The organism is Halobellus sp. GM3, assembly GCF_052545375.1.
Window position 1 is genome coordinate 1 of record NZ_JBQWLT010000003.1, and the last position, 56,731, is coordinate 56,731.

Below are 56,731 nucleotides of genomic sequence, written 5' to 3' on the forward strand. Positions count from 1 at the left end.
TACTACTACAATTTTCAACGACCGCACCAAGCGCTAGATGATCGAACGCCAGCGGAGGCTGTTAACTAGACAGTGCCTTTTGCCGTATTATATAGACCCACAGTGCAATTTGCGATGTTAATGTATTATGTATCAGAAATATAGTTATTGAGTAATAACATCTATGTAATTTATGATATGGCGGGACACTATCTTGTTCACGAACTCATTCAGCACCGACAAGGGTAGCGGCGGGTGACTGGTCCGGCTCAGTCGTCTGTCCGTGGATCCCACGTATCTGAACGTCTCCGTAGTCCGGTGTTCGACGGTCGCAGTCTCAGCTACAGGTGGTCGAGGATCTGATTGGCAGCGGTGTCCGGGCTGTTCGTCTCGCTGTCGCTCTCCTGTCTGTCCCCGTTGTCCCACGTGGTCTCGGGACGGCTCTGCAGGATGAAGAACTGCTTCGTCTCACCCCGCTCTTCGATGGCCCACTCGATGTCCTGCGGTTCGTCGTAGTGCTGCTCGATCGTCTTCGCCAAGTCGGTTAATTTGATCAGTTCATCGGCCGTCACAGACGGGACATCGCGTTTGTCGTCGTCGATGTCGACTTCCTCGGTGCCGGCATCCGTGGGGACTGTCATCACGTCTTTGTCCGGAACGTTCCGATCGACGATCTTGTAAACCGGCTTATCTACGAGGAAGCTGTCCGGGGTGACGATTCCGCTCACGACCGCCTCGCCCAGCCCCCAGTTCGATTCGATCCGGACTTTCGACTGATCGCCGTTCGAGGGGTTGACCGTGAACATCACGCCGGACGATCGAGCCGCCACCATTTTCTGGATCCCGACGCTGATGAGCACGTCATCGCGGTCGAATCCGTGTTTCTCACGGTAGGTGATCGCCCGCGAAGTGAACAGACTCGCCATGCACTCTTTCGTCCGCTGCGTGACTGTCTCGAAATCAGTCACGTTGAGGTAGGTGTCCTGCTGCCCGGCGAAACTCGCATCGGGCAGGTCCTCGGCTGTCGCCGACGACCGGACGGCGACCTGCAAGTCGTCCGTCTGCGTCTCCGCTTGGAGGCGCTCCCACGACGACCGTAGCTCCTCGGCGAGGAACGGGGGGAGTGGTGCGCTTTCGATACGATCGCGGATGTCGCGGCTTGCGGCCGCGACAGCGTCCTCGTCGTCGATATCCACGTCGGCGATGCGGTCACTGATGAACGCATCGAGCGACTGCTCCTCGAGGAAGGCCTCATAGAAGTCCGTGGTGACGGCGAACCCGGGTGGGACTTGGACGTCGTCACCGGCCGCCATCAGCTCGCCGAGCGACGCGTTCTTCCCACCCACAAGCCCGATATTGTCTTTCGAACACGCTTCGGACGCGAAATTCAGGGTGTATAACGGATCAGTCATGTTGTCTTCTTGTCTACGTGGATTACTTATGGCTTTCACTCTGCTTTTTCGAGGATCTCGACGGTCCCCTCGTTACCGTTTACGCGGATTCGATCGCCGGTCTCGACGCGAGACGTCGCCGTCCCGACGCCGGTGACGGCCGGCAACCCGTACTCACGGCAGACGATGGCGGTGTGACTCGTTGCGCCGCCGTTATCCGTGACTGCCCCCGCGACCTTCGAGAACACGGGTGTCCAGTCCGGATTCGTGAGCGGCGAGACGAGTATCTCGTCCCGCTCTACGTCGCTCAGATCGCTCCCCGATTTGACGACTCGCGCCTTTCCTTCCGCCGTTCCGGACGAGGACGCGAAGCCGCTCATACCGTCGTCTGCTCCCTCTTGGGACGAACCGAGCCAATTCTGGACGGTCTCCGTCGTGATGCCCCAGAGCATGATCACCATCGGGTCCGTGACCTCCTCGGGCGGCTCGCCGATCGCCGGTGGGGGCGTCCACTCTTCGGCCGCATCGAGGATGCGTTTTCGTTCGGCGGCCTCCTCTCGCCAGTAGTGCGGCGTGTGCGCGCCCTTCCCCTGAGACCACACGCGGGCGAGATCCGCGAGGAGTTCCGGAACTTCGTTTCGACCGAACAGCGTGATGTCACCGGGCTCATCGAGGAGCCCGTGAGTGACGAGGAGTTCGCCGAACTCGTCGAGCTTTCGGAATATCGCGGTGTGAAGCCAGTTCTCGATCCAGAACTGGTGGTCCTCGGCGTGGTTGTACACTGTCAACACCAGTTGGTGCGCCTTGTCGAACCGATCGCGCTCGGCGTCGCTGAGGTAGTTCCGGTACTCGTCGACGATCTCCTCGCGCTCTCGCTGCAGCGCCTCGATATCACGCCGGATCTCTCTCCCGTCTTGAAGCGCGGTCACCTTCTCATAGAGGTGTTCGAACGGCTGTTCGAGCGTATCGAGCCACGATCCGTCCGCGCTGTGATACCCCCTGCTGACCGTGATGTGGAACCACGGGTCCTTCGCTTCCTCGAAGGCCTCGAGGAACTCGCGACCCGCTTGTGTCTCCTCGAGGCGGGCCGTCTTCTCGTCCGGTGTCGCCTCTGCGGTGAGGATTTCCGTAACGTCCTCACCCAGTTCCACCGCTTGATGTGCGAGATCGTTTAAGACCTTGTCAGCGACGAACAGATCCGTTTCGAGACCGGTAACCATCTTTCCGATGGCGTCATCGCTGATGTCCGGGAAGAGTTCGTCGCACGTCTGCTTGAACGAGAGGTACGCTAAGTACACCAGGTTGAGGTACTCGAAGTGCCGCTGCCACCCCCGAAGGGTCAGCTCCTGTAACCGATTGTAATTGCTCTGAATATTCACTGACTCGGGATAGAGCCCCTCCGCCTCGAAGACGACCTCCTCGGGGGCGTACTCGGGAAGCTGATCCGGGACCTCGATATCGCGGATCTCCTCGCCGATCTCTTTGACGGCGGGGAGCCACTCGTCCTCGTAGAGCTCCTCGAAGTTCTGATAGATGTACTCGCTCCGGTCGGCGAACACCGACTCGCGCTCCTCGAGGAGATCCGGGTCCGTACACGGCACCGGGGAGGCGTACGAGTACCCCGCGATGATCCTCAGATCGATTCCCATCGCCGGTGGAACGGCGAATACGCGACTCTGCGCTTGTGACAGTTGCATCACGATCGATTCGACGCAAAGTGTGATATCCCACGGGCGGAGGGGTTTCGGGCTGTCCTTCTGGTCCCAAAACCAGAATCGGTCCTTCTCTACGTCCGTCCGCTCCGGGGACTCCCCGAACCGAAAGTATCGGGGATACATCTCTTCCCAACCCTCACACGCTTCGGGCACCTCGACCTCGTCTGGCCACGGAAACCGATCCACCGGATCTGAATTGCCGTAATCTGTCATGGGCCTCTATAACACCCTATGGTATGGGATCTCTCTGGCCTATATTATATCTTTGGATTCATAACGAACAATTACTCCTCCCCACGAGCGCCGCGATACATCGATGCGGCAGACGCACGCGCTAGGCGGTCTCTCGAAGGGCGCGGTCTACATACTCGCTAGAATCGGAGACGTGCGGTGCATACTGATGGCCCTCACTGTATACCGGTAATATCCCACCCCGTTACGGCCGTCACCGAGACGAGACGGGACCAGTCCGTATCAGTGATCGTGCGGTCCGTGCGGGGTCTCCAAGAATTCCGAAAAGAGATCGGTGTCATACGCCGTGAGCTCAGCGAGCATCGCCGGATGTAACCGGAGTTCGGTTCGTTTCACCGGGGCGCGGACAACGAGCGCGTCCCCCGTCGGTGTCGTCGCCTTCGAGACTACGACGTCCGCGTACTCGTTACTCACCTCGACGGATTCGACAGCCGATCGTGCGTCGTCGCTCGTATCCCGCCCGGGTGGGAGATCACAGCCTAGCTGGTCCGCCAAGTCCGCCGCCGTTTGCCAGGAGAGGCTTTCGAGACCGAGTGCGTCGACTCGGATCTGTCGCGGGGACCCCTCCACGGACCCCGATTCGATCTCGAGGAGTTGCCCTCGGGGGGTCAATAGCTTCCGGACGGTCGCCGAGTCGGATCCCGCGGTCACGTCGAACTCCGCTGCGATCGTCGTTCGGGGACTCATAGGAAGACCGAAATTTTGTCGATCGGCGGGACGGCGTGATCGAGGAACACGTGCCGCTTTGCGATCGTGAACGTCTCCCCGTCGGGACGGAGAACGTCCTCTCTGCGGCCCGCGAGGAACGTGTGCGATGCCGAGTCTCCCTGCCCGTAATACAGGAGCAGGTAACTCTCCGCCTCGACAGTGCCGTCGTCCCTCTCGCTGGCGCGCACGTTTGTCACGAAACGGCGCGTCCGGGAGGGCGGCCGTTCGGACCAAGCGTATTCCGACTCGAACCGTTGGACCCGCGCTTGTAGCGAGCCGTAGTCCTCGTCGAAATAATACGACGAGCGGCTGAAACTGTCGTTCACGTGTTCCCGTGTGATTCGCAGCGGCGCCTTATACTCGACGTCTTCCGCGAGCAGAGCGAGCCACTCCTTCTGGTCGCGCTGATCCAGAAGCGACGCCTCATCGTAGAGGAACTGTTCGACGCGTCGCTCCAAGAGGAGCTGCTCCAGTTCTGACTCGCGGGTCGTATTCGTCGCCATACTACGCACCGTCCTCCGTCCGATCACACTCACCCGATGAGTCGCACTCGCCCGCCTGTTGGCAACCCCTCGACAGGTCACTCGCGTCGCGAGGCGTTGAGAGGTGCTCGAACCACTGATCGTGGAACTTCTGCATCCCCACCTCTTCTAAGTTGATCGCGTAGACGGTTCCCGGGCCGGGCCACTCCTCGTCGTAGGCGACTTCGCTCATCTCTTCTGTACCCATCTGATAGTTGAGTTCCAGTCCGTGCTGCTTCGCGAACGTCGAGTCGGCGACGTCGGTGATCCCGTTCCAGATGGCGATATCGTCCTGTTCGAAGTTCCCAGAGGGGCCGAAGTTGGACATATACACCTTGTATATCCGCTCTTTGACCTCCTCAGAGGCCCGCTTCGGGGCGAACGCCCAACTCCATATCTCGGTTTTGTTCGGACCGAGCGGTCGCCATTTCCGGAGACCGAGGAAGCCGGTAACGTCCTTGTTCGGATCGTCGGTGATGTCGCCGAAGTTCAGAAACGCCAGGTTCGGGAACACGCTCCCCGTGAACGAGAGCGCCTCCTTGGCGGCCTCGTACTGCTCGGCCGTCACGTTGTCCGGATTGAACAGCTCCACGATCTCGTCGGGATACGTCATGAACACGTCTTCACCCTCGACCATTCGAGTACTGGTCGTATGGCCGTCGCAGTGGACGTGTCGGTCCTTCGTCTCGCCGGCGCCGGCGACCCCTACGGTGTCGCTCCCGCCGAGTCCGAGCTGCTTGATCGAGTGGTGAGCAAAGCCGGTGTGATAGCTGTCGCCGGCGAAGTTGTCCGCTCCCGTCTTCCAGTTCGTCTCCACTACCCAGCGGTGCGGTTCACCGATAACTTCCATCCCGCCGTCGGGGAGCTTGAACTGGATGTCGAGGTACCACGTGAACTCACCTAAGTGCTCTTCGAGACTCTCACCGGAATCCGAAAGCGAGGCGAACACCAGCCCCGCGTAGCTGTCCACACGGGGCGCACTGTGGAGGCCGTGTTCCTCCAGCGCTAAGTTCTTGAACGCGATCTCCTTTTGCGGCACCCCCACGAGCTCTCCGGTGTTCTTGAACGTCCACCCGTGGTACGGACAGCGGAAGTGAGAGGTGTTCCCCTGCTCAGCGCGGCACAGTTTCGCACCGCGGTGGCGGCAGCTGTCGAAGAGGACCTGAATTTCGCCGTTCTTGTCCCGGACGAAGATGAACGGATCACCCGCGATGTAGCGGCGGGCGTAGTCTCCCTCTTCGGGTATCTCGGACTCGTGACCGACGAAGATCCACTCGCGGCCGAACAGCCGGTCGAGTTCCAGTTGGTGGACCGTCTCGCTGTTGAACGTCTGCAGCGGAAGTTTCCCCTCACCGAGCGATGATTCGATCTCGGCGAGGAGATCGGCGTGGTCGTCCGATGAAGGTTCCTCTGCGGTGACTTTGCTCTCGGTTGATGACATTCACTCTCAATATCTCGACTCCCATTATTTAATGATTGTGGTGGTGGGGGACACACTTCGAACGCTTCTCTCGAATCAGCCCCCCCTTCCGTTTCTCAGCGGAGCGTTCTGTCGACCGACATTCGGACGTTCTTGACCTTGGTGTAGTGGTGTAACGCCGCTGTCGCGTACTCCGAACCGATCCCGCTCTGTTTGTACGCGGGGAACGGCACCTGCGGAATCGGCGAGGCGTAGTTATTCACGGTGACTGTTCCTGCTTCGAGGTGGTCAGCGATGCGGTTCGCCCTGTCGAGATCGCTCGTCCAAACGCCCGCGTACAAGCCGTACTCCGTGTCGTTCGCTCGTTCGACGACTTCCCGCTCGGAATCGAACCGATAGACGGTCAGGACGGGGCCGAATATCTCTTCACAGGATACTGCCGCGTCGTCGGGAACGTCTTCGATCACGGTCGGTTCGTAGAAGTTCCCCTCCTCGAAGGGGATACGGCCACCCGCGGAGATAGATCCTCCCGCCTCACGTGCAGAATCGACGTACGACGCGACTTCCGACTGCGCCGAGGGCGAGATGAGCGCTGACACGTCGGTCTCGTTCGGATCTCTCTGTACGTTCATCGCTTCGACCCGAGACACCACCCGATCGATAAACTCGTCGTAAATCCCGTCCGCGACGAAGAGACGAGTCCCGGCGTAACAGCTCTGCCCGGCGTTGTTGAACAGTTTGACTGCCCCCTCCGCGGCCGCCTCCTGATCCGCGTCGGCGAACACGATGTTCGGGCTCTTCCCGCCGAGTTCGAGGTTCAACGGAATCAGCCGATCTGACACCGACTCCCGGATGTGGAGACCCACCGCTTTCGATCCCGTGAAGGTCAGCTCACTGATTCTATCGTTCGTGACTAACGCTTCGCCGGCCGTTGATCCCCGCCCGGAGACGATGTTCAGCACGCCGTCGGGCAGTCCGGCATCGCTGGCTGCGCGTCCCAGTTCGTGAACGGCCATCGGCGCCAACTGCGCGGGCTTGGCAACGACGGTATTTCCGCACGCCAGCGCGGGAGCGATGCTCCTCGAGCCCAAGAGCAGCGGCGAGTTCCACGGGATGATGTGCCCGGTCACACCGAGGGGTTCTCGCCGCGTGTAGTCGAACTCCTCGTGTGAAAGGGGAACCGTTTCGCCGGTAATGCGGTGGGTCAACCCCGCGTAGTACTCGAAGTACTCTGCCGCGTACTCGACGCTTCGCGCTGAGTCCGACAGCGAACGTCCGGTCTCTTCGGTGTGGCGCTCCGCGATCTCCGTCTTGCGTGCTCGGAGTTCGTCAGCGACGTCCCGGAGGTGGTGTCCTCGAGTGACCGGGTCGACTGTCCGCCACTCCTCGAAGGCCGAATCGGCCGCTGCGACCGCGGACGCGACGTCCGATTCATCCGCGAGTGCGATACTGGCTACTGGCTGATTCGACGATGGGTCACGCACCGTCGCCGTCTCCGAGCGCGACAGCGTCTCCCCATCGACGAGTAAATCGTACTCTCTCATCGGCTGATAGGCGTTCGAGCGCTTCTGATATAAAAGTTCAGCTATCGCGCGGTAGTCGAGAGACCGATAGCGTCACTCGGTCGCCTCACTCCTGTGTGATGACGCTTCGGACGCCGTTCCCGTCGGATATCCTCTCGAACGCGGTGTCCAGTTGGTCGAGCGAGTACGTCTGGCTGACGAGTTCGCCCAGGGGGAGTCGACCGGACGCCGCGAGCTTCGCGAACCGGGGAATGTCCGTCGAGGGACGGAGCGATCCGCCGACGTTCCCGACGATCCGCTTTCCGGCGGTGAACGCCCCGGGCGGTATCTCGAAGTGATCGGCCGAGCTCGTCGCCGTGGAGACGACCGTTCCGCCGGGACGGACCGCGTCGATTGCCTGGGCAACCACGTCCGGACGGCTGGTACACTCGAACGCGTACGCGACTCCGCCGCCTGTGACGTCCCGAATCGCGTCTACGGGGTCGATCTCGCGGGAGTTGACCGTGTGCGTGGCCCCTAAATCCCCGATGAACGACAGCTTCTCGTCGACGACATCGACAGCGACGATGGGGTCGGCCCCGGAGAGCTTCGCCCCGAGAACCGCGCTTGACCCGACGCCTCCGCAGCCGAATACCGCGACCGGTTCGCCGGCCGAGACGCCGGCTGTGTTCGTCACCGCCCCGAGTCCGGTCGTCGCGCCGCAGCCGAGGAGCGACGCCTCTGGGAACGGGAGTCCGTCGGGTATCTTCACGGCGGTCTGTTCGGCGACGACGCAGTGGGTCGCGAACGACGACTGTCCGTAGAAGTGGTTCACCGCCTCGCCGTCGCGGGAGAGCCGTCGAGTGCCATCCAACAACGTCCCCTGCTTGACGACGGATCGGCGCTCACAGAGGTGGGGATCACCCCGTTCACAGAACGCGCACTCCCGGCAGAACGGGAGCACCCAAAGCACGACACGATCGCCCACAGAGAGCGACGAGACGTCGTCGCCGACGGCGTCGACGACGCCGGCCCCCTCGTGTCCCAACACGATGGGGTGGGGCGCCTCCGAAGTCCCCACGTACCGATGGTGGTCGGTGTGACAGACGCCCGTCGCCCGGACGTCGACACGGATTTCACCCGCCTTCGGTTCGGCGAGTTCGAGTGTTTCGATCGAGAGATTCCGTGGCTCCTCTAAGACTGCCGCAGTGATGCGTGTCATGTGTAACGTTTCGACCTCTCTGAGAGGTTTTCCCGGTGACCACTAAAGTGTGTGGTATAGTAGCGTTCGCACGTCTTCGCGCACGCGACCGCACGCCGTCGTGCGATCGGATGCGCAATCAGTTGCGAACGCCACCGTATCTTGGGCCGCGTTCATCGTTCTCTCACCTGCGCCGCGCACATCGTCTCTGTCGGTCTGCTTAGGTTTCAGTGACAATTTCGCCCGCTTCCAGCCACACTCCGAGCGCATTCGGAAGCGACGTCTGCCGGATCTTTCTGACGACGTCGTCGATCGGATACGAAACCCGGTGGAGCGTACAGGTAGCGGTCGCCAACTCAACCACCGCGTAGGCGGCACGGGGGTCTCCGTCGCGTGGCTGTCCCACACTTCCCGGATTGACGAGGAGTCGGTCCCCGAAGGACTCGGCGTGCTGAACGTGTGTATGCCCGTGGACGAGAACCGATTCGCCGTCGAACAGGTGGATCCCGTACTCCTCGGGGTAGAGTCGACCGTCTTGGTCACCGGGCTTGCCGTGGACCAGCTTGGCGGTACCGCCCTCGAGAGACAACTCCGCCGGAAGGGCCGCGAGGTACTCCATCTCCTCGGGACCGAGTCGGTCGTGGGTCCAGACGCCCGCCGCTCGCGCGAGTTCGCTCGGTCGGATCTCGGCGTCACCGCCGCGTTCGGGTTCCGATGCCGTTCCCATCGCGTCGATGTCCGTGCTGATCTTCCGATCGTGGTTCCCCTGGATACTGATGATTTCCTCGTCGGCGAAGGTCTCTAAGACTCGGTGCGGAAACGGGTTGTACCCCACCGCGTCTCCGCAGTGATAGATCTGATCCACGTCCGGCATATCGGCGAGGACCGCCTCGAGGGCCGGCTGATTTCCGTGTACGTCGCTTATCAGTCCAACGTCCATATCGATTACTCCACGTTGGAGTATTTAAATTTTCCAAATCCGCGAGCGCGTTCCACCGCCGCTCGGAAGCAAACGGCTGTTCCGTCGGTCGCCACCTGCAGCTCCCAATGCTTCGACTCAACCGGAAGATCTGGATAATGTTTCCAAATTGCCGGAACACAGTGTTATAATTTACCGGGGGATAATGAACGACTATGGCAAACGAACGGGAGGGTTCCGGTACGATCGGAACGTTAGCGAAAGGCCTTCAGATCATCGAGGTCATCGAAGAGGAGCAATCAGCGACTCTCACGGAAGTGGCAGACAGGATGGGAATCGCCAGAAGCACGGTCCACGATCACCTCACAACGCTGGTGGAGCTCGAATACCTGATCAAGAACGACGGCGTGTATCGGCTCGGTTTAAAGTTCGCGAGGCTCGGAACGAACGCCACAGCGACCGTTCCGCTGTCGGACACGATCACACCGTATTTAGAGCGATTGGCTGCCGAGACCGGAGAAACGGTGTGGTTTCTCGTCGAGGAACGCGGTAAAGCCATATACCTCGGACACGCGGAAGGCGAGCAGGGCATCAAGACCGAACACTTCATCGGTGGCCGGTCGCCCCTGCACTGTCACGCGGGTGGAAAGGCGATTCTCGCGCGGCTGTCCGAAGACCGCGTCACCGACATCATCGAGACACACGGCCTTCCGGAAATAACGGAACACACGATCACCTCCCGGGACGCCCTCCTCGAAGAGTTAGAGCGTATCCGCGAACAGGGATACGCCCAAAACTACAGCGAGCAGATCGAAGCGACGAGATCCGTCAGCGCGGCGATCGTCGTCGACGACGAAGTTCTCGGCGCGATCAGCGTCGGCGGGCCCGCACACCGCCTCCGAGGGGAACGGTTCGAGGACGAACTGCCGAATCAGGTTATGAGCACCGTGAACGAGATCCGGCTCAACCACCTGTATTCGTAGACAGGAGTCCACAGACGCTATCCCGTTACATCCGTAATTTTGTAATGGTCTCTTTGTCCACCGACGCCCGCTGGTCTCGGTCAGAGTTCGTCTCGGGGGATGTTTCAGTAGCGAGGTTCAACTAGGATCAAAAGTGGCACGGAGCATTTTCTGAGTGATATACGAAAGTCTAGTTCCGCTGGTTGTACCGACCAGATTGGGTTAGATTTGTCGTGCAGGGAAACGCCGCACCGATAATATATCATCACCTAAAATTATTCTAATATTTAGTATATAGATCTAATCTTTATTTTTGATATGATTGAGGCATTGAGCCCATTTGGCTGGCATAAATTCATTCGCGGGACCGATCTATATACCTCAACCAGACGAAGTCAGAATAATGCTGCGATTGAAGAGACAGTGACCCAACGTAACGATTCGGCGGATTCTGATTCAAACAAATTTCCCTATACAGACCTCAAAAACGGTTCGAAAACGAGTTTCACCATACATCTTATTCTGAATTGTGAGAGGAACATCGTCAATGATGGAGTATTTTCGTTGGCGGTGCCCTGACGCACACGCTGCTTGCACTTGGTGAGATATCTATTTCAGATCTGAACAATATAGAACACCAATATAAGTACATTATATCTTATGCTAGAATATATTTATCAAATACACTAATGACGGTGAAAACAGAAACTACTGATTAGTGATTCAGAACGTTCTCCTTTACCCAGAATCAGCTTCTCAGAAGAACGTGTGTCTGTTCCGCGCCCATTTGTGTAGGGGCCGCGAGAGGGCAATATTCGAGTGAACGAAAATCACACCCGCCTTCTCGTTGATCGAGCTTTCGGCAGTACCTCTCTAGGAATTCCAACTGCACCCTATAGTACCGTTCTGGCCGTACGGCCAGAAATAGCGGTAGGGATGAAAAACGCCGTCACCCAGCGGATCTGGTCTGACAGGTTCGCTTCGAACGATACCGAGCTGCACACACCGACTAGGGTTGTTCGTATCGGACACGGCTTCGTCCGTGTCCATTCTCCAGTCTCATCAATCACCTGCGACGTGTGATTCTCCAATCCCCTACTGAATCTCCGGTTCTCTCACTTGGATCATAGTATTAACATCACGCATAGGTTCCGATGAACTCAGCGAGATGGGCATTGAATTCATCCGCCTGCTCCCACTGTGGCCAGTGTGCTGCCTGTTCGTAGACGTGGATTTCAGATTCCTTGAGGAGGCTGTCGTTGACGTACCTCATCGTATCGGCCGGCGTACCGGGATTGTGATCGGTGTGAATAATCAAAGTCGGTACGTCAATACGCTTGAAATCATCGTCTCCGATACGTCCGAACTCGGATGTCGATTCGTAAATCGTCGGCATTTCAGCTTTCACATCTTCGCGCTGATAGAGTCGGTAGCGAATGTCAACGAGTTCCTGCGGCGGTTCATCGTGAAAGAGCCACTCCACTCGCCGTTCGACGAGGTCCCGTGGGTAATTATGTTCAATCATCTCTTTTGTTCGGTCCATAAGATCCTGATTTTCGGCATCCATCTGCGTGATCTGCTCGTCCGATAGCGCGCGTCGATGCAGGTCCTTTGTGAGCCCCGCCGTCGTATTCAGACAGATCGTTTCGAGGTGATCAGAGCGGTTGACTGCCATCCAACTCGTGATCCAGCCTCCGAGCGATTCGCCCGACAGATGTACGGAATCATAGTCGAGATGATCGATGAACGCTTCGACGTGGTTCGCGTAATCTTCCAGCCTATAAGACCCCGGCTTGCTAGTAAACCCGTGGCCGAGCAGATCAATCGCGTAGACGGCCCGATCTTCGAGTGTCGTTGCGAGCGTGAGCACGTTCTTCAGATACGCCTCGGCGTGGCCGCCAATGCCGTGTAAGAGCACGAGCGGAGGTTCGGAACCACTCCCCGCGTGCAAGCACCGTGTTCGATACGTCCCGTCGTCGAAATACGAGATTTCTCCACCAAGCATGTCAACCCATGCGCTGGTCGTTTCAGGCATACGTTGACGGATTACTGCGGTACCACATTAAACCTGCTGGAGGGAACCGTTGCGGATACAGACACCGATATGGACCACTCGGATCGCCAAAAACCGATATTGGGTTAGGATGATTGTTAGCAGGTAACGTCCTCAACTGAACAGCCGCAGTCCTCGCCCAGCAGCTGGTCAGCCCATCAAGTGCTTCGAATTACTCCGGCGGTGCGGCCTGTCCCTCTTCCGGATCGTAGGTGACTTCTTTTCCCCACCAAAAAAGGCCATCCTGCATCTCATCGGGGTACCACGTGACCGGCTCCCAGTTCGGGTCAAGGATAGAGTATCCCCCGGCGAAAAGCTCGATCTGGTGTCCAGAGGGTTCGAGGTGGTACAGGTAGTGGGCCTGTGAGACGCCGTGTTTGCCCGGTCCGCCCGTCAACTGTACCTGCTGGTCGCGCAGAACGTCGGCCGATCGGTAGAGGTCACCCTGCGAGGGCAGATAGTACGCGAGGTGGTTGAGCTGTCGTTCGGGCGCTTTGACGAACGCGATTTCGTGCACCAGCGGTGAGACACTGATCCAAGTCGCGATCTTTCCGTCGTCCTCGTCCACAATCTCCTCACGGAGGGAGAAGTCGAGGACATCTTCACACCACGCTGTGGCTTCCTCGACGTTCGGAACGAAGAAATTGATATGGTCGATCCGACGGGCTTCTGCTCCACGATCAACGCGCTTCTGAGGCTGATTCTTTAATCCACTTTTTTCCTCGTCGTCTATCTCGACGCGGTCTATCTCGTGAAAGAGTTCGAACTCGAATCCCGCTGGCGAATCGAACCGGATCGATCGGCCGTGGTGAGGTTCGGACCCTTCCGAACGCCACTCGATCTCGTACCCCGAGTCTTCGATACGTGACGCATACTCATCGAGGTCGTCGTCAGTCTCCGTTTGCAGTGCGACGTGACCAATGCCAGGTGCTTCCGACTCAGTGAGGATCAGCGTGTACGCTTCCCAGTCCCCCCACGCCCGCATATAGATGCGACCGTCCTCTCTGAACTCTTCTTCCAGACCCAGTACGTCGTGAAAGTGATCACGGGAAGCCTCAAGGTCGGGACATAGCAGTTCCACATGGCCTAGTGTTGCAACAGCCATAGGTACCGATCTATACCAATTATACTTTAAGGTTTGGTTCGGCCAACCATAATCGGAACGCCAATGTGGATTTCACACCGCTGACGCTATCTGTCGATGCCGTAGATGGTAGTGCTGACGACGTTTTCGATTCCAGTGACACCGTTGGCGTTCAACACGATAATCCAGTCGTTGCTTACTCAGTTGGTGATGGCTGCAGAACTCGCTGGGCGATTTCAGGTGCGAACAGCGCCTCATTCGGTTTTTCGAGTCGTGCAACCCGCGAAAACGCGTCAGAGACGATCGGATCCGTGTGTGCAGTTTGGATGAGCTCTCCGAGATACCAATTGATGACATCCAAATCGTGTGTTTCCGCGCCGTCCGATGTGGTATCGAGGAATGATTTGATGCTCGCAAGGAACCACGGAACAGGAACCCTTTGAGGCTTATCGCCCTCTGTTTGGGGGAAGGTAAAGTCAGAGCAGACGGCAAGGAACCACGGAATATCGATGATTTCTCCGATCGAATCGAAGAACCGTGGGGCGAGGTTTTCCTGACCGCCGTCAGCCAGCGTGTGGTGCAGTTGAAGCGCTTCAAGCGCGGCTACCGACATCCCCTGGCCGTAAATTGGATTGAAACTGGTAATTGCGTTCCCGATGACCAGCAAGTCCTCGGGGAACTCATCGAGGTGTTCGTACCGACGTCGCTGACTGAACGGGAATGGGTACTTGGTGATCTCGTCAGTCGTCCACGACTGCTCTCTGAGGAGATCTGCGATATCGGGGCCCGGTAATGAGTCGGCAAATTCGACGAATCCGTCTCGGGTCGTCGGTGGGTGATCTTCGAACATCCCGATGAGAGTGACAACCCATTGATTGTCCTCTATCGGTACAGCAGTCGCTGTCCGGTGACCGTTGGGCATACCTGGTGACGGAGCGTACAGGAACGCTCGACGGTCGTCTGGCGGCCGTTCGATCGTCACACTACAGTATGCTAGATCTTGGTGGACCTTCTCGACCGGTGGTCTGGTATAGCCGTGGCGTTCGAGCCAGTCGGGCGTGTGGGAACGGCGGCCAGTCGCGTCTACGACGAGATCAGACCTGAGTTCGATACGGCCCTCATCTTCGTAGGCGACACCATCAACTGATTCCCCGTCGTCGCTCGATAGATATTCTACGACATGACAACCGTCGCGGATGGTCACGCCGTCGGTGTCGGCGACGTGGTTTCGGACTGTGTTCTCGAACAGGGGGCGGGACGCCGTGTACGATGGCAGGCGACGATCCCCGTTTGCGAGGTAGTCGCCGATTTGGTAACGATGCAAGTCGGTCGATTCGTCGATCAACACCCCTCCGGACGAGATCAGGTCGTCACAGAACCCCGGCAAAAGGTCGGCAATCGTCGACCGGCCGCCCTCAAGCAACACGTGCACGTGGTCGCCCTGTGGTACACCACGTCGAACTTCAAGTGTGTCCGAAAGTGTATCGCGCTCGAGTAGCGTTACCTCCTCGTAGTAATCGGCGAGCACTCGAGCAGTAACCAGTCCTGCCATACTCCCGCCGATCACGATCGCGTGTTGGTCGATTATATCGGTCTGTTCACTGTTGTACCGCGGAACAGTCTCTAGGGTCATTGGCTTCCTCGTCCAACACGGTGCGAGTCAAAGTATAAATAAGTACTGTTTATGATGGTGATAGATTATGATGGACCGTAAGTGGCTGTGAGATATAGTCCCACACGGCTGATTTTGCACTGCACGTAATCTCCTTAGCCTTAGACAGTTGAATAGATGAAATAACAAATGTACAGATGTTACAAACATTGCGTCTGGACTAAAGAGGGTATCAGGTCGACTGATATTCCCCCATCTGTCAGGGGGCACCCAAATCCATCAAAAGGAAATCATCGCCGCTGATCGGCTGATTTACGAACCGCGTAAGTGTGGTGGTGGCGACCTATAGTTTGTCGGCTACGATGGACCGGAATAATTATAATTATGGTTGTTAACTACTGGCGTATGAGACGGGACGAACGGATCGACAAAATCGACGAACTGGTTTCGTCGAAGCACGATCTCCTTTCGCACCTCAGAGATCAGTCCGTGTCGACGCAGGCCCAGTTAAGCGAATCACTCGGAGTGACAGTGGCAACGATTTCACGGAACCTCTCGGACCTCGAAGAGCACGGGTTGGTAGATCGCTCAGATGGGCAGTATTCGCTTACGACGTTCGGCGAGCGCGTGCTCAAGCGCAATATCCAATATCGGGCGGATTTGGCGGAGGTCTGTACGTTTGAGACGGTCCGCTCAATCTTTGACGAAGCAATCGACTACCACGCGCCAATACTCTCCGATTGTGAAGTCGTGTTCTCCGACCAGAAGGCACCGGATGCGGGACTGAACGCCATCCGAACCGAAGTCCAAGAGGCGATCACGGTACGTGCAGTATTCGATAGCCTTCTCACCAGCTATTTCAGTGTCTACTTTCACAGTTCGACGGCGCCAAAGACGGAGATCACGTACGTAGTTCCTGAGGATCTCTCAGATTCACTTCGGTTGAATTATCGGGATATGATTGAAGAGGTGTCCGAAACGCAACCGATCGAACTCCTGCTTACGCCAAACCCAGTCGAGTATTCGATTACTGTAACTGAACAACGTACTGGCGAGAAACAAACTTGGATTATTGCTCACAGCGGGTCGGGCGTCGAAGCCCTCGTTCGAAATGACGCGCCAGAAGCCGTCGAGTGGGCCGAATCAAAAATAGAGGAATACATTGGCACGGCTTCCGAATTGGACATCTGAGATTACGGTCCGACTCAAGCGTCTCGTGAACTGGATGTCAATCGAGAAGATCATCACGACATAAACTATAGTAGCGTTTGCAACTGCTTGCGCATTCGATCGCACGCCGTCGTGCGATCAGATGAGCGAAGACGTGCAAACGCTACTATAACTCGTTCGATTCTGCGCGTTCTACCGGCTGGATGAGATGATACCATCAAGCGGTGAGGAGAGGACTATGGTCGATCACTAGAGACCGGAGAATGTGTCGTGAGCGCCTTTATGGCAACTCCGTAGCTCTCCTACGAATGATTCTCACATCTGTACACCTGTTATGAAGGAGCGGGCTACATCTCGAGGCCTGTGTTGTGTCTCTACTGGTCCGGGGGATGGGAAAATATGAGAATACTTTCATTAAGATTCGGATTTGCACGAAATGCAAGGGTTGGCGGAGAGAAGTGGTAGTTTCCTGACCGTCGTGTCGATCTACAGTACACTCACACTCCTTTCACGTCTTTCACCAGATGATTCCGACAGGGTTGGGATCTCGAGTGTTCGTGGGGCGATTGCGACTTCTGAAATCCTCCAGCGGAGCGAGAGTCCCGTGTTTGGCCGTCTAACCCCCTATGTTGTTTCATCGGCGCGCGGAAAGTGCCGCAGTTTGCAACGTTTGGGAATTGTTCGTCTGGCCCGTATGGTAGAGAGTAGCGCTCAGAGAGTTGCCAGAGCTTGGATAGTAACTCCGGGCAGAACTTTAGTTAATAGCGGGGACCGGAGGGGACATCGATCGGCGCGTAGATGACATTCAGGCCTATGAACGCGCGTGGACCGCGCTCAGGTCCCGAACGCGGTAGTCGATGAAACAGCTCCGTATGTGCGGAAAAACGAGATCGTGAGATCTCTATCAGTCCTCTCCGGCTGCCACGGCCGAGTGCTGACTGGTCGGTTTCTCTTCAGTCTCTGGTTTTGCTTTCCGGAGAGTGACTGAGATAAGTCCGACACCGACGAGGAGGAAACCACCGAATACGATCGTCGCCCGAGGTCCCCAAATGTCGGAGATCCCACCGCCAACGATTGGGAGAATGCCGCCTCCAAGGATTTCACCCAGTCCGGAAGTGATGCCAACTGCTGTCGCAGCGCGTTCGAATCCGACGGTTTCCGTTGGAATGACGATCATCAAGATCGGAATGAAACCAGATCCAAAGGAGAACGCGAATAGCGTCAGGAAAATTGCCCACTGCGGAGTTCCGGCTGGAAGGAACGCGTGCCCCACCCCAATCAGACCACTGACGGTAGAGAATCCGATAATGACGTCCCGTCGGTTGTGATACACGTCGGTTAGTTTTCCGACCACGATGCTGCCGATTGTTGCCCCGAGGCCGAAGCCGGTCATAATCATACCCATCGATTGGCCGGTAATGCCGTGCACCATTTGGAGGTAGAACGGTTCAAAGGTGGAAATAACCCAGAGCCATCCCATAAAAATAACCGTGCCAACAGAACAAATCAGGACATTTCTCTCGCTGAGGACCTCCATCACGGAGGGTCGTTCGCTCTTCGAGGAGTTCTCCAATTCCATAGATGACGGAGGATCTCGCATCACGAACCACGTCAGAGACGCAAGGACAGCCCCTGGAACGGCGATTAAGTAGAAAGCCACCCGCCATCCGAATAATGCGCCCAGTGTGGTGATTACTGGAGGAGCAATCACGGTGCCTCCGAAGATGAGCATCGAGGTATTTAGTCCGATGATGCCGCCTCGACCCTCGGCTGGGCTCTCCTCACTCAGCGTTGATGACACAGGCGACCATGTCCCGCCCTCTCCGATGCCCATCAGACCGCGGATCGCTAGTAACTGTAGGAAGCTTTGTGCCATCCCCGTCAGCCACCCAAACAGAGCTGCGAACAGGGTACTACCAACGATAGCAACACGCTTTCCTCTCACCGTTCGTTCTGAGAGGGTGCCGATAACGAATACGCCGACACCAAATGTAATGGCAAAAACGGAGACGACGGCTCCGACGCGACTCTGAGACATCCCGAATTCCTGTGCGATATTCGGGAGGAGATATGCAATACTGAACCGTTCGATACCGACAAGGAACCAGATTCCGGACAGGAGGAGGAAAATCCTCTTGAAGTACTTCATTGGGTCACCCCGTCGGCCAGTATTCGGTCAGATCTACTTGTTCGCGTTCGCTGTTCAGGTAGTTCGATTCGTGACTGTCGTTCTACCACAGGTTGTGTGCCGACCACACTGCCTGCTACTACTATGGTAAGCATTGGCGAATCCCATTAGATTCCGATAAATGAATATTATATAAATATTCCGTTCTCGGCTCGGTGTTTTATACGGCGTTCCGTGATTGGGTATCTGCCGACACGCGAACCTCCAGACCAAAACTCCGACGCTGATCGCCTACTGATTCCCAGAAAATTATTTATACTCGCGATATCATTAACAAATAATGGCACAAAACGAGTCGGAGACGGGGATTATGCGACTCGTCACGGAACGCTCCGACATTCTGCAGGCCCTAGACGAAGGTCATCAGACGCAAACGGAACTCAGTGAGGAGATCGGTGTTTCGGTTTCATCGATTTCTCGATATCTCAGCAATCTTCAAGAGCGCTCACTCGTGAGGCGAGACGACAATCGGTATCATCTGACCGGGCGCGGAGAGAGGCTGCTGGCATCCCTCGAGCGGTTTTCCGAAGAGGTCGACCACCACTGTCGTGTCGACCGTGCGATCCAGTCCTTCGATGGACACCTCGATTATGGGTCTCCCGTCCTTGAGGAATGTGACGTAGCATTTTCAGATGACCGGGCTCCCAGCTCTGCACTCAACTTGATTAAAAACGACGTTAAGTCGGCCAGCCGTATTCAATCGCTGTTCTATCAGGCATTGACGAGTGTCTTCGAAGCCCATATCGAAATGCTTCGTCGAACGGACCAGCGCGTTCGATTCGTGTTCCCCGACGAATTAGGCGACACCCTTCGATCAGTTTTCTCCGACGATATCGAGGTACTGTCGCAGTACGAGGAGTTCGAGCTCTATCTCACCGACGTCGACGTCGGCTACTCGGTCACCGTCGCAGTAACTGAAGACGGGTCGAAGAGCGCTTGGGTGATGTCCCACACCTCTTCGGGGGTTTATGCAATCATCCGGAGTGAATCAGCACGGGCCGTTGAGTGGGCGGAAACACAAATCAAACACGCGCTCGCTACCGCAGAGCAGATTGAGTCGTCCGATGACACCGCGCGGTAGTGATATAGACTGCCGCTGTTCCAACCACAATAACCATAATCATTATATATCATTGTGGCAACTGTGCTATCGTAACGATGACAAACGTGCGTAAAGCCGATCACGTGCACCTACGGGTACAATCGCTTGAAGAGTCAGTTCAGTTTTACGAGCAGATCTTTGGCCTTCAAAAGAAGCAGCAGGACGCGGGAGTCGTCTACTTAGAGAATATCCCCGAAAACCACTACCACCGTATTAACGACGACTTCGAACTGGCTGTCGAGGAAGGTGAACCCGGTCTCGACCACGTCGGATACCGAGTTACAGACGAAGTACTCGATAAAGCCGTAGGAGGGCTCTCCGCGGAGAGTCATCCCCACGATGAAACGAGAGACAGTGAACCTGGCCAAGAACGAGGAGTCTCGTTCACGCTCCCCGGCGGGACCTCCGTCGAATTGACCGTCGTCGAAAAGCGGTCGGACGTTTCGCTTGATGACTCTGCGTATCCGCAAACGCACCACACGCCGAATGGACTCGATCACGTGACCCTCTCCTCGGATGCCGTCCAGAAAGACGCCGAGTTTCTCCGGGATACGCTCGGATTCAAGATTTCGGAGGTGATGATGGCCGGACCAGATCAATGGGGGGCCGCGTTCACGCGACTCGGAGCCCATCACCACGATCTCGGTCTTCTCGATGCTGATATGACCGGCCACGTCGGACTCGACCATATCGCGTGGGAAATGCGGAATATGACCCATATGAAACAGTTTATGGATTTCTTCGGTCGATACGGCGGAACAGTCGATATGAACTTCACACGGCATCCTATCGGCAACAACATCGCGGTGTACATCCTCGATCCATCCGATTTTGTCCACGAAATAGCGATAGAACTCCAGACGCTCGACGAGGACGCACCGACGCTGTTCCACGAGGGAGATCCGAATCGGTTGTTAAGCGATTGGCCAGGTACATTTCCCGAAGTTGGAGTAGAGCAATAATCGATGCGGTGCCTTAGCCTGTTTGAGAGCACGCGAACGGAGCGGTAACTGAGGCAATCACAGATAACAATAATACCCATGGACACAGATGTAACAATTGTCGGGTGTGGACCGGTTGGCGCTGTCACCGCGAACTTACTGGCTCAAGCCGGCCACTCCGTAGACGTATACGAACAGCGGGAAGAGATCTTTCAGATTCCGAGAGCCGTCGCGTTCGACGACGAAGTTATGCGGGTCTTTCAGGACGCCGGCTTGGGCGAACAGATGGCGTCGACTGTCCACCCCCCAGCCAAGAAGTACCGGTTTCTCTCTGCCCGGGGAAAGACGATGTTCAATATGCAAACCCGAGACTACGTCGAAGTCAACGGGTGGGGCAAAGTCTATTCGTTTTACCAACCGGACCTCGAAGAAGAGTTACGGACCGGGTTCGAACGGTTCGATCACCTCTCACTCTATGAGGCTCACGAGGTTGAGGGAATCACACAACGGGAAGAGAACGTGGTGACTACTGTCAGGAATCGCAATTCGAATTCCACTCGGGAGATCACGAGTGAGTTCGTCGTCGGGTGCGACGGAGGCAGCAGCACTGTCCGGCGGCTACTCGATATCGAACTCGAAGACTATGGCTTCGACGGAAAGTGGCTCGTCGTAGACATCGAACTCGCGGACGGCTCTGGACTGCCTCAGTACCCGAGTCAGTTCGCAGATCCCGACCGGCCGACGACGTTTGTACCCGTCGGACCGAACCACTACCGCTGGGAGTTCAAAGTGCTCGACAGCGAATCCGAGTCCGAAGTCGATACACAAGCGGGGATTAAATCCCTCCTCTCGAACTGGCTCACACACGACGACTACGAGATTATCCGGAAACAGGTGTACGAGTTCCACGCACTCCTCGCAGACGAGTGGCGAGTTGGTCGGACGTTCCTCACGGGTGATGCTGCCCATCAGATGCCGCCGTTCGCCGCCGAGGGGATGAGTACTGGCATCCGTGACGCACAAAACCTCGCCTGGAAGGTTGATGCAGTACTTCGAGGTGATGCCTCGTCGAGCCTCCTCGACTCATACGAACGCGAGCGAAAGCCCCGGGCAGAGCAGAATATTGAGCTGTCGATGCGTCTTGGACGCTTGATACAGATGGGTTATCCACTGGCGTTCGTCCGGGACGCTGCGTTCCGTGCGCTCCACGTGGTTCCACCGGTGCACGCCAAACTGGAGGAGTTGAGTCCCGATCCGTCGCGGTTGTCGGACGGGTTCCTGTCGGTGAACCACGTCGGCAGGCGGTCTCGAACCGGGCTTCTCGGCCGGATCAAATCCGAAATCGGAGACGACGAATCGGCTGTCGGAGCGCTCTTCCCCCAGCCCACGGTCCAAGACTCATCGGGCGAAATGAGTCGTCTCGACGAATGTATCACTGGATTCGGGCTCTTCGGGCGCAACTGCGATCCGACTTCGTTCCTCTCGGCGCAGGATATCGAGTATCTCGACGAGATCCAGTGTTCGTTGTTCCGCGTTCCGACGTCTGTCGCCGACCTCGTGGCTGGCGATTCGGAGACGAGCGTTATCTACGATCGGGACGGGACGCTCACGGATTGGTGGGCTGACTACCGCGAAGACGTTGTTCTCGTCCGTCCGGACCACTTCGTCTACGGTATGTGTGCTCCATCCGATCTCCCCGCACTCATCGAAGACCTACGAGAGGAACTAGAAAGTGCTTCGACGACACCAGCCGCCGGTACAGCGCCAGAAACCGACCAACGAAACACGATACTTGAGTAAACAATGAACGAAGACACGTTTAACGACGGGACAAGCGACACAAGTCAGCTGATTCCTAGTATGGCAGACAACACCCAGCTCCGCGTACTGTTCGAGACGGCACTCGAAAAGTACGCTGACCGCACGGCTCTCGTAACCGACACCGAACATCACACGTACCGAGAACTCAATCGCCGGGCGAACGCGTTTGCCCGAGCACTGACCGAGCGGGACGTCGGAATCGGCGACCGGATAGGAATACTGCTCTCGAACCGAACGGAGTTCGTCATCGCAGACATCGGCATCGTGAAGGCGGGTGCTGCCCGTGTCCCGGTCAACCACCAACTCACGAGAGGCGATATCGAAACGGTGCTCCGGGACGCAGGGGCCGGTGTCGTCGTTACTGGGCCCGAGTTCATCGAGATTATTGATGAGCTCGCTGATGAAATTCCAGCGCTCGAACACGTCATCTCGGTCGCTGACGAACGAGAACTCCCCGAGGGTTTCAGCTCGTTCGAGTCGCTCATTGCCTCGGACGACGAGTTTCAAACGCCTGAGACCAAACCCGGGGACATAGCAGGGCAGTTCTACACGGGAGGCACAACCGGGAAGCCAAAGGGGGCCATCCACACGCAAGCGGGACTGGGATTGAACCTCTTAAACCACCTCGCGTCATTCGACATCAGTGGCGACGATACGCTTCTGATATCGACACCGCTGTCCCATTCAGGAGGGTTGTTCCTGTGGAGTGGCCTCCTTTCCGGAGCCACAGTCGTCGTACACGACGGGTTCGAAGAGGAGGACGTCCTCATTGCGATTGAAACCCACGGCGTGACGTGGACGTTTATGGTCCCAACGATGCTCTACCGCCTCCTCGACAACTACGATGTGGATGCATACAACACCGAATCACTTGAGACAATCGTCTACGGCGCTGCTCCGATGACCTCTGATCGACTTCGGGAAGGAATCGGGACGTTCGGATCTGTATTCATCCAGTTCTACGGACAGACGGAGGTCCCGAACCTCATAACCATTCTCGGAAAAGCGGAACATCAGGGGTGTATTGACAACAAGGAGTACGAGCGTCTCAGATCCGCTGGCACCACGACGCTACTATCCGAAATCAAGGTCGTCGATATCGAGACACGGAAGGAAGTGCCAACTGGTGAAGAAGGGGAAATTCTCGCGCGCGCACCATATGTGATGGATCGGTACGCTGGACGACCCGACGCGACTGAGGAGACGTTGCAAAACGGATGGCTTCGAACCGGTGACGTTGGACGGGTTGACGACGATGGCTATCTGTATCTCCTTGATCGCCTGAATGATGTGATCATCAGCGGGGGAATGAACGTCTACTCAACCGAAGTCGAAGATACGCTGGCAGAGCATCCAGATATCAGGGACGTCGCCGTCATTGGTGTCCCACACGAGACTTGGGGTGAACAGGTAATTGCGATCGTCGTGCCGCATACCGACTCCCTGTCGGCGGACGCGATCCACTCGTTCGCAACAGAGGAATTATCCGGATACAAACGTCCGAAAGAGATCACACTCGTTGAGGAGATTCCGAAGACATCGTATGGAAAGCCCGATAAAAAAACGCTCAGAGAGCCCTACTGGGAGGACCAAAACAGAGAGATTACCTGAGCGGGATTCCGGAAGGGGCATTTTAGGTCCGCGAGAGCCCCATATATATTAAAAATTTAATATTTACATCAACGATAGAGTTGCTCTTTATGTGTGTCCAAACGGTAAACCAGTAGAACTTTGTTCAATCGTGAATATTCTTCCGTGTGCGACTTGGAAGATATTCCACAGCAGATAGTAGAGACGTATGGCCGGGCATCGAGACCGATGGTGAGGTCGTTAATCTCAACGACGTAAGTAGTGAAACGGAGGAGTCGAAAGTCACCTCCATCCGGTCACTCCTGCAACGCGAAGACTGGGAAGACGTAGCCACGGAGGCCATCGAAGCCGCCCGGCAGAGTGGTAAGGGTACGTACCCGATCGAATCCGTCACGAGGCAGGCGCCGATCGCTGAACCGCAAAAGATCATCGCTGTCGGACTCAATTACGCTGATCACGCCGAGGAGTCAGGTAACACCCCACCGGAAGAGCCGCTTATCTTCGCTAAGTTTCCGCAGGCGATCACTGGTCCCGATACTGCGATTCGGTGGGATCCATCTTACACGACCGCTGTCGATTATGAGGCTGAGTTGGTAGCTGTCATCGGGACCGAGGCGCGCTCGGTCGGGCCGGACGAAGCGCAAGAGCACATCGCCGGGTACACCATTGGGAACGACATCTCGGGGCGAGATCTCCAAGGGAAAGACGAACAGTGGGTCCGCGCCAAAAGTCTGGACACGTTCGCCCCGATCGGCCCGACTATCGTTCCCGATGACGAAATCAGCGATGTCAGCGACCTCGACATCTGGACCGAAGTGAACGGGAGCCGGGTGCAGGATTCGAACACGAGTGAGATGTTGTTCGACGTAGCAGATCTCGTCTCGTTTTGCAGCGAGGCGTTCACACTGAAACCCGGAGATCTTATCTTCACAGGAACCCCGGCCGGGATTGGGTACTTCCGCGATCCGCAGGTCCTCCTCGAGAATGGAGATACTGTCACTGTTGGGATTGACGAGGTCGGGACGCTTCGGAACGACTGTCAGTATGAAGCCGAGCCCGATACCTAACGTATGAATACTAACGCAACACCAGTGATCGCCGCCGCGGTTCGGACACCTCAAGGGAAAGAAGACGGGGTATTTCGGGATATGCGGAGTGAGGACCTTTCGATCCCGCTTATCAACGAACTCATCAAGCGTACCGGTATCGACCCGGCGTCTGTTGACGACCTGCTGTGGGGTTGCGCCCAGCAGCGGGGTGAACAAGACAACAACCTCGCCCGCGTGATCGCACTGCTTTCGGAGGTTGGTGAGGAGACGCCGGCAGCCACGATCAACCGCTGGTGTGCCTCCTCTATGCAGGCAGTGATGTCTGCCGCAGACGCAATCGGGGCAGGCCAGCGCGAGTGCATCATCGCCGGGGGTGTCGAAAGTATGACCAGAACCCCGATAGATCGCTCTGGGAAGCTACACCCGCGTCTTGACGACCGCTATAGTGTCGAAAATCTCGAGATGGGAACGACGGCTGAAACGGTCGCTAACCGATACGAAATTTCGCGCGAAGCCCAGGATGATTACGCCCTTCGGAGTCACCAACGTGCCGCCGACGCGACCGACGGAAATCGATTCGCAGACGAGATTGTCCCAATTGAGACAACGGGAGGCGTCTTCGACGAAGACGAGGGGATACGGCGCGACACTTCAAAGGCTGCGCTCGGTGAATTACCAACGGTTTTCGAGGAATCCGGAACTGTAACGCCGGGAAACGCGTCCCAGATTTCGGATGGCGCCGCAGCCCTACTGATCACGAGTAAAGAGTTCGCCAAACGACGCGACTTGGACATCCTTGCAGAGGTTGGACATCACGAAGTTGCTGGCGTCAATCCGGAAGTAATGGGTATCGGACCAGTACCCGCGACTAAGGCCCTCCTCGAACGCACAGATCGGACCATCGAGGAGTTCGGACTTATCGAGTTAAACGAGGCTTTTGCTTCACAGACGCTATACTGTAAGCGAGAACTCAATATCGAAGACGAGGTGCTTAACGTCAACGGTGGCGCCATCGCTCTCGGACACCCACTCGGAGCTTCCGGCGCTCGACTGCCAGTCTCGCTCGTCCACGAGATGGCGAAACGTAACGTCAAACGCGGTCTCGCGACGATGTGTGTCGGTTTCGGTCAGGGAGCGGCGATCACGTTCGAGCGTAAAGCCTGACCCTGCCGAGTCCTGTTGGCCCGAGTCACGCGCCAAGGGCTTAGTTGCAGGATATTTATAGAGTCGTGTTATCACACCCTGAAGGTCAGATATGCATTCGATTCTTCCTAGAGCGAGGATAAGCCTAACTCTCGCGAAGTGATGAATTCAATTGAGGTCGGTGATGAAGTGTCGCTTCTTTGGTGGCTTTGGAGGCTTAAACGCTCGATCTGTTATTCCCAATGGGCGGAATAATAGATATCGCACTAACTGGTATATACGACAGACTGAAAGCTGGATTCTCGGAAAGTTATTTAGTTTAATTACATATAATATATAATATGGTATCTAACCAAAATAGGGCTTAATATCTCTCTAACCGGGTGTAGTTGGTCCTATCATAATATATAGACAAAATATATTATATGAATAGTGATACTACTGGGTTTTTATAAAATTAGAGAACGACTCCTCACGACCACGAATCGCTGAGTGGGCACGGGGAGCCCCCCAACCGATTCACTCGAAGGCGTCGATGAGTTCGGGGACGACGTCGAAGAGGTCGCCGACGATGCCGTAGTCCGCCACGTCGAAGATCGGCGCGTCGGGATCGGTGTTGACCGCGATGATCGTCTCCGAGCCCTTCATCCCGGCGAGGTGCTGGACAGCCCCGGAGATCCCGATCGCGAGGTAGACGTCCGGGGTGACGGTCTTTCCGGACTGACCCACCTGCCGGTTCGCCGGGAGCCACCCGCTGTCGACGATCGGACGCGACGAGGAGAGCGTCGCGCCGGTGACCTCACACAGCTCCTCGACCAGTTCGAGGTTCTCCTCCTCTTCGATGCCCCGACCGACGCTCACGAGGAAGTCAGCCTCCGAGATGTCGACGTCGCCGGCCGCGACGGCCTCGAAGCCGGTAACCGTCGATCCGACCGCGCTCTCGTCGATCGCGACCTCGGCCGCTCTGACGTCGGCGTCGCCGCCGGTCGGCGCGGACTCCCACTCGCCCTCCCGAAGCGTCAGCAGACACGGGAAGCCGTCCACTTCGAGGTCGACTTCGACTTTCGACCCGTACTGCTCGCGCGTCGCGATCAGCGTCCCCTCGTCCACCGCCGCGTCGACGAGGTTCGTCACGATCGGACAGTCGAGCCCCCGCGCCACGGCGGGGGCGTAATCGAGTCCGTTGACGCTGTTGGGGGTCACGACGACGGCCGGATCGACGGCCTCGTACAGTTGTTCGACGGCTTGGACGTAGACGTCGTGGTTGAATTCGTCCCCGTCGGCGACGGTGTGGATGACGTCGACGCCCCGGCGGTTCACCTGATCCGCGAACGTATCGGTGTCACCGCCGATGACGGCCACGTGGACGTCGCCGCCGAGGGCGTCTGCGAGCCCGCGTGCGGCGGTGAGCAGCTGATAGCTCACCTCTCTAAGCGCCCCTTGACGGTGTTCTGCGACGGCGAGGACGTCGCTCATGCGTCGACCACCCCCTCGTCGGCGAGGATGTCGGCCAACTGTCCGGCCTGATCGCCGGCGCTCCCGGACAGGTACTCGGTGTCGCTCTCGCTCTCCGGCTCGCGCATCGCCCGCCGCGAAAGCCGTTCTTCGAGGCCGTCGACGCCGAGATCGGCCAGCGACTGCACTTCAAGGGGCTTTCGCTGCGCCTGCCGAATCCCGCGGAGACTCGCATAACGCGGCTCGTTGATGCCCGTCTGGATCGTCAGGACAGCCGGCAGTTCGATGTCTGTGAGCTCTTCGATGCCGCCCTCGAGCTCCCGATGGACGCTGGCCGTCTCGGCCGCCTCGTCCAGCTCGAGGTGGTTGACGACCGCCCCCCATTGGTACCCGAGCTCGCGCGCGAGAGCGACACCGGTGGCCCCCCACTCGTCGTCGCCCGACTGGACGCCCGAGAGAATCAGGTCCGGCTCCACCTGCGTTGCGACCGCCGCCAAGATCTGCGCTTTCGAGGAGGGGCTCAGCACGTCTTGGCTCTCCAACTCGCTGTCCCAGACGCGAACTGCCCGGTCTGCGCCTTTCGCGAGGGCCTGTCGGGTGACTTCCTCGCTCCGCTCGGGACCGATCGTGACGGTCACGACCTCGACGCCGTCGCGCGCTTCCTGTATCTGGACCGCGGCCTCGATCGCGTAATCGTCCCACTCGTTGAGCTCGTAGGTGAGATACTCTTCGGGGATCTGTTGGTCTGCAATCTCGAAGGCGTCGTCTGCGAGTGCCACCTCCGTCGTCGTGGTCAGGATACGCATACCGGACGATACACGAGCAGCCATTAATATCTATCGCTTTTTAGGAAACAACATTAAGGAAATTGTGTGGTTTAGTTTCCATTGTAATCTATTTACGAGATATGCAGTCCACTATAAGTTTGAGGGCCGATATCAGCCACTGTGCATCACGGTCGGTGTCGGACCGGTAGTCCCCCTTCTTCGCCGATAACCCTTCGTTGAATCACTAGCTGTGTTCCTCTTGTATATTCAGTGTATTTATTCACTACATCTATTCAATATGTGTGTTCACTATTTGTGTTAATTAGATGTGTTCACTAGACCACCCCATTTGTGAGCACATTTACATACATTCATTCGATGTTTTCATCGGTTTTATTCATCAGGAACAGTGATTGTGTGTGTTCCGGGGTCCCACTAGCGAACATTCAAGGGGGTCCCGGATGAGAACCACCCAATGCTAGCGTACTCGACGTACAGCGAGGCCGGCGGGGTGGGGAAGACGACCGCGGCGGCAAACCTCGCTGTCGCGCACGCGCGGGCGGGTCTCGACCCGCTCGTCGTGCCGCTCGACCCACAGGACGGCGATCTCTCGCACCTGTTCGGGGTGGACGACCAGCGAACGGAGTCCGTCGACAACCTCGTGCGACATATGATTCGCCGGCCGAACGGCGAGTGTACGGACCTCATTCGGACCGTCGAGGGCGTCGACGTCATCCCGGAACACAATATGCTCTCGGACTTCGCCGAGTACCTCCTCCGGGAGAAAGAACAGTCCGAGGCGATGGGAGAATCGTTCGGGATCCACGCACAGCTTCTCCGCGTCCTCCGCGAGGCGGGCGTGCCGGACCACTACGACGTCCTCATCTGCGATCCGCCCGCGACAGAGGGGCCGCACCTGTACAACGCGATCAACGCCACCCGATCGCTCGTTATCCCGGTCGAGCCCAGCGCGAAGGGACAGGCGGCCGTCGAGGGGCTCGAAGCGCTCGTCGCCGGGTTCGAAGACCAACTGGACATCGAAGTCGGCGTTCTCGCGGCCGTCCCGATGGGGTTCAAGAACACGCGTGATCAGCGTGCGATCCTCGACGAGATCGAGTACCCCGTCCCCGAGATCATCGGCGAGCGGGCCTCACTGATGGAGGGCTGTTGGATGCAGCAGTGCTCCGCGTTCAGGTACGTCCGCGAACACCGAGACCGCCGGCGAGAGTACGAACTCGAAACACTCGCGAAGTTCGACCGACTCGCGAGACACCTCGAACGCGAGGTCGGCCTCGAGGCGCCGAATCCCCCTGAGCCCGGCGACGTCGACCACGAGGTGATGACCGCATGACCGGGATGAAACGGGGAGCCGGCGAAGACCCGTTTGCAGACGAGAGCGAGGGGACCGAGAGCGACCGCTCGGACGTCGGCGACGCCGGGGAGACGGACGAGCATTCCAACTCGACCTCGTCGGCGGAGCGAGCGGCGACTTCCACGCCGTCTCGAGAAACGCGGGCGATACAGATCCCGTACAAATTCCGACGCGACGGCGTCCAAGACGGGCGCAACCGCGTCCCGCTGTTTCTCACCCCGGAGACGAAGAACGGCGAACGCGACGCGCTGCGTGAACTCGAAGACCGGTTCGACGAGAACGTCTCGCTGACCGACCTCCGCGAAGCGCTCGTGATGGTCGGCCTCGACCACCGGAGCGAGGTCGAGGCTCAGCTGGAGGAGTGGGGATACGGAATGACGTTCGAGTAGCGGCGCTCGAACGCCGCCACTCCGGTTGATGGGGTGGGACGCTTTGCCACAATCGCGGGCGACGCCTTGCCGGTAACTAAATCGAATTACGTCCGGACCGAGTCCGCCGTCGTATGCGAGCCATCGACGACCACCCGGTCCGCTTCGGCGAACTCGCCGGACCGCTGGTCCACGGAGCGATGTTCTTCGACTGGCAGCTGGTCTCGACGCAGGAGCTGGCGACCGCTGTGGAGTACCCCTTCGAGGGCCTCGTCGCCGACGACGCCATCCCTTACGCCCCCGTGGGACTCGATACGACTGTGCACCGCTACCCGACGTTCGGCGACACCGTCTCGGTCGACGTGACGCCGACACGCGTCGGCGACTCCAGCGTGGAACTGCTCTATGAGGCGGTCGACGGAGACGGTGACCCGCTCTCGACGGCCCGGATCACGCACGTCACGATCGCGCCCGAGGGGGGCGCGCTCGCGCTCCCCGAGACGGCGAAGGACCGACTCGAAGAGATGCAGGTCGATCGAACGGTCGACGTCGGTCCCGCCGGAGACTCCCCGAGGGGCGACGACTACCCCACCTTCGAGGAGTCATTCAGGGTGCACAGTCCCCACATCGAGGGCTCCGAGCTCGCGTATTTCGAGGAGTACCCCCGATTCGCCGGGATCGCCCTCGAAACGTTCATCGCCGAGTCGGGGCCCCGACTCAGCGACCTCGCCGGTGAGCGGCAGCCGTTCCGCCTCCGCGATTGGCACTGGGAGTTTAATTCCCCGGTCCTTTTTGACTCGCTTCTCACCGTCGAATGCGACGTTCGATCCGTCACCGACGACACCGTCCGAATCGAGCACTCGTTCGTGACCGAGGGCGAAGAGCGGATCACGGGCGTGACCGAGTACGGGTGCTTCGATCGCACCGGAACGCCGACGACGTTCACCGCGGAGATGCTGGCGCCGTTCGAGGGGTGACCGGCGAGACGTGACGACAGGCGCCTGCATTCTGAGACAGTCGACCGTCGCGGCTCTGCTCGACTACGCCGAGATAGTAGCGTTTGCAACTGAGTGCGCATTCGATCGCACGCAGTCGTGCGATCAGATGAGCGAAGACGTGCAAACGCTACTATAACACAAATGCCGCTATACGGAAGGGACCGTCGTCCCCGTTCATCTATTCTAGCCGTCCCGCGTGGCGAGATTGCTGTGCGGACCGACGATGACCTCTCTGATTCGCTCCGACACCGATTCGAGATCGGCGAAAATCAGTAGCAGACGCTAGTAGGTTTCGACGGTGACACCGAGCGCCTCGAAGTCTTCGACGTTGTCCGTCAGGACCGCGTCGCCGAGGACGTCAGCCATCGCTGCGATGTACCCGTCATTCGCCCCGACGCCGGCGTACCCTCCCGCACGGTCGTCTGCCGCTGCGAGTAGTTCGCCGGCTTTCCGCGCGATCTCTTCGTCAACGTCGATCCGCGGGTACCCGAGGATGCGATTCCGCACCTCCTGCTCGGTCGTGCCGCTCCGAGCCGTGGCGACGCCGTAGTAGGTCTCGGTGGCCACCGGAGTCGGCAGCCACTGCATCTCACCTTCCTCGACGAGTTCTGCGCTCTTCGAGAACGCGTCCGGGTCCTCCGCCATCAGGTCGAAGAGATACGAGGAATCGATGATCATTCGTCCGAGCCCTCGCTCCCGAAAGCGCTGCGGGCGGCATCGAGGCGGTCGCGGTCACGCCCGCGCAGACGGTTCACTGCGTCCTTGGCGACCTCGGCTTCCTCCTCGGTCAGGAGACCGGCAACGTCGCTCGGGTGCGGGCCGCGCGTCATCCGGCGAAGCGTCTCCTCCATCGTCTCGTCGCCCTCCTTGTGGGCGCTGAGCCACTCGTGGTACTCCTCGGAGACTCGAATGGTTTTGACCATACGATATATTGAGATATATGCGAATTAGAGTCTTACGGGGCTAGCGCCACCGGTGTGGACGAGAGTCAGACACCATCACTTTGCGATGGTCTATCGTACCCGATCTCGAACAGGCGGTCGACGGTCACTCGCCGCGGGGCCACTGGTCGCGTCCGGCCTCCGTGATGAAGATGTTGGTCGAGCGCCAGAAGAGGACCTCCTCGCCGGCTTCGTTCTCTGCGACCACGTCGTTCGTGACGTAGCCGCGGTCCTCGCGGCTCTCGGAGGCCCGCGTTTCGATCACCTCGACCGCGACGCGGACGGTGTCTCCGGGGTAGACCGGCGCCCGCCAGCGGAGTTCCTCCAAGCCGAAGGAGCCGAGCGTCGCCGTCTCCGCCAAGAAGTTCTCGACGAGCAGCGCCATACAGGATCCGGCCGTGTGCCAGCCGCTGGCGATGAGGCCACCGTACATCGTCTCGGCGGCCATCTCCGGATCGGTGTGGATCGGCTGGGGGTCGTACCGGCGCGCGAACGCGAGCAGTTCCTCGCGATCGGCCGTGTACGATCCGAGGTCGTGGCTCTCCCCTTCGGCGAGGTCCTCGAAGTAGCGGACCATCGGTTACAGGTACGCTTCCTTGACGTGGTCGCTCTCTAAGAGGTCTTGACCGTTGTCCTCGCGGACGACGCGGCCGTTCTCCAACAGATAGGCCCGCTCGGCCATCGCGAGCGCGCGATCGACGTGCTGTTCGACTAAGAGCACGGTGATGTCTTCGCTGATCTCTTCGATCTTCTCGAACACCCGATCGGTGATCTGCGGTGCCAGCCCCTCGGAGGGCTCGTCCAACGCGAGGATCTTCGGGTGGGCCATCAGCCCCCGGCCGATCGCGAGCATCTGCTGTTGGCCGCCGCTCATCGACTGTGCGGTCTGCTCTTCGCGCTCCTCGAGGATGGGAAAGAGCTCGAACACCTCTTGCATCGTCGCTTCGAGATCCTCTCGCTTCGTGTACGCGCCCATCTCGAGGTTCTCCCGGACCGTCATACTCCCGAAGAGGTTCCGCTCTTCGGACACGTGGACGAACCCCCGTCGCACGATCTCGGAGGGGTCCATCGTCGACGCGTCCTCGCCCCAGACGCGCACCGTGCCCGCCGTGACCGGGTGCAGCCCGGACATCACCCGCAGCAGCGTCGACTTCCCCGCACCGTTGGGCCCGACGATCGAGACGACACCGTCGTCTTCGGTGACCTCGAAGTCGAGGTCCCAGATGACCTGCATATTCCCGTAGGCGACGTCGACGCCGTCGAGTTCGATCACGACTGACCCTCCCCGAGGTAGGCCTCGGCGACCGCCGCGTCGCTTTTGATCTCCGCTGGCGTTCCCTCTGCGATCTTCCGGCCGTTCTTCAGAACGATGATGCGGTCTGCGGTTCCCATAATTGCGTCCATGATGTGTTCGATCCAGAAGACCGAGATGCCGCGCTCGTCGCGGAGCCGACGGATCGTCTCCGAGAGTTCGTTGATCTCGCTCGGCGTGAGACCGCTCGCGATCTCGTCGAGGAGGACGAGATCCGGATCCGACGCCACTGTGCGGGCGAGTTCGAGCTGTTTCTGCTGGGCGATCGGGAGGTTCGCCGCTTCCATCTCTGCGCTGTCTTCGAGTCCGACGAACGCCAGCGCCTCTCGGGCTCGCTCTTCGGCTTCCTCCTGAGTGATCGATTCGTCGGTCCCGAAGAGCGCGCCGGCGACGGCGTTCTCGAAGACGGTCATCTCGCCGAAGACGCGGACGATCTGGAACGTTCGAAGCAGCCCCGAACGAGCGATCTCGTGCGTCTCGAGGGCGAGGAGGTCCTCCCCGTTGAACGTGATCTCGGTCTCCTCTTCGGGGTCGAGGACGCCTGTGATGGTGTTAAACAGCGTGGTCTTGCCGGCGCCGTTCGGGCCGATGAGCCCCACGATCTCGCCCTGGCCGATCTCGAGGTCTACCCCGTCGATGGCGACGAGACCGCCGAACTTTTTGCGAATGTTCGCGGCCGTTAGCATTGGTACCTATATACAGCCCCCCATTGCGTAATAACGGTTTTGCCTTGCACAACTACTGAGGCGGCGATTGGGTCACTCGAGTGAGAAGAAGCGGCCACTCGAGCGTGACGGAACCAAAAAACAAAGCGCAGTCGGGCGAAAAGCGCCCCGGTCTCCCTAGCTTTCCCCTTTCGCCTCGGCGGGTGCTCCACCGTTGCCGCCGCCGAGCGAGAGGTCCCACTCCTCGAGCAGGTTCCGCGTGGCGACGATGACGCCGCTGCGGAAGTACAGGAACAGCAGGATGAGCAGGGCGCCGAAGATCGCCGTGCGCCAGTTGGCGGCGTACGTCCCGAGCGCGGCCTCGATGACCTCGACGATCACCGCGCCCACGATCGGCCCGTACGTCTGGCGGATCCCGCCGACGATGAGAACGATCAACGCGATGACGTCCACCGCGAGGAACGTGAAGATCGACGGCGTGATGTACGCCGCCTCCCGGGCCAAGAGCGTGCCGGCGATGGCGATGAGCACGCCCGCGACGAACCCCGCGACCGCCTTGTAGCGGACCACGTCGATACCGATGGACTCGGCGGCCATCTCGTCTTCGCGGATCGCCTCGAAGGCGATCCCGTACCGCGATGCGTTGATCAGCCAGAGGTACAGCACCATCCCCGCGAGCAGGAACGCCAAGATGACGTAGTAGAGCGCGACCGCCGTGGGCACGCCGATGGCCTCGGCGACGCCCGCCAGCGAGAACAGCTCGTAGGGGTATCCCGTCGAGCCGCCGGTGAGATCTCGCGCGCCGATGAACGCCTCCGCGAACACCAACTGGAGGTTCAGCGTCAGGATGGAGATCAGGATGACCGTCAGTCGGCGCCGCGCGGACACCCAACTGACCGACAGGCCGATGATACCGCAGATCAGCGCCGCGAAGGGGAGCGCCGCCCACGCGGTCACGCCGGCGTAGTCCGCGATCAGGATGGTCGAGTACGCGCCGACGCCGCCGAGGCCGCCCATGAAGAGGAACAGCTGGTCGTTGTGGCCGAACACGATGTTCAGCGCGAGCGCGAACAGCGCGAACAGCAGGATCCGTGAGAGCACGCCGACGTAGTAGCCGCTCCCGAGGACCGGGAGGGGAGCGAGCACGAACAGGATACCCACGAACGCGAGCGTGCGCGCGCCCGGGACCAGATCGCTGTTCACGACGACATCACCTCCGGTCGGACGAGCAGGACAACGATCGCCGTCCCGAAGAGGATGATCGTCGCGAAGTACGAGCCGACGAAGAAGTTCGCCATCGTGTTGACCAGGCCGAGAAAGAGCCCGGCGACGACCGCGCCGACGAGGCTCCGGACGCCGCCGACGATCGAGACGATGAGCGCGAACGTGGTGAACTGAAAGCCGCTCGCGACGTTGACGTTCGAGCGCGCGGCGACGAGGACGCCCGCCAGCCCGGCGACCAGCGCCGAGAGGACGAACACCAGCGTGCGGATCTTCCGCGGGTTGATGCCGACGAGCCGGGCGCCGCGTTCATCCTGGAAGATCGTCCGTGTGGCCTTCCCGAGGAAGGTCCGGTTCAAAAAGAGGAACAGGACCGCGAGGACCACCGCGGCGACGACGATACTCAGGACGGACGTCCCGGTGACGACGGTCGTGCCGACGTCGATCGGCGCGATATTGAGCGGGAGCGAGTACCGCGAGGAGACGTAGTTGACCAGTATCCCCTCGAGCAGCACCGTGAGGCCGAGCGTGGTGAAGATGCCAAGTAGGATCCGCTCTTCGCCCTCGGAGCGATAGACCAACGAGAGGAGCGTCCGATCGATGAACAGACCGAAGATACCGACGAACACCAGTCCCGCGAGGATGGCGATCGGGAGCCCGACTCCGCTGTCGAGCAACAACGCGGCCGCGATCGCTGCCATCACAGCGAACGTGCCGATCGCGAGGTTCAACACCTCTCCGAGACCGTACACTAACGTGATCCCGACGCCGAGGAGCGCCAGGGACGCGCCGAAGGCGAGCCCGTCAACGGCGAGCGCCGCCAATGTGCTAACTGTTACCATCTAGTTTCTCTCATAACGGATACCAGTGTATACCTTTCGACTTCGGCTGCGTTTTCGTGTAGTTACGGTGGCGGGTTTCGAAAACCGTCCCACGGCGGGCAACAGATCGATCCCCATTCCGAGCGAGCGAAGGGCTCAAGAGATCCGTATCGATCACAGAAAATCGCGAAACGCGTCCGCGAACCGAGTTACTCTTCCGGCGGCAGCGGCGGCAGCGCCTCGGTTCGGAAGCTCTCGACGAGGCTGTAGTTCCCGTCGGAGAAGTACGAGGGCGCGTCGAGCGAGATCGTACTGTAGAGTTGGACCTGGTCCTTGAGCTCGCCGTACTCGGAGTACTGGATGGGCTCGGCGAACAGCGTGTCGAACTCGATGCCGCGAATCGCCTCGGTGACCGCTTCGGAGTCGGCTTCGCCGGCGTCTTCGAGGGCCTGCGCGATCATCTTCCCGGTGACGTAGCCGTACGCGGTGTGCGTGTTGAACTGCTCTCCGACCTCCTCGCCGAAGCGCTGTGCCACCTCGGCGAACTCGTCGCTGTAGACGTCGGTCATGTGCAGGTGCGTGAAGCCGCGGCTCGCGTTCTCGCCCAGCGCTTGGCGGATGACCGTCGGGGGGAGACCGGCGCCGGTGATGACCTCCGGCTCGTAGCCGAGTTCGTAGAGCTGCTGGGTGATCGTCAGAGAGCCCGGCGGGTGACCGGTGGCGATCACCATTTCGACGTCCTGAGACATCTGGCGGATGTAGGAGGTGAAGTCGCTGGCTCCGACAGGTGCGACCTGAACGTCCACGTCGACGTCGAAGTACTCGTCGATGCCGTTCTGGACGGACTGCCCCCACGCGTAGTCACCGACGATCGCGCCGACGCTCTGGTAGCCGGCGTCGTTGACGAACTGGGCCTGCGCTTGCATCGTCGTCGCCGCCGGCAGGAGGCCGAGGCGGAACGTGTGGAGCGTCTCGGGCGTGATCGTCTCGTCCGAGCCGGCCATGTGCATCACCATCGGGATGCCCAGCTCCTGTGCGGTCCGGGACGTCCGGATCCCGACGTCGGAGCTCACCGGACCGGTGGCGGCCACGATGTCGTTTTGCTCTGCGAACCGCTCGAAGATCGAGGACGCCTCCGCGGGGTCGCTCTCGGAGTTCGCCTCGACGACGTTCAGTTCGCGCCCCCCGAGGACGCCGCCGTCGGCGTTGATTTCGTCGATGGCGAAAGCGAGCCCGGCCGAGTGGGCCTGCCCCCACGGCGCGAACCCGCCCGAGAGCGGCTGGACGGAGCCGATGTTGATCGCGTCCGAACTGCCGCCGTCGTCGCCGCCCGAGGTATCGGTGCTCCCGCCGTCGCCGCCTGAATCACCGTCTCCACCGCTGTCACCGCCCGAATCGCCGCCGTTACCGCCGTTGCTCGAACAGCCGGCGAGGAGTCCGATCGTGGCCGCTCCGCCGGTCGCTTTCAGGATCGCTCGTCTGTCGAAGGTCTTCCTTGACATTATTATCAACAATCACTATGTAACGATATTTGAATGTGGCGGTTTCTATCACACAGGCTACTCGACAGATCGCAATGCGCCGAATCCGGCGTCCGTTCTCGTTCGGTATCCGCGAAAACTGTCCGAGAACCACCACGTTACGGTCGAGAGAGGCGGGTTTTCCGCCGTGCACTCGACCACAAACTATTTGCTGATAAATTCTGATACTCGATACAAGCGATGCAAAAGAACATACCAGAGCCGTATCTGCCCGAGAACGGGCCGCAGCTCGTACACGCGCTCCCGGAACTGCACTACCCCGCCGAGATCAACGTCGCCGAAACGCTGATCGATCGCCACGTCGAGGAGGGCCGCGGCGACAACGTCGCAATCCGGTTCGAGGACGAGGAGATCAGCTACGCCGAACTCCAAACGCGGGTCAACCGTTTTGGTAACGCGCTCATCGGCCAGGGCGTCGAGCCCGGCGACCGCGTCGTCGTCCGCTTCACAAACCGGCCAGAGGCCGTCGTGTCCTGCCTCGCGGCGATGAAGATCGGGGCGGTGGCGTTGCCCTCGATGAAGCTCCTGCGCGCGAAGGAACTGGTGCACATCATCAACAACGCGGAGGCCTCGACGGTCATCGTCTACGACGATCTCCTCGAGGAGATCGAGTCGGCGCTGCCCGACCTCGACACCGTCGAGAACGTCGTCGTCGTCGATCGACACGGCACCGACCACGACCACGCCGACTACGACGACCTGACCGCGGCGGCCGACGACGACCTCGACGCTTACGCGACCGAGCGCGACGACGTCGCGTTGATGCTCTACACGTCCGGGACGACCGGGCAGCCGAAGGGCGCGATCCACACCCACCGGCAGGTGCTTTCGACCGCAGACAGCTACGCGCGGTACTGTCTCAACCCCACCGAGGACGACGTCTTCGGCGGGAATCCGCCGCTCCCGTTCGCCTACGGCTTCGGCGACCTCGTGACGTTCCCGCTTCGGTTCGGGGCGACCTCGAGCCTCATCGAGAACGCCGCCCCCGGCGATCTCCTCGAGGGAATCGAAACGCACGGTATCACGGTTCTCTGCTCGATCCCGACCGCCTACAACCAGATCCTCTCGAAGTACCCCGACGGCCCCGAGGAGTTCGACACGTCCTCGCTGCGCCTCGCGGTGAGTGCGGGCGAGCCGCTGACCCACAGCACGTTCAACCGCTTCAAAGACAGCTACGGCGTCGAGATCTACGACGGCATCGGGACGACGGAGATGCTCCACATCTTCGTGAGCCACCGCGAAGGCGAGGAGATCGACCCCGGGGCGACCGGGTATCCGGTGCCGGGCTATGAGTGTAAGGTCATCGACCCCGAAACCGGCGAGGAACTTCCCCGCGGCGAGGCCGGGATGCTCGCGGTCCGCGGCCCGACGGGAATCTCCTACTGGAACCGGCCGGAAAAACAGGACGAGGCCCTCGTCGACGGGTGGTGTCTTCCGGGCGACATCTACGTCCACCGCGAGGACGGCCGCCTCGAGTACAAGTCCCGCGAGGACGACCTCATCGTCTCCAGCGGATACAACATCCCCGGACCCGAGGTCGAGGCCGTGCTCGAAGAGCGCGAGGAGGTCTCGGAGGTCGCGGTCATCGGCGCGCCGGACGACCAGCGCGGGCAGGTCGTGAAGGCCTTCGTCGTCGTGAGCGAGGGCGTCGACGCCGCCGACGACCTCACCGAGACGCTTCAGAACCACGTCAAGAACACGCTGGCACCGTACAAGTACCCCCGCCGCGTCGAGTACGTCCGGAACCTCCCCCGGACCGAGACGGGCAAGATCCAGCGCGTGAAACTCCGCGAGGGCGAAAACGAGGAGAACTGATCGCGCCGCGTCGCAACCGAGACTGCCGGCCCGTCGCGGGCCGACGATCGCAAAACCCCCGAGTGCGGGTCGGGAGCGACCCGAACCGAATCGGACAAAATCGAATCAGACAGAATCGAACCGAGCAGAACCTACCGAACCGAATCAACGAACCGAGCGCCGCTATCGGCGCAGGTAGCCGCCGTCGACGTGGAGCGTCTCGCCGGTGATCCAACTCGCCGCGTCGCTCGCGAGGAAGACGACGCCCTTTGCGACCTCCTCGGGCTGTCCGACGCGGCCGAGCGCGTAGGCGTCGCCGAGTTTCTCGCGGTACTTCTCGACGAAGTCCTCGGTGGCGGGCGTCTCGACGGTCCCCGGCGAGACGCAGTTGACGCGGACGCCGGCCTCGCCGACCTCCGCCGCCAGCGTCTTCGTGAACGATCGGTTCGCCGCCTTCGCGGCCCCGTAGACCGAGAGGCCGGGGTCGTTGCCGCGGTAGGAGGCACTGGCGTAGTTGATGACGGCGCCCTCGCCGCGCTCGACCATCCCGGGGAGGGCCGCGTGCGTGCAGTTGAGCGTGCCGAACAGGGAGACGCCGAGCTTGGCCGCCCAGTCGTCTGGCTCGGAATCGAGGAACTTCTGGGTGCCCATCAGGCCGGCGTTGTTGACCAGCACGTCCAGGGCGCCGAACTCCTCGACGGTCGCCTCGACCATCGCCGCCGCGGCGTCGTACTCCGAGACGTCGGTCTCGAGGCCGATCGCCCGAACGCCGTGCGCGTCGGTGAGCCGTCCCGCGACCTCCGCTGCGCCCTCAGCGTCGATGTCGGCGATGACGACGTTCGCACCGAGGACGGCGAAGGCCTCCGCGACGGCCTCGCCGATGCCCTGCGCCGCCCCGGTGACACAGACGGTCTGTCCCGTGAAGTCGAAGTCCTCGCGGATGTCGAGAGATGTTTCCGCCACGGCCGCTCACTTACCCTCGAATTCGGGTTCTTCGTCGGTGCCGAACGCGTCGATCGCCTTCGCGTAGTCGTCGGACTGCGCGAGCGCCGGCCAAGCGTGGCTGGCGAACTCGATTCCGGCGTCGTAGCCGACGTTTCGCGTGATGTTGGACGCCTGCTTGATCGAGCGAACCGCGAGCGGCGGCTTGCTCGCCAACTCGCTCGCCAGCTCGTCGACGCGCTCTCTGAGTTCGTCTTCGTCGGCGACGACGTCGGTGAGGATGTCCTCCTCGGCGGCCTGCGCGGCGCTGAGTCGCTCGCCCGTCATCGTGATCTCCTTCGCGCGGCTGGCGCCCACGATGGTGGTCAGCCGCTGGGCCGCGGCGCCGCCGGGGAGGACGCCGAAGTTGACCTCGGGCTGGCCGAAGGAGGCCTCCTCGACCGCGAACCGGAAGTCCGAGGACATCACGATCTCGAAGCCGCCGCCCAGACAGAGGCCGTCGACGGCGGTGATGACCGGCGCGTGGTACTCCTCGAAGGCCGCACACATCTCACAGAAGAGGTCGGGGACCCGCTTTTTCTCGTGATAGGTGGAGAAGGCGCTCATCTCGCCGACGTCGAGTCCAGAACAGAAGGCCTTGTCGCCCGCGGAGTCGACGAGGACGGCTCGGACGGCGATGCCGTCGGTCTCGTCATCGAGCGCCTGGAAGGCCTCGAAGGCGTCGATGAGGTCGTGCTGCATCTGGATGTTGATCGCGTTCATCGCCTCCGGGCGATCGAGGGTGATACGTCCCAGACCGGTCTCCTCGTCGAACGACCAGTCGATGGTCTCGAAATCGGTTGCTGACATCACTGTTCCGTTCTCCGGATGACCACTAATATTTAACGGTTGGGGCTTCGGGGCCGCGAGATTGCCGTATACGTATTAGTATACAATTCCGTGGCAGATCGCGGTAACCTCCGTCTACCCGGCGATGTGCCGCGAATAGCCGCCCATGAAATTACAAAAGTAGGGGCGTAATGGAGCGGTTGCCCCGTCGTCGACATCCTCAGGGAGGACGTGTCGCCATATCCGTATACAGATGTGTATACAGAATCGAGGACAGCGGATCGCGAGACAACCGCGTCTGCGACGACCGCGGCGAGGTCCCATCGGGACCACGGAGACGGCGCACGATCGACCGAGAGAGTAGCGTTTGCACGACGTCGCGCACTCGGTCGCACGACGGTGCTCGATCGAATGGCACTCAGTTACGAGGACCACTATCGAAGCGCGGATTCCCCGCTCAAAAGCGACCGTCTCGGCGGTTCGTAGATGTCGCTCGGGCACGCAACACAAATTCGACCGGGGCTCGCCGCCGCCCCGAGTAATCGGATGGTGGACGATGGAGAACCTCGGTTCGCCGACACGCCGCGGATCAGGGACTCTCGTGCGAGCGGAGTTTCAGATCCGAGCGGGGCTTGGCAACGCACGTGAGGACGTACCCCTCCTCTTTTTCGGACCCCGAGAGGAACATTCCCTCGACCTGTTCGACCTCGCCTTCCTCGACACACAGCGCCGAGCACACGCCGCAGACGCCCATTCTGCACTGGTAGGGCAGATCCAGCCCGGCCTCTTCGGCCGCCTCGAGGATGGGCTTGTCCGCGGCGACTTCGATGGTCCGCCCTTCGTCGACGAACTCGACTTGGTAGTGTTCGACCATACTAGAGTCGCTGTTCGTAGACGTGTTCGACCGGTTCGAGGCCGTACGACTCCATCATCTCGGCGGCGGCATCGTCCCCCGCCAGCACGTCGATCCGGTAGTAATCGACGTCCCGCGGTTCCTCGCTGAACCACGCGGCGGCACTGTCGAGCAGCGCGGCGGCGACACCTTGGTTGCGGTACTCTTCGCGGACGAACAGGCCGTTGACGTATCCGTGGTTCTCCAGCCTGAAGATCGGGTGATCGCCCATCACGCGGGCTTCGAGGACGCCGATAGGCTCGTCGGCGTCGTCGCTCTCGGCGAGGATGACGACGCCGTATTTCGAGTCGACGAGTTGATTCTCGAAGTAGCGGAGCCACCGTTCGTTGGCCTCCTCGCTGTGACCGTAGCGGTCGTCGTACTCGGAGAGATGAGCGGTAAATCCGTGCCAGAGATCGAGTATATCCGTGCCATCGGCTTCGGTTGCATGCCGTGTTTGAATCCCCATACTCCCCGTACTGGACCGGACCTCCTAAAAAGATTCGCGTCGAACCGCCGCGTGCGGCCCGCGCGGTCATCAATAATAAATCTTCAGTTCGAGGGACAAACCTTAAGAAGTATTAACGACAAGAACAGCGTGGAGCTAATTCGCAAGCAATGCCGACAGAAAAACGATTCAAACAGCAGATCCAGAACGGTCGGATGATCGAAGACGAGTCCGAGATGACTGAGGGCTACAAGAAGGCCCTCAAGGCGACTCTCAAGGTCTCGGCCGACACTGAGTTGATGAGCGCGCCCGCCTACTACGAGCAGTCGATGAACGCGCCGACGCTCGACGCGCGGGCCTCCTGTGTCAGCGTGATCCAAGACGAGCTCGGGCACGGCCACATCGCCTACCGACTGCTCGAGGACCTCGGCGAGGACCGCGAGGAACTCCTCTACGAGCGCGAACCCCACGAGTTCCGGAACACCTACGGGTTCGACCAGCACCTCGACACCTTCGCCGAACTCGTCAGCGCACACGGGATGTTCGACCGCGCCGGGATGGTGCTTTTGAGCGACATCGAGCAGAACACTTCCTACGCCCCGTGGAAACGCGCGCTCCGGAAGGTCGGCAAAGAGGAGCAGTTCCACCTCCGCCACGGCGAGACGTGGATGCGCCGCCTCGTCAACAAGTCCGAGAAGACCAAGGGATACGTCCAAGACGCCGTCGACTGGATGTTCCCGATGGGCATCGAGTGGTTCGGTCTCCCGGACGACAAAAAGCACAACACCGACCAGCTCGATTACCGCATCAAGGGCAAGACCAACGACGAGCTCCGCCAGGAGTGGATGAGCCACGTCGTGCCGCTGGCTGACAAACTGAACCTCGAGGTGCCGGCGCACTACGACGAGCAGGACGAGGAGTACGTCCTCGAATACGACGCGCCCGTCGCCTTCGACGCCGAGAACAAAGAGTGGCGCTTCGAGGAGCCGATCAGCTGGAACGACGTCCTCGACCGCTGGCGCGACCGCGGCCCCGCCAACGAGCGCTACGTCAACATGATCCAGTCCGGCAAACTCACGGTGGGTGTCTGAGATGAGCGCTAACGCCGCGGACGTCGGTACCGCCGGACTCGACATCGGCCCCGGCGACGACGCAGACGAGTTCGAACAGGAACTCTGGGACACGCTCGACACGGTACCGGATCCGCACATCCCGGTGAGCCTCGTGGACATGGCGATGATCTACGACGTCGAGGCCGAGGGCGGCGACGTCACCGTCACGATGACGTACCCGTGTATGGGTTGTCCGGCCTACGATATGATCCAGCACGACGTGCAGGCGGCGCTGCGCACGGTTCGCGGCGTCACCGACGTCGATATCGAGATCACGTGGGACCCAGTCTGGTCGAAGGACATGCTGACCGAACACGCGCGCGAAGAACTCCGGGAGGCGGGTGTCGGCGTATGAGATACCACGTCTTCACCCGAGAGAACGCCGGCGACGATATGATCCACGCCGGGACCGTAGAGGCCGACTCCGACCGCCTCGCGCGCATCTACGCACACCGGACCTACGACGAGGAGGACTGGGAGTTTATGGGGGTCGTCCGCGACGACGATCTGATCGAAGTCGACGAACAGCCCATCGTGGGCGGGAGGGCGCGATGAGCGCCGAAGCCGAGGCCGCTTGGCCCGAGGAAGCAGTCGAGTACGTCCAAGCCGTCGCCGACACCAAACTCCTGCTCGGACAGCGCTACGGCGAGTGGATGCTCAAGGGCCCCCACCTCGAGGACGACATCTCTGGGGCGAGCAACGCCCAAGACGAGATCGGACAGGTCCGACAGCTGTTCCGCCTGCTCAAACAGCAGGGCGTCGACGACGAGTGGCTCGAGGCCGACCGCGACGCCGAGGAGTACGCCAACGCCGAGCCGCTCGATTCGGAGGCGGAAGCCTGGCCCACGTTCATGGTGCAGGTCGCGCTGGCGGATCGCGCCGCGTGGCTGCTCTTAGACGCCATCGACCACGACGACTTCACCGGAATGGTCCAGAAGATGGGCGAGGACGAGTACTTCCATCTCGAACACCACGACGCGCGATTGGAGACGCTCGCCGAGGACCAGCCCGAAGCCGTCGAAGCGGCTCTCGAAGAGTACTTCCCGGGGATCCTCGCGTTCATCGGTCCGGCGACCTACAGCGGCGACGACGACCCGCTCGTGGCCGCCGGCTTCACCGACCGCTCCGCCGCGGACGTCCGCGCCGCGTTCCACGAGCACTACGAGGCGCTGTTCGAGGGGACCGACGTGTCCGTTCCGCCGCTTGCAGACGACGTTCCCGACCCCGAGTCGTGGGACGAGACGCGCCGCCGTAGCGGCACCGGCCACGTCGAAGACGGCGTGATCGAGCAGCTACAGGGCGTCTCGAACCGGGAGTACGTCATCGAATGAGCTCCTCGAACGTGCCCTCGGCGCCCGGAGCGGCCGACGGCGGGCGCGAGGACGGTGACGCCGCGGTCCGCGGGGACGGCGGGAGCGGCGCGGACGGCCCCGAAGCGGCCTGTCCGTTCTGTGGATCCACCGACACCGAACTCGAGTCCACGTTCGGGACGGAGATCTCGAAGAGCCAGTACTACTGCAACGGCTGTCAGACGGTCTTCGAGCGCATCAAATACGACGGCGCGATGCCCGACACCGGCCGCGAACGCGACGGCGCGCGCTGAATCGACCGGACGCTTCTGACCGGCGTTTTTCGAGCGGTCGCATCCGACCGCCGCGTGCGGGGGTGCGCCGCGTCATCGACTCGACGGTGCGATACTGACCGCCGTGACTATGCACCATGCTCACTACCGCCCGGTGGCGGCGAGCACCGGTAAGAGCCCACAGCAGTCAGTGTGAACACCGAAACGGGCCTAAGCAGTCAGTATGAGACCGCCGCTCAGAGCCCCAGCGCTTCGCTCGCGACGGTCGTCTTCTGGATTTCGGAGGTGCCGCCGATGATCGAGAGGATGCGGGCGTCGCGGTAGTACCGTTCGAGCGGGTAGTCGGTCCGGTAGCCCTTGCCGCCGAAGATCTGCATCGCGTTCCGCGTACAGAACTCGGCGGCGTCGCTCGCGGTGAACTTCGCGCGGGAGGACGCCCGGGTGTCGCTCTCGCCGTCGGCGATGCGGACCGCGGAGTCGTACACGAGGCTGCGGGCCGACTCGAGGCGGGAGTCCATCTCGGCGACGAGGACCTGCACGGCCTGGTACTCGCCGACGGCCTTCCCGCCCTGCTCGCGGTCGCCCGCGTAGTCGATCGCCTCCTCGAACGCCGCGCGCGCGATCCCGCAGCCGATCGCGCCCAGTCCGGTCCGGGCCATGTCGATCGTTCCCATCGCGATCCGGAAGCCGCCGCCGACCCGCCCGAGCAGCGCGTCGGCGTCGACCGCCACGTCCTCGAAGGTCGCGTCGCCGGTCACGTGCCCGTGCATCCCGAGGTACTCGCCGCGCTCGAAGGTGAACCCCGACACCTCCTCGGGGCTGGGCACGATGAAGACGCTGACGCCGTGGGAGTCCTCCGGCTGCGGGCGCTTCCGGGCGATCACGAGGTGGATGTCCGCGACGCCGGCGTTCGTGCCGAAGGACTTCTCCCCGGAGATCCGATAGCCGTCGTCGGTCGCCTCCGCGACGGTTTCGAGTTCGGTCGGCGACGACCCGGCGCCGGGTTCGGTCAACAGCATCGCGCCGACGGCCTCGCCGGCGACCATCCGCGGGAGCAACCGCTCGCGCTGCTCGTCGCTGCCGAAGTTCAGCACGGGAAGCGTGGCGAAGGTGTGCCCCTGAATGATCTCTGCGACCGCGCCGCTCTCGGCGGCGATCCGTTCGAGCGCCAGACAATACGAGACGAAATCGCCGCCGAGGCCGCCGTACTCCTCGGGGACGAGGATCCCGAGGAGCCCCGCGTCGCCGGCGGCTTCGACGACGTCCCGGGGGAACTCGCGAGTCCGCTCGATCGATTCCGCGCGGGGGGCGAGCGTGTCGGTCGCGAACGACTCGGCTCGGTCCAGAACGTCGTGGTGCTCCTCTGAGAGCGCGCGCTCGAGTAACGTCATACCTACTCCTGCGACGGCGGGGGACTTAGCAGTAACGCGACGCGGACAGCGCGCTCGCGACGCGATCGGGCGACGCGTCCGCCCCCGTCCGGCGGTACCGGTCGGGATCGCTCCCGACGCGTTCGACGAACTCCCGCTCGGCCGCGAACGCGAGGTGGGCGGCGGCCTCGCCCGCGCCCATCTTCGCGTGGATTCCCCGCATCTCCCCGAAGAGGTCCCGTGCCACCTCCCAGGGCGTCCGGCCCCGCGCGGTCGAGCTCGAGGCCTCCCCGTCGGCGTCGCCCGGGCCGGGAAGCGCGCACACCACCTCGCGGACGCGTTCCGCGTGGTGCGCTCGGATCGTTTCGATCCGCGCCGGCAGGTCGACCGTCGGTCCGTGTCCGGGGAACGCGCGGACGCCCTCGGGGCCATCGAGGCTCTCACCGAGACGGTCTTCGGACCCGGCGGGGCGGTCCAGCCGCTCTTCGAGCCGGTCGAGCGTGTGCAGATAGGCGGAGAGCGGCCTCGTCGATCTGGTGTCGGATCCCCCGACGTTCGGCGTGTACGTCGGGAGGACCGAGTCGCCGAGGAAGAGCGCGTCGCCGGCATCGATCGCGAGGTGGCCCTCCGTGTGCCCAGGCGTGTGCACCGCCTCGACGCCGGCGACCGAGTCGCCGTCCTCGACGGCGTCGACCGCGCACCGATCCGGCATCGGCGACGGCTCGTCGGCGTCACCGATCGCTGCGACGATCCGGTCGGGGACGCCCCACTCGCGCAGCCGGCTCGCGTCGCGGTCGAGGCGGCGCTCGCGCTCGATCGCGTAGTCGCCGATCAACGGGGCGTCGGAAGCGTGTGCGGTGACGGGAACGCCCGCGGCGGCCGCCAGCCGCGGCGCCACCCCCGCGTGATCGGCGTGCCAGTGCGTCACGATCACGACTTCGACGGCGTCGACCGAGAGCCCCGCCGCCGGGAGCCCTTCCGTCAGCGTCCGCCAGGACGCCTCGCCCGGCGGGCCGGGATCGATGACGACCCCGCGGTCGGGCAGGACGTAGGTGCTGTTCGCGCCCTCCGGACTGGCGGCCGCGTGTGCGATGCGCTCTGTGGGCGTCGACTCGGGCATCGCTACTCGCCCCCGCCGTCGCCCCGGCAACCGCCGGGTTCGTGTTCGGGGCCGTGCTCGAAGCCGAGCGCCGTCCAGCGGTCCCTGACGGCCTCTCGGATGTCCCGCGGATAGGTCGTCTCGAAGGTGACGCGCGGCGCGATGTACTCCTCGTCCCACCGGGGGTCCCACGCGGCGTTGACGTAGACGTTCGCGCCGGTGGACCCGTCCCGCCGGTAGCGGGGCGCGTGGGCGGCCGGCGCCTCCGGGTCGGAGAACTCCCAGTCGTTCGCCGGGTGCGCCTTCACCCAGATGTCGTCGAAGGCCCGGCCGAGGTCCATCGGGGCCGTCTCGGTGTCGAGGACGAACACCTTATCGAACAGCCGCGAGAACGAAAACAGCGTGTTGGCTAACTGCCACTCGAAGCCCGCATAGAGGATGTCGCTCGCCACCAGACAGATCCCGAGGCCGGCCTCCGCGGGCAGCGCGAGCCACTCGACCGGGGAGACGCCCCAGTAGTTGTTCACGCGACCGTACAGGCGCGCGGACTCGATGATCGAGAGGAGAACCCGCCCGTCGGCCATCGGCGCGCCGACCGGCGAGAACGGGATCACGGGATCCTCGCGAGCGGTCACGGAATCGATTCGGGCCTCGAGCGTCGCCGTCGCGACGGCGTCTTCCCACGGCTCGCTCGGTCCGCCGGCCGCCGATCCCCCAGTCGATTCGGAGCCTGCACGGGGGGGCGCACTCGCCGCCGTAACGGTCGCCTCCGCGATCACTTCGCTCTCGGCGGGCACCGCGCCCGCGGCCGTCGGCGCGACCGGAACCGGCCCCAACGCGCTCGCGACGCGTGGCGCACCGGCGATGTGCGACTCGCCGACCCACCGCATCGTCGCTCCGAGAAGCGCCGTCGGCGGGGGGCCGAGCACGACCGACAGGGCGTCGCCGGCCTCGAAGTCACGAACGGGCTCCGCCGGGACGGTGAGCCGGAGCCTGTCGCTGCCGTGGACCGACCCGCAGGCGGGGAGCCACTGGACCGCGTCGACGTCTGTTCCGGGCGGGGTCGAGGCGGCCGCGTCCGCATCGTCGGGCGACGCGGCCGGGACGGTCGCGAGCGCGAGCGTGACGGTCGGCCCGTCCGCGCCACCGACGGCCGGCAGCCCGAGCGACCGGAGGTCCGACACCGTCTCGGTCGCGGCCGGTTCGGCCGTCTCCGGATCGGGACCGCCGCTGCGGGCGGCCACGAGCGCGTCGAGCACGTCGAGGTAGCCCGCGCCCCCCCCGAGGCCGAGGGCGAGACCGACGCGCGACCACGGATCGCGAGCGCGGACCGAGAGGCGGTCCGGCCCGCCGAAGACGCCGGCTGCGAGCCGGGCCGCCCCGCCCGTCTCGGTGAGGAGGACCGCCGGGCCGTTGGCTCGGGCCGCCTCCCCCGCGACCGCGGCCGCGGTGTCGGCCCAGTGCGTCCGCTCGCCGACCTCGACGACGTCGCCCGCCGCTTCGAGCGCGTCGAGGTGCGTCCGCAGACCGCTCACTGGCCGTCACCTCCGATCCCAGCGGGGTCGCCGCCGACCGCTCCGCTGGTGCCCGGGTCCTCGATGTCGACGCCGGCCGCCGAGAGGACCTCCAGCGCCCGTTCCCGCACGTCCGCCGGCGGGGACGAACGCCGCGCGGGCGTCTCCTCGTCGCCGTCGGTCGTGGCGTCGATGTAGGCTTTCGAGGTCTTCGACCGCGACGTTCCCGTCTCGGCGTCGCCCTTCTCCTCGGGCGTCTGATAGATGTTCAGCGGGACTTTCGGCATCGCGTCCGCCCCGAACTGGTGGAAGTCCGCGTCGGGGTCGGCGTGGAGGGCGAGCGCTTCGAGCACCTCCCGCGTCGAGAGCGGATCCACGTCGGCGTCGACGAAGACGAAGAAGTCGACGTGGAGCATCCCCCACGTGGTGAAGATGAAGTTCGCCAGCTCGTGGAGGTAGCCCGGTCGGGACACGTCCGTCGAGACGACGTAGACGCTCCGCGGCGTGAACCGCCAGGGGACGCACTTTTTGACGTCGTAGCCAGCCACCCGCAGCCCGAGCGTCGCGTCGGGGCCGACGCAGGCGGCCTCGATCGTCGCGCTGGTGTTCAGCGAGTGGCCGACGCCGGAGCCCTCCACGCAGAAGGGGATGAGCGGGTCCTCGCGGTGCGTTACGGCGTCGACCTGCAGCACCGGCATCGAGCGCCGCGGGCCGTGGATGTAGCCGAAGTAGTCGCCGAACGGCCCCTCGTCGAGTCGTTCCCCGGGCAGGATGCGCCCCTCGATGACGAGCTCCGCACTCGCGGGGACGGTGAGCTCGTTGGTCGTACACTCGACGAGCTCGATCGGCTCGCCCTTCAGGCCGCCGGCGAAGGCCGCCTCGTCGCTGCCGGTCGGAATCCACATCGAGGCGGTGAACTGCGCCGCGGGCTCGACACCGATCGCGAGTGCGACGGGCATCGGCTCCCCGCGCCGCTCATAGCGGTAGTAGAACAGATTCGGCGTCTGTTCGCCGGCCAAGAGCAGGACGCTCGCGCGGTCGCCGTCCTGGATCATCGCCCGGTGAGACGACCAGTCGGTCCACGAGGAGTCGGGGTCGGGAACGACCATCGTGTGCAGATTCGAGTACCGCCCGCCGTCGGCGGCGTGGATGTAGGGCCACGGGAACGCGAAGAGGTCGACGTCCGCGCCCCGGCGGATCACCTCCCTACACGGCGCCTCAGCCGCGTCGACGGTCGTCGGTTCGATCGGGCGGCGCAGGCGGTCGATGATCGCCTCGTAGTACGCGTCGCCGTCGAGATCACTCGGGAGTCCGAGCGCCCGGGCCGGTCGGTCCCACGGCCGCTCGCGGGACCCGCGGTAGGGGTCGCCGACCAACCGCGCCGACACTCGGCTGTCGGTGACCGACTCGAAGACCGGCACGCGGTCGTCGCGGTTGTTCGCCAACATCGTGATCGCGCTGGCCTCCAGGTTCCACGAGACGTCGGCCCCGATGCGGTTCAGTTCGCCCGTGCCCGCCAGCCCAGCCAGATACGCCCGCAGGCTGTCCGCGGGTTCGTCCGGGGCGGGCGCTGTCGCCGTCCCGCCGTCCGCGCGGAGCCCGTCGCCCGCGTTCGGCGATCGGGTCACTCCCCCTCGCCCCCGCCGAGGCGCCGCTGCATCTCCTCGCGCTCGCGCTCGGCCGCGAGATCGACGTAGCGGTCGACCAGTTCGGGGCGCGTCTCCGCGAGGTGTTCGCGCAACAGCGTTCGTGTCGCGGTCGAGACCGAGTCGTACTCCCCCGTTTCGACCAGGTACGAGACGAGCGTCTTGACGTCTTCCCCGCGGGCAGTGAGGACGTTCGATCCCTCCCGGCTCCGCTTGAAGCACGCCTCGAGGACCGCCTCGTCGACGCTCGTCTCCCCGACGTTCGTCTCGATGATCTCGATGTACCACTGCTCTTCGCGGTTCTCGTGTGGCCCCCGCGTGATCGTCAGCGAGTCCGGATCGGTGAGCTCGTCCGGATCGCGAGCGATCCGCGCCCGCGTGGTGAAGATATGCTTCGTCTCCTGATCCATCACCTGCAGGGTGAGTTCGCCATCGGTGTCGGCGGGCAGGTGATCTTCGGAGGTGACGTAGCGGTCGCTCACGCGAGCCACCCGCCGAAGCCGGCCACCGTGTTCATAGACGACGCTTTGGGGATGCCCCGTTATAAACTCTCCCGGTGCGGTCGAGCCGGGGTTCCGCGCGTGCTCGCCGTTCAACCCGGTGCTTCGACCGCGCGCGACGGGACGGCGAGACCCGTCCGAGGGACCGAGCCGCTCGACGCCACCGGCAGGATTTAGGTTAGTGCTCGCCGAACAACGGACGATATGGATCCGAACGAGACGAGCATCCGCGTCGACCACGTCGGCGTCGCCGTCGAGTCAGTCGACGAGGCCGAACCGGTCTTGACCGCACTGGGGTGTGAGAAAGTCGTCGACGACACCGTCGAGGACCGCTTCCGATGGGTCTACTACCGACTGGGCGGGGCCTCAAGGATCGAACTCATCGAACCGGTCGCCGAGGAGTCGTTCCTCACGGAGTACTTGGATCGACACGGCCCCGGCTTGCACCACGTGACCCTCGAAGTGGCCGACATCGACGCCGTCATCGACTCGCTGGGGGGGGTCGGCGTCGACACGATCGATCGGCAGTCCTACGAGGGGTGGACCGAGGCGTTCGTCTCGCCCCGCAACGAGACGGGCGTCCTGTTCCAGCTGATGGAGTACACCGGCGCCTTCACCGACGGGCGCGAGTTCGACGAGGAGTCGTTCTTTATGCGCGGGCGTCGACTCAGCGCGGGCGAGTAGCCGGCGGCAACCGTCCCCCGCGCCCGCAACCGCCGTTAATTTAGTTACTGTGCGGCGTCGTATCCGGATTGCTTGGTAAGTTTCACCGAAAGATTAAAAATGATTGTAAATCAGTACACGAACAGCGATGTGGGAAGACACGAAATGGCAAATCCGGCCCGAAACCGCCAGACGAGGCGGCGGCGTTCGGCATCCGGGTGTCCCGATGCCGGCACGGCCGGTCCGCCGGCGGGACGAGACGCCCGCTTCCCCGCAGAGCGAACCGTAACTCGCGACTCATCACTATGCACCGACCACTACTCACGACGGACTTCCTGGATCGCGCGGTCGAACTATTCGGCGACGACGTCGGACTCATCGCCGACGACGGCACAGAGTACACGTACAACGAGTTGGGAGAGCGCATCGACCGGCTCTCGGACGCGCTGTCGAACTGGGGCGTCGAGAAGGGCGACCGCGTCGCGCTGCTCTCGCCCAACTCTCATTACTTCATCGAGACGCTGTATGCGACGATGCAGTTGGGCGCGCTGTTCGTCCCGCTGAACTTCCGCCTGCAACCGGAGGAGTACGACTACCTCATCGACGACTGCGCCCCCGACGTCGTCATAGCCGACTACGACTACGCGGAGAAACTCGAACACCTCCGCGGGGAGAGCGGCGTCACGGAGTGGGTCGTCTACGACGCCGACCGCTACGCCGAGGGCGGCGGCGACCCGGCGGGATGGCACGACTACGAGCCCGTGCTGGCCGACGCCGACCCCGACGCGGTCGAGCGCCCCGAGATCGACGAGAACGACGACGCGACCATCCTGTACACGAGCGGGACGACCGGCGACCCGAAGGGCGTCGTCCACACCCACCGCATCCAGCACTACCACGCGATGATCCACGCCCACCACGTGGAGTTCGAAGACGACGACACGCTCCTCTGGACCTCGCCGATGTTCCACATCAACGGCTGGGGACACATCTACGGGCTCACCGGGATCGGCGGCCGACACGTCATCCAGCGGCAGTTCGACCCGGCGACGGTGTTCGAGCGCATCAACGAGTACGACGTCTCCTACCTCGGTGGCGCGCCGACCGTCCTCAACATGCTTCTCGAATACTACGAGGACGCCGACGTGCCGTCCACCGGCGAGAAGGACGTCCGCGTCGAGACGGCCGCGAGCCCCCCACCGAAGAAGACGATCCGCCGCACGGAGGACGAACTCGGCTGGCGCATCATCCACGCCTACGGCGCGACCGAGACCGGGCCGATCATCACCACCTCCAACTCCCGCCGGAAGATCCAGCAGGGAGACAAGTACGACGTGATCAACAAACCCGGCTTCGCGACGCTCAACACCGAGATCCGCGTCGTCAACGAGGACGGCGAGGTCGTCCCGACTGACGACGCAACCAAAGGCGAGGTCGTCGTCCGGGGCAATCAGGTCCTCGACCGCTACTGGAACAAGCCCGAGCAGACCGAGGAGGCCTTCCACGACCGCGTCGACGGGTGGTTCCACACCGGCGACATCGCCACCTGGGACGAGGACCGGATGCTCACCATCGTCGACCGCAAGAAGGACATCATCATCTCCGGCGGCGAGAACATCTCGAGCATCGAGGTCCAAGACACGCTCTACGACCACCCGGACGTCAAGGTGGCCGCCGTCATCGGCGTCCCCCACGAGAAGTGGGGCGAGACCCCGAAGGCGCTGATCGTCAAGCGCGAGGGCTCGGACCTGTCGGAATCGGAGGTCATCGAGTTCTGCCGCGACCGCCTCGCCCACTACAAGTGTCCCACGAGCGTCGAGTTCCGCGAGGACCTCCCGCAGACCTCGACGGGGAAGATCCAGAAGTTCGAGCTCCGAGAGTCCCACTGGGACGACGAGGAGCGCGACGTCAACTGACGGGGGCGATACCGTCTTTCGCCCCTCCGCGTTCGACCCGCTCCGACGTGCGGGTCCCCAGCCGAGGCTGTACCCATTCGTCTCACACGTCCGTACGTTCGAAGAGAACCGTTCGTCGCCGTCTCTCGGTACCTCGTGACTCTATGGCGGTGCGCCGTTTCAGCGCCCCCACTACGTCGGCCGAAAATCGGAACTCCGCTCGGTTCAGACCGGCTCGAACCGGTAGAACACCCGGTCTTGATCGGTCGGGCCGTCGATATCCATCACCTTCAACCGCACGGTGTCGCCGAGTTCGAGGTCGTCGTACTCGGCGTCCTCGATGCGCGCAGAGAGCTGCACCGGGCCGAGGTCGACGGTGCCGACGACGAAGGGCGGGTCATCGCGCATCCCGATCGCGGCGGTCCCTCTGACCTCCGTGAACGAGTGGAGTTCGCCCTCGTGCGGCAGGTCCGTGTACTCGAGGTCGTCGCTCAGACACTCCGGGCAGACGACCCGCGGCGGGAAGTGGATCTCCCCGCAGTCGGCGCACTCGGTCGTCGTGAGCGCGCCGTCGGAAAGGTTCTCGTAGAACTGGTGGATCCGCGTGTGCTCTGGGTCCTGCAGGTCGTAGAAGTCGAGCAGGCGCGGGAACTCGATCTCGTCGGGCAGAGTGATCGTTCCGCGGGGCGGATCGGCGCGTTCGCCGCCGTCGGCGCGGAGCGAGCGCTCGACCGCGGCGCGGTCGTCGGTGTGGTCGTGGGTGGTCATTGTGGGTCCCTCGCTAACGTCATCACGCTGTGCACTGAGGCGCTGCCGCTGAGGTTGTGGATGAGCCCGGTCTCGGGGTCGTCGGGGACCTGCCGGGCGCTGGGGACGTCGCCGGCGAACTGCCGGTAGACCTCCAGCGCCTGACAGACGCCCGTCGCGCCGAGGGGGTGCCCACAGCCGAGCAGCCCGCCGCGCGGATTGAACGCGACGTCGCCGTCGAGCTGGCTGCGGCCCTCCTCGATGAACGCCCCGCCTTCGCCCTCCTCGGCGAAGCCGAGCTGTTCGTACTCGATGATCTCGCTGATGGAGAAGCAGTCGTGGACCTCCGCGACGTCGATGTCCTCGACGGGGTCCTCGATGCCGGCCTGCTCGTAGGCCTGTTGGGACGCCTCCGCGGCCTGCGGCCACGTCGTCATCGACGGGATGTTGTTGACCGAGTTGCTCGCCATACACGACTGCCCGCTGCCGGTGATGTAGGCGGCGGTGTCGACACCCAGTTCCCGCGCCTTCGCCTCGCTGACCAAGAGCACGCCCGCCGCGCCGTCGGTGATCCCGCTGCAATCGAGCAGTCTGAGCGGCGGCGCGATCGGGTACGAGTCGAGCACGTCGTCGACGTCCACGCGCTTTTGGTACTGCGCGAAGTCGGTCTCGGCGGCGTGACTCTTGTTCTTCGCGCTCACCATCGCGAGCTGCTCGGCGGTCGTCCCGTGCTCGTGCATGTGCCGCTGTGCGTACTGGGCGAACCACGACGGACCGTTGAGCCCGTTGACGCCGTCGAACTCCCGATCGAGCACGTTCGTCATGTTCGACTGGATCTCGGGCATATGCTCGCGGTCGATGTTCATCTTCTCGACGCCGAGCACGAGCGCGGTGTCGATCTGCCCCGCCGCGATGGCGAGCCACGCGTACCTGAGCGCGGCCTGCCCGCTCGCGCAGGCCAGCTCGGTGCGGGCCAGCATCCCGTTCAGGTCGATTCCGAGCAGCTCGGCCACGAGCGGCGCGACGTGGCTCTGGAACGCGAAGCGCTCCGGCTGGACGGCGCCGACGAACAGCCCCTCGACGTCGTCGGGCTCGATGCCGTCGACGTCGTCGAACGTGGCCTTGCCGGCCTCCTGTGCGAGGTCCTTCCACGTGGCGTCGCGCTCGCCCCACTCGGTGAGCCCGCCGCCGACGATTGCTGCGTTTTCTGGCATTGGAATCAGTCCTCGAAGTCCGGCTCGCGGTCGTCTCTGAAGGCCTCGACACCCTCGATCATGTCGTCGGTGGTGGTCAGGAGACCGAAGCCCTGACTCTCCAGTTTGAGCCCCGCGTCGAGGCTGGCGTCCTGCCCCTCGTTGATCACCTGTTTGGCGACCTTCAGGGCCGTTTTCGGCCCGGACGCGATGTCGTCGACGAACTCCGCGACCGTCTCCTCGAAGTCGTCTTCGGCGACCGCGCGGTTGATGATGCCCCAGTCGGCGGCTTGCTCGGCCCCGAAGTGGTTGCCGCGGAAGATGAGCTCCTTCGCGCGCGGCTCGCCGACGAGGCGAGTGAGCCGCTGTGTGCCGCCCCCGCCCGGGATGAGCCCGAGATCGACCTCCGGGCTGCCGAACGTGGAGGCCTCCGTGGCGAGCCGGATGTCGCAGGCGAGCATCAGCTCGAACCCGCCGCCGAGACAGAAGCCGTCGATGGCCGCGACGGTCGGCCGGTCGAAGCCGTAGATTTTCTCGATGGGCTCTTCGACGTCGCTGATCTCCGTCGGCGCGTTGGCCATGAATCCGGTGATGTCCGCGCCCGCGGAGAACGCGCGGTCGCCCGCGCCCGAGAACACGACGCAGGACACCTCGTCGGTGTCGGCGTCGTCGAGCGCGCGGCCGACCTCCGCGAACATCTCCTCGCTGAAGGCGTTGAGCCG

The 56,731-nt window shown here is 61.8% G+C and carries 53 protein-coding genes (1 of these 53 cut by a window edge); 19 read left to right on the plus strand and 34 right to left on the minus strand.

Annotation, left to right across the window (positions count from 1 at the left end; genetic code table 11):
- Window positions 1-320: 320 nt before the first annotated feature.
- The 8 genes from ACT3HL_RS05430 to ACT3HL_RS05465 form a co-directional block, all read right to left on the minus strand.
- On the minus strand, window positions 321-1,391 hold the full coding sequence (locus ACT3HL_RS05430) for a PEP/pyruvate-binding domain-containing protein (RefSeq protein ID WP_445085795.1): 1,071 nt from the start codon (window positions 1,389-1,391) through the stop codon (window positions 321-323).
- Window positions 1,392-1,426: 35 nt separating this feature from the next.
- Window positions 1,427-3,298, minus strand: a complete 1,872-nt coding sequence (locus ACT3HL_RS05435; protein WP_445085796.1) for a PEP-utilizing enzyme — start codon at window positions 3,296-3,298, stop codon at window positions 1,427-1,429.
- 261 nt (window positions 3,299-3,559) lie between these two features.
- On the minus strand, window positions 3,560-4,024 hold the full coding sequence (locus ACT3HL_RS05440; RefSeq protein WP_445085797.1) for a hypothetical protein: 465 nt from the start codon (window positions 4,022-4,024) through the stop codon (window positions 3,560-3,562).
- Window positions 4,021-4,548 carry a 3-phenylpropionate/cinnamic acid dioxygenase subunit beta gene (locus tag ACT3HL_RS05445; protein ID WP_445085798.1) on the minus strand — a complete coding sequence of 176 codons (528 nt, stop codon included), beginning with the start codon at window positions 4,546-4,548 and terminating at the stop codon, window positions 4,021-4,023. The genes ACT3HL_RS05440 and ACT3HL_RS05445 overlap by 4 nt, the downstream gene beginning before the upstream one ends.
- Window position 4,549: 1 nt before the next feature.
- On the minus strand, window positions 4,550-6,007 hold the full coding sequence (locus ACT3HL_RS05450) for a Rieske 2Fe-2S domain-containing protein (RefSeq protein ID WP_445085799.1): 1,458 nt from the start codon (window positions 6,005-6,007) through the stop codon (window positions 4,550-4,552).
- Between the two features lie 95 nt (window positions 6,008-6,102).
- Window positions 6,103-7,530 carry an aldehyde dehydrogenase family protein gene (locus ACT3HL_RS05455; RefSeq protein ID WP_445085800.1) on the minus strand — a complete coding sequence of 476 codons (1,428 nt, stop codon included), beginning with the start codon at window positions 7,528-7,530 and terminating at the stop codon, window positions 6,103-6,105.
- An 85-nt stretch (window positions 7,531-7,615) separates the two neighbouring features.
- Window positions 7,616-8,710 carry an alcohol dehydrogenase catalytic domain-containing protein gene (locus ACT3HL_RS05460; RefSeq protein WP_445085801.1) on the minus strand — a complete coding sequence of 365 codons (1,095 nt, stop codon included), beginning with the start codon at window positions 8,708-8,710 and terminating at the stop codon, window positions 7,616-7,618.
- Window positions 8,711-8,909: 199 nt separating this feature from the next.
- A complete protein-coding gene (locus ACT3HL_RS05465; protein WP_445085802.1) occupies window positions 8,910-9,629 on the minus strand; it encodes a metallophosphoesterase family protein in 720 nt (239 codons plus the stop codon).
- A 194-nt stretch (window positions 9,630-9,823) separates the two neighbouring features.
- Between ACT3HL_RS05465 and ACT3HL_RS05470 the strand changes: the two genes are divergently transcribed.
- Window positions 9,824-10,591 carry an IclR family transcriptional regulator domain-containing protein gene (locus ACT3HL_RS05470; RefSeq protein WP_445085803.1) on the plus strand — a complete coding sequence of 256 codons (768 nt, stop codon included), beginning with the start codon at window positions 9,824-9,826 and terminating at the stop codon, window positions 10,589-10,591.
- 1,117 nt (window positions 10,592-11,708) lie between these two features.
- On the opposite strand, the gene ACT3HL_RS05475 is transcribed toward ACT3HL_RS05470, so the two are convergent.
- The 3 genes from ACT3HL_RS05475 to ACT3HL_RS05485 all read right to left on the minus strand — a co-directional run bounded on the left by ACT3HL_RS05475 (window position 11,709) and on the right by ACT3HL_RS05485 (window position 15,340).
- Window positions 11,709-12,605, minus strand: a complete 897-nt coding sequence (locus ACT3HL_RS05475) for an alpha/beta fold hydrolase (protein WP_445085804.1) — start codon at window positions 12,603-12,605, stop codon at window positions 11,709-11,711.
- Window positions 12,606-12,795: 190 nt separating this feature from the next.
- Window positions 12,796-13,728 carry a VOC family protein gene (locus ACT3HL_RS05480; RefSeq protein WP_445085805.1) on the minus strand — a complete coding sequence of 311 codons (933 nt, stop codon included), beginning with the start codon at window positions 13,726-13,728 and terminating at the stop codon, window positions 12,796-12,798.
- Between the two features lie 175 nt (window positions 13,729-13,903).
- Window positions 13,904-15,340 (minus strand): FAD-dependent oxidoreductase, encoded by a 1,437-nt coding sequence (locus ACT3HL_RS05485; protein ID WP_445085806.1) that lies wholly within the window; start codon window positions 15,338-15,340, stop codon window positions 13,904-13,906.
- A gap of 384 nt (window positions 15,341-15,724) precedes the next feature.
- On the opposite strand from ACT3HL_RS05485, the gene ACT3HL_RS05490 reads away from it, so the two are divergent.
- Window positions 15,725-16,510 carry a transcriptional regulator FilR1 domain-containing protein gene (locus tag ACT3HL_RS05490; protein ID WP_445085807.1) on the plus strand — a complete coding sequence of 262 codons (786 nt, stop codon included), beginning with the start codon at window positions 15,725-15,727 and terminating at the stop codon, window positions 16,508-16,510.
- An 883-nt stretch (window positions 16,511-17,393) separates the two neighbouring features.
- Here ACT3HL_RS05490 and ACT3HL_RS05495 read toward each other — a convergent pair.
- Window positions 17,394-18,638, minus strand: a complete 1,245-nt coding sequence (locus ACT3HL_RS05495) for an MFS transporter (RefSeq protein ID WP_445085808.1) — start codon at window positions 18,636-18,638, stop codon at window positions 17,394-17,396.
- 319 nt (window positions 18,639-18,957) lie between these two features.
- Between ACT3HL_RS05495 and ACT3HL_RS05500 the strand changes: the two genes are divergently transcribed.
- From ACT3HL_RS05500 to ACT3HL_RS05525, 6 genes are all read left to right on the plus strand, one after another.
- The gene (locus ACT3HL_RS05500) at window positions 18,958-19,758 is read left to right on the plus strand and encodes a transcriptional regulator FilR1 domain-containing protein (RefSeq protein WP_445085809.1); all 801 of its coding nucleotides are present in this window, start codon (window positions 18,958-18,960) and stop codon (window positions 19,756-19,758) included.
- Window positions 19,759-19,835: 77 nt separating this feature from the next.
- The gene (locus tag ACT3HL_RS05505; RefSeq protein ID WP_445085810.1) at window positions 19,836-20,741 is read left to right on the plus strand and encodes a VOC family protein; all 906 of its coding nucleotides are present in this window, start codon (window positions 19,836-19,838) and stop codon (window positions 20,739-20,741) included.
- Window positions 20,742-20,819: 78 nt separating this feature from the next.
- On the plus strand, window positions 20,820-22,520 hold the full coding sequence (gene mhpA, locus ACT3HL_RS05510) for a bifunctional 3-(3-hydroxy-phenyl)propionate/3-hydroxycinnamic acid hydroxylase (RefSeq protein WP_445085811.1): 1,701 nt from the start codon (window positions 20,820-20,822) through the stop codon (window positions 22,518-22,520).
- Window positions 22,521-22,523: 3 nt separating this feature from the next.
- Window positions 22,524-24,152, plus strand: coding sequence for an AMP-binding protein (locus tag ACT3HL_RS05515; protein WP_445085812.1), 1,629 nt, complete (start codon window positions 22,524-22,526; stop codon window positions 24,150-24,152).
- A 146-nt stretch (window positions 24,153-24,298) separates the two neighbouring features.
- A complete protein-coding gene (locus ACT3HL_RS05520) occupies window positions 24,299-25,198 on the plus strand; it encodes a fumarylacetoacetate hydrolase family protein (protein WP_445085813.1) in 900 nt (299 codons plus the stop codon).
- Window positions 25,199-25,201: 3 nt separating this feature from the next.
- Window positions 25,202-26,344, plus strand: coding sequence for an acetyl-CoA C-acyltransferase (locus ACT3HL_RS05525; protein ID WP_445085814.1), 1,143 nt, complete (start codon window positions 25,202-25,204; stop codon window positions 26,342-26,344).
- A 498-nt stretch (window positions 26,345-26,842) separates the two neighbouring features.
- On the opposite strand, the gene ACT3HL_RS05530 is transcribed toward ACT3HL_RS05525, so the two are convergent.
- Together ACT3HL_RS05530 and ACT3HL_RS05535 are read right to left on the minus strand one after the other, a co-directional pair.
- Window positions 26,843-27,799 carry an FAD-binding protein gene (locus ACT3HL_RS05530; protein WP_445085815.1) on the minus strand — a complete coding sequence of 319 codons (957 nt, stop codon included), beginning with the start codon at window positions 27,797-27,799 and terminating at the stop codon, window positions 26,843-26,845.
- Entirely contained in the window at window positions 27,796-28,584 is a 789-nt protein-coding gene (locus ACT3HL_RS05535; protein ID WP_445085816.1) for an electron transfer flavoprotein subunit beta/FixA family protein, read from the minus strand. The genes ACT3HL_RS05530 and ACT3HL_RS05535 overlap by 4 nt, the downstream gene beginning before the upstream one ends.
- Window positions 28,585-29,020: 436 nt before the next feature.
- On the opposite strand from ACT3HL_RS05535, the gene ACT3HL_RS05540 reads away from it, so the two are divergent.
- From ACT3HL_RS05540 to ACT3HL_RS05550, 3 genes are all read left to right on the plus strand, one after another.
- The gene (locus ACT3HL_RS05540; protein ID WP_445085817.1) at window positions 29,021-29,896 is read left to right on the plus strand and encodes an AAA family ATPase; all 876 of its coding nucleotides are present in this window, start codon (window positions 29,021-29,023) and stop codon (window positions 29,894-29,896) included.
- Entirely contained in the window at window positions 29,893-30,306 is a 414-nt protein-coding gene (locus tag ACT3HL_RS05545; protein ID WP_445085818.1) for a hypothetical protein, read from the plus strand. Before ACT3HL_RS05540 ends, ACT3HL_RS05545 begins: the two co-directional genes overlap by 4 nt.
- A 113-nt stretch (window positions 30,307-30,419) precedes the next feature.
- On the plus strand, window positions 30,420-31,262 hold the full coding sequence (locus ACT3HL_RS05550; protein ID WP_445085819.1) for an acyl-CoA thioesterase: 843 nt from the start codon (window positions 30,420-30,422) through the stop codon (window positions 31,260-31,262).
- A gap of 303 nt (window positions 31,263-31,565) precedes the next feature.
- On the opposite strand, the gene ACT3HL_RS05555 is transcribed toward ACT3HL_RS05550, so the two are convergent.
- The 8 genes from ACT3HL_RS05555 to ACT3HL_RS05590 form a co-directional block, all read right to left on the minus strand.
- On the minus strand, window positions 31,566-31,961 hold the full coding sequence (locus ACT3HL_RS05555) for a PIN domain-containing protein (RefSeq protein ID WP_445085820.1): 396 nt from the start codon (window positions 31,959-31,961) through the stop codon (window positions 31,566-31,568).
- Window positions 31,958-32,206 carry a hypothetical protein gene (locus ACT3HL_RS05560; RefSeq protein ID WP_445085821.1) on the minus strand — a complete coding sequence of 83 codons (249 nt, stop codon included), beginning with the start codon at window positions 32,204-32,206 and terminating at the stop codon, window positions 31,958-31,960. Before ACT3HL_RS05560 ends, ACT3HL_RS05555 begins: the two co-directional genes overlap by 4 nt.
- A gap of 124 nt (window positions 32,207-32,330) precedes the next feature.
- The gene (locus ACT3HL_RS05565) at window positions 32,331-32,801 is read right to left on the minus strand and encodes a MaoC/PaaZ C-terminal domain-containing protein (RefSeq protein WP_445085822.1); all 471 of its coding nucleotides are present in this window, start codon (window positions 32,799-32,801) and stop codon (window positions 32,331-32,333) included.
- A gap of 3 nt (window positions 32,802-32,804) precedes the next feature.
- On the minus strand, window positions 32,805-33,497 hold the full coding sequence (locus tag ACT3HL_RS05570; protein WP_445085823.1) for an ATP-binding cassette domain-containing protein: 693 nt from the start codon (window positions 33,495-33,497) through the stop codon (window positions 32,805-32,807).
- Window positions 33,494-34,222: an ATP-binding cassette domain-containing protein gene (locus ACT3HL_RS05575; RefSeq protein WP_445085824.1), complete on the minus strand. Its 729-nt coding sequence runs from the start codon at window positions 34,220-34,222 to the stop codon at window positions 33,494-33,496. The genes ACT3HL_RS05570 and ACT3HL_RS05575 overlap by 4 nt, the downstream gene beginning before the upstream one ends.
- Window positions 34,223-34,378: 156 nt before the next feature.
- Window positions 34,379-35,404 carry an ABC transporter permease subunit gene (locus ACT3HL_RS05580; protein ID WP_445085825.1) on the minus strand — a complete coding sequence of 342 codons (1,026 nt, stop codon included), beginning with the start codon at window positions 35,402-35,404 and terminating at the stop codon, window positions 34,379-34,381.
- Entirely contained in the window at window positions 35,401-36,264 is an 864-nt protein-coding gene (locus ACT3HL_RS05585; protein ID WP_445085826.1) for an ABC transporter permease subunit, read from the minus strand. Before ACT3HL_RS05585 ends, ACT3HL_RS05580 begins: the two co-directional genes overlap by 4 nt.
- 188 nt (window positions 36,265-36,452) lie before the next feature.
- Window positions 36,453-37,745 (minus strand): ABC transporter substrate-binding protein, encoded by a 1,293-nt coding sequence (locus tag ACT3HL_RS05590; RefSeq protein WP_445085827.1) that lies wholly within the window; start codon window positions 37,743-37,745, stop codon window positions 36,453-36,455.
- 219 nt (window positions 37,746-37,964) lie between these two features.
- Between ACT3HL_RS05590 and ACT3HL_RS05595 the strand changes: the two genes are divergently transcribed.
- Window positions 37,965-39,599 (plus strand): benzoate-CoA ligase family protein, encoded by a 1,635-nt coding sequence (locus ACT3HL_RS05595; RefSeq protein ID WP_445085828.1) that lies wholly within the window; start codon window positions 37,965-37,967, stop codon window positions 39,597-39,599.
- A gap of 162 nt (window positions 39,600-39,761) precedes the next feature.
- On the opposite strand, the gene ACT3HL_RS05600 is transcribed toward ACT3HL_RS05595, so the two are convergent.
- The 4 genes from ACT3HL_RS05600 to ACT3HL_RS05615 all read right to left on the minus strand — a co-directional run bounded on the left by ACT3HL_RS05600 (window position 39,762) and on the right by ACT3HL_RS05615 (window position 42,709).
- Window positions 39,762-40,541: a glucose 1-dehydrogenase gene (locus ACT3HL_RS05600; RefSeq protein WP_445085829.1), complete on the minus strand. Its 780-nt coding sequence runs from the start codon at window positions 40,539-40,541 to the stop codon at window positions 39,762-39,764.
- Between the two features lie 6 nt (window positions 40,542-40,547).
- Window positions 40,548-41,369, minus strand: a complete 822-nt coding sequence (locus ACT3HL_RS05605; RefSeq protein ID WP_445085830.1) for an enoyl-CoA hydratase-related protein — start codon at window positions 41,367-41,369, stop codon at window positions 40,548-40,550.
- A gap of 568 nt (window positions 41,370-41,937) precedes the next feature.
- Window positions 41,938-42,222 carry a 2Fe-2S iron-sulfur cluster-binding protein gene (locus ACT3HL_RS05610; RefSeq protein WP_445085831.1) on the minus strand — a complete coding sequence of 95 codons (285 nt, stop codon included), beginning with the start codon at window positions 42,220-42,222 and terminating at the stop codon, window positions 41,938-41,940.
- Window position 42,223: 1 nt separating this feature from the next.
- The gene (locus ACT3HL_RS05615; RefSeq protein ID WP_445085832.1) at window positions 42,224-42,709 is read right to left on the minus strand and encodes a GNAT family N-acetyltransferase; all 486 of its coding nucleotides are present in this window, start codon (window positions 42,707-42,709) and stop codon (window positions 42,224-42,226) included.
- 149 nt (window positions 42,710-42,858) lie between these two features.
- Here ACT3HL_RS05615 and ACT3HL_RS05620 point away from each other — a divergent pair, with 149 nt between their 5' ends.
- Genes ACT3HL_RS05620 through ACT3HL_RS05640 form a run of 5 tightly spaced genes read left to right on the plus strand, consistent with a single transcriptional unit; the run spans window position 42,859 to window position 45,403 of the window.
- Window positions 42,859-43,779, plus strand: coding sequence for a Phenylacetic acid catabolic protein (locus ACT3HL_RS05620; RefSeq protein WP_445085833.1), 921 nt, complete (start codon window positions 42,859-42,861; stop codon window positions 43,777-43,779).
- Window position 43,780: 1 nt separating this feature from the next.
- Entirely contained in the window at window positions 43,781-44,155 is a 375-nt protein-coding gene (locus ACT3HL_RS05625; RefSeq protein ID WP_445085834.1) for an iron-sulfur cluster assembly protein, read from the plus strand.
- Window positions 44,152-44,355 carry a phenylacetic acid degradation PaaB family protein gene (locus ACT3HL_RS05630; RefSeq protein WP_445085835.1) on the plus strand — a complete coding sequence of 68 codons (204 nt, stop codon included), beginning with the start codon at window positions 44,152-44,154 and terminating at the stop codon, window positions 44,353-44,355. The genes ACT3HL_RS05625 and ACT3HL_RS05630 overlap by 4 nt, the downstream gene beginning before the upstream one ends.
- Window positions 44,352-45,131, plus strand: a complete 780-nt coding sequence (locus tag ACT3HL_RS05635) for a Phenylacetic acid catabolic protein (RefSeq protein ID WP_445085836.1) — start codon at window positions 44,352-44,354, stop codon at window positions 45,129-45,131. Before ACT3HL_RS05630 ends, ACT3HL_RS05635 begins: the two co-directional genes overlap by 4 nt.
- Window positions 45,128-45,403 (plus strand): PaaD-like zinc ribbon domain-containing protein, encoded by a 276-nt coding sequence (locus tag ACT3HL_RS05640; protein ID WP_445085837.1) that lies wholly within the window; start codon window positions 45,128-45,130, stop codon window positions 45,401-45,403. The genes ACT3HL_RS05635 and ACT3HL_RS05640 overlap by 4 nt, the downstream gene beginning before the upstream one ends.
- 215 nt (window positions 45,404-45,618) lie before the next feature.
- Here the strand turns inward: ACT3HL_RS05640 and ACT3HL_RS05645 are convergent, their stop codons facing one another.
- From ACT3HL_RS05645 to ACT3HL_RS05665, 5 genes are all read right to left on the minus strand, one after another.
- Window positions 45,619-46,773, minus strand: coding sequence for an acyl-CoA dehydrogenase family protein (locus ACT3HL_RS05645; RefSeq protein ID WP_445085838.1), 1,155 nt, complete (start codon window positions 46,771-46,773; stop codon window positions 45,619-45,621).
- A 25-nt stretch (window positions 46,774-46,798) separates the two neighbouring features.
- A complete protein-coding gene (locus tag ACT3HL_RS05650) occupies window positions 46,799-47,872 on the minus strand; it encodes an MBL fold metallo-hydrolase (RefSeq protein ID WP_445085839.1) in 1,074 nt (357 codons plus the stop codon).
- A gap of 2 nt (window positions 47,873-47,874) precedes the next feature.
- Window positions 47,875-49,386 carry a 3-octaprenyl-4-hydroxybenzoate carboxy-lyase gene (locus ACT3HL_RS05655; RefSeq protein WP_445085840.1) on the minus strand — a complete coding sequence of 504 codons (1,512 nt, stop codon included), beginning with the start codon at window positions 49,384-49,386 and terminating at the stop codon, window positions 47,875-47,877.
- On the minus strand, window positions 49,383-50,906 hold the full coding sequence (locus tag ACT3HL_RS05660; RefSeq protein ID WP_445086176.1) for a UbiD family decarboxylase domain-containing protein: 1,524 nt from the start codon (window positions 50,904-50,906) through the stop codon (window positions 49,383-49,385). The genes ACT3HL_RS05655 and ACT3HL_RS05660 overlap by 4 nt, the downstream gene beginning before the upstream one ends.
- A gap of 83 nt (window positions 50,907-50,989) precedes the next feature.
- Window positions 50,990-51,493, minus strand: coding sequence for a hypothetical protein (locus ACT3HL_RS05665; protein ID WP_445085841.1), 504 nt, complete (start codon window positions 51,491-51,493; stop codon window positions 50,990-50,992).
- A 222-nt stretch (window positions 51,494-51,715) separates the two neighbouring features.
- Between ACT3HL_RS05665 and ACT3HL_RS05670 the strand changes: the two genes are divergently transcribed.
- A complete protein-coding gene (locus ACT3HL_RS05670) occupies window positions 51,716-52,195 on the plus strand; it encodes a VOC family protein (protein ID WP_445085842.1) in 480 nt (159 codons plus the stop codon).
- A 284-nt stretch (window positions 52,196-52,479) separates the two neighbouring features.
- On the plus strand, window positions 52,480-54,090 hold the full coding sequence (locus tag ACT3HL_RS05675; RefSeq protein WP_445085843.1) for a long-chain-fatty-acid--CoA ligase: 1,611 nt from the start codon (window positions 52,480-52,482) through the stop codon (window positions 54,088-54,090).
- Between the two features lie 204 nt (window positions 54,091-54,294).
- On the opposite strand, the gene ACT3HL_RS05680 is transcribed toward ACT3HL_RS05675, so the two are convergent.
- The 3 genes in view from ACT3HL_RS05680 to ACT3HL_RS05690 are tightly spaced (at most 5 nt apart) and all read right to left on the minus strand, a layout consistent with a single transcriptional unit that may run on beyond the window.
- Window positions 54,295-54,837 carry a zinc ribbon domain-containing protein gene (locus ACT3HL_RS05680; RefSeq protein ID WP_445085844.1) on the minus strand — a complete coding sequence of 181 codons (543 nt, stop codon included), beginning with the start codon at window positions 54,835-54,837 and terminating at the stop codon, window positions 54,295-54,297.
- Window positions 54,834-56,030 carry a thiolase C-terminal domain-containing protein gene (locus tag ACT3HL_RS05685; RefSeq protein ID WP_445085845.1) on the minus strand — a complete coding sequence of 399 codons (1,197 nt, stop codon included), beginning with the start codon at window positions 56,028-56,030 and terminating at the stop codon, window positions 54,834-54,836. Before ACT3HL_RS05685 ends, ACT3HL_RS05680 begins: the two co-directional genes overlap by 4 nt.
- Before the next feature lie 5 nt (window positions 56,031-56,035).
- Window positions 56,036-56,731, minus strand: partial view of a 3-hydroxyacyl-CoA dehydrogenase NAD-binding domain-containing protein gene (locus ACT3HL_RS05690; RefSeq protein ID WP_445085846.1) — the end only. 1,251 nt of this gene lie beyond the right edge of the window; the window shows 696 of its 1,947 coding nt (coding positions 1,252-1,947); the start codon falls outside the window, past its right edge; the stop codon is at window positions 56,036-56,038.

Bases quoted from the DNA above. Each gene is read 5' to 3' on its own strand.
- ACT3HL_RS05430 (WP_445085795.1), bottom strand. From the start codon at position 1,391: ATGACTGATCCGTTATACACCCTGAATTTCGCGTCCGAAGCGTGTTCG.
- ACT3HL_RS05435 (WP_445085796.1), bottom strand. From the start codon at position 3,298: ATGACAGATTACGGCAATTCAGATCCGGTGGATCGGTTTCCGTGGCCA.
- ACT3HL_RS05440 (WP_445085797.1), bottom strand. From the start codon at position 4,024: ATGAGTCCCCGAACGACGATCGCAGCGGAGTTCGACGTGACCGCGGGA.
- ACT3HL_RS05445 (WP_445085798.1), bottom strand. From the start codon at position 4,548: ATGGCGACGAATACGACCCGCGAGTCAGAACTGGAGCAGCTCCTCTTG.
- ACT3HL_RS05450 (WP_445085799.1), bottom strand. From the start codon at position 6,007: ATGTCATCAACCGAGAGCAAAGTCACCGCAGAGGAACCTTCATCGGAC.
- ACT3HL_RS05455 (WP_445085800.1), bottom strand. From the start codon at position 7,530: ATGAGAGAGTACGATTTACTCGTCGATGGGGAGACGCTGTCGCGCTCG.
- ACT3HL_RS05460 (WP_445085801.1), bottom strand. From the start codon at position 8,710: ATGACACGCATCACTGCGGCAGTCTTAGAGGAGCCACGGAATCTCTCG.
- ACT3HL_RS05465 (WP_445085802.1), bottom strand. From the start codon at position 9,629: ATGGACGTTGGACTGATAAGCGACGTACACGGAAATCAGCCGGCCCTC.
- ACT3HL_RS05470 (WP_445085803.1), top strand. From the start codon at position 9,824: ATGGCAAACGAACGGGAGGGTTCCGGTACGATCGGAACGTTAGCGAAA.
- ACT3HL_RS05475 (WP_445085804.1), bottom strand. From the start codon at position 12,605: ATGCCTGAAACGACCAGCGCATGGGTTGACATGCTTGGTGGAGAAATC.
- ACT3HL_RS05480 (WP_445085805.1), bottom strand. From the start codon at position 13,728: ATGGCTGTTGCAACACTAGGCCATGTGGAACTGCTATGTCCCGACCTT.
- ACT3HL_RS05485 (WP_445085806.1), bottom strand. From the start codon at position 15,340: ATGACCCTAGAGACTGTTCCGCGGTACAACAGTGAACAGACCGATATA.
- ACT3HL_RS05490 (WP_445085807.1), top strand. From the start codon at position 15,725: ATGAGACGGGACGAACGGATCGACAAAATCGACGAACTGGTTTCGTCG.
- ACT3HL_RS05495 (WP_445085808.1), bottom strand. From the start codon at position 18,638: ATGAAGTACTTCAAGAGGATTTTCCTCCTCCTGTCCGGAATCTGGTTC.
- ACT3HL_RS05500 (WP_445085809.1), top strand. From the start codon at position 18,958: ATGGCACAAAACGAGTCGGAGACGGGGATTATGCGACTCGTCACGGAA.
- ACT3HL_RS05505 (WP_445085810.1), top strand. From the start codon at position 19,836: ATGACAAACGTGCGTAAAGCCGATCACGTGCACCTACGGGTACAATCG.
- mhpA (WP_445085811.1), top strand. From the start codon at position 20,820: ATGGACACAGATGTAACAATTGTCGGGTGTGGACCGGTTGGCGCTGTC.
- ACT3HL_RS05515 (WP_445085812.1), top strand. From the start codon at position 22,524: ATGAACGAAGACACGTTTAACGACGGGACAAGCGACACAAGTCAGCTG.
- ACT3HL_RS05525 (WP_445085814.1), top strand. From the start codon at position 25,202: ATGAATACTAACGCAACACCAGTGATCGCCGCCGCGGTTCGGACACCT.
- ACT3HL_RS05530 (WP_445085815.1), bottom strand. From the start codon at position 27,799: ATGAGCGACGTCCTCGCCGTCGCAGAACACCGTCAAGGGGCGCTTAGA.
- ACT3HL_RS05535 (WP_445085816.1), bottom strand. From the start codon at position 28,584: ATGCGTATCCTGACCACGACGACGGAGGTGGCACTCGCAGACGACGCC.
- ACT3HL_RS05540 (WP_445085817.1), top strand. From the start codon at position 29,021: ATGCTAGCGTACTCGACGTACAGCGAGGCCGGCGGGGTGGGGAAGACG.
- ACT3HL_RS05545 (WP_445085818.1), top strand. From the start codon at position 29,893: ATGACCGGGATGAAACGGGGAGCCGGCGAAGACCCGTTTGCAGACGAG.
- ACT3HL_RS05550 (WP_445085819.1), top strand. From the start codon at position 30,420: ATGCGAGCCATCGACGACCACCCGGTCCGCTTCGGCGAACTCGCCGGA.
- ACT3HL_RS05555 (WP_445085820.1), bottom strand. From the start codon at position 31,961: ATGATCATCGATTCCTCGTATCTCTTCGACCTGATGGCGGAGGACCCG.
- ACT3HL_RS05560 (WP_445085821.1), bottom strand. From the start codon at position 32,206: ATGGTCAAAACCATTCGAGTCTCCGAGGAGTACCACGAGTGGCTCAGC.
- ACT3HL_RS05565 (WP_445085822.1), bottom strand. From the start codon at position 32,801: ATGGTCCGCTACTTCGAGGACCTCGCCGAAGGGGAGAGCCACGACCTC.
- ACT3HL_RS05575 (WP_445085824.1), bottom strand. From the start codon at position 34,222: ATGCTAACGGCCGCGAACATTCGCAAAAAGTTCGGCGGTCTCGTCGCC.
- ACT3HL_RS05585 (WP_445085826.1), bottom strand. From the start codon at position 36,264: ATGGTAACAGTTAGCACATTGGCGGCGCTCGCCGTTGACGGGCTCGCC.
- ACT3HL_RS05590 (WP_445085827.1), bottom strand. From the start codon at position 37,745: ATGTCAAGGAAGACCTTCGACAGACGAGCGATCCTGAAAGCGACCGGC.
- ACT3HL_RS05595 (WP_445085828.1), top strand. From the start codon at position 37,965: ATGCAAAAGAACATACCAGAGCCGTATCTGCCCGAGAACGGGCCGCAG.
- ACT3HL_RS05605 (WP_445085830.1), bottom strand. From the start codon at position 41,369: ATGTCAGCAACCGATTTCGAGACCATCGACTGGTCGTTCGACGAGGAG.
- ACT3HL_RS05610 (WP_445085831.1), bottom strand. From the start codon at position 42,222: ATGGTCGAACACTACCAAGTCGAGTTCGTCGACGAAGGGCGGACCATC.
- ACT3HL_RS05615 (WP_445085832.1), bottom strand. From the start codon at position 42,709: ATGGGGATTCAAACACGGCATGCAACCGAAGCCGATGGCACGGATATA.
- ACT3HL_RS05620 (WP_445085833.1), top strand. From the start codon at position 42,859: ATGCCGACAGAAAAACGATTCAAACAGCAGATCCAGAACGGTCGGATG.
- ACT3HL_RS05625 (WP_445085834.1), top strand. From the start codon at position 43,781: ATGAGCGCTAACGCCGCGGACGTCGGTACCGCCGGACTCGACATCGGC.
- ACT3HL_RS05630 (WP_445085835.1), top strand. From the start codon at position 44,152: ATGAGATACCACGTCTTCACCCGAGAGAACGCCGGCGACGATATGATC.
- ACT3HL_RS05635 (WP_445085836.1), top strand. From the start codon at position 44,352: ATGAGCGCCGAAGCCGAGGCCGCTTGGCCCGAGGAAGCAGTCGAGTAC.
- ACT3HL_RS05640 (WP_445085837.1), top strand. From the start codon at position 45,128: ATGAGCTCCTCGAACGTGCCCTCGGCGCCCGGAGCGGCCGACGGCGGG.
- ACT3HL_RS05645 (WP_445085838.1), bottom strand. From the start codon at position 46,773: ATGACGTTACTCGAGCGCGCGCTCTCAGAGGAGCACCACGACGTTCTG.
- ACT3HL_RS05650 (WP_445085839.1), bottom strand. From the start codon at position 47,872: ATGCCCGAGTCGACGCCCACAGAGCGCATCGCACACGCGGCCGCCAGT.
- ACT3HL_RS05670 (WP_445085842.1), top strand. From the start codon at position 51,716: ATGGATCCGAACGAGACGAGCATCCGCGTCGACCACGTCGGCGTCGCC.
- ACT3HL_RS05675 (WP_445085843.1), top strand. From the start codon at position 52,480: ATGCACCGACCACTACTCACGACGGACTTCCTGGATCGCGCGGTCGAA.
- ACT3HL_RS05680 (WP_445085844.1), bottom strand. From the start codon at position 54,837: ATGACCACCCACGACCACACCGACGACCGCGCCGCGGTCGAGCGCTCG.
- ACT3HL_RS05685 (WP_445085845.1), bottom strand. From the start codon at position 56,030: ATGCCAGAAAACGCAGCAATCGTCGGCGGCGGGCTCACCGAGTGGGGC.